Annotated in this window: 49 protein-coding genes, 1 tRNA gene and 1 pseudogene; 8 read left to right on the forward strand and 43 right to left on the reverse strand. The window is 40.2% G+C overall.

Translation table 11 applies throughout. The features are described from left to right. Nucleotides 1-843: pseudogene (locus AB7E63_RS04395) on the reverse strand (ankyrin repeat domain-containing protein); the annotation flags it as partial. Between the two features lie 183 nt (nt 844-1,026). Here AB7E63_RS04395 and AB7E63_RS04400 point away from each other — a divergent pair. The 3 genes from AB7E63_RS04400 to AB7E63_RS04410 are packed head-to-tail and all read left to right on the forward strand — an operon-like array spanning nt 1,027 to nt 6,153. Further along, nucleotides 1,027-3,153: an ABC transporter substrate-binding protein gene (locus AB7E63_RS04400; protein WP_284452870.1), complete on the forward strand. Its 2,127-nt coding sequence runs from the start codon at nt 1,027-1,029 to the stop codon at nt 3,151-3,153. A 1-nt stretch (nt 3,154) separates the two neighbouring features. Further along, the gene (locus AB7E63_RS04405) at nt 3,155-4,654 is read left to right on the forward strand and encodes an ABC transporter permease (protein WP_284452869.1); all 1,500 of its coding nucleotides are present in this window, start codon (nt 3,155-3,157) and stop codon (nt 4,652-4,654) included. Nucleotides 4,655-4,659: 5 nt separating this feature from the next. Then, nucleotides 4,660-6,153, forward strand: a complete 1,494-nt coding sequence (locus tag AB7E63_RS04410) for an ABC transporter permease (protein ID WP_013925461.1) — start codon at nt 4,660-4,662, stop codon at nt 6,151-6,153. Here AB7E63_RS04410 and dnaA read toward each other — a convergent pair. Together dnaA and hemH are read right to left on the reverse strand one after the other, a co-directional pair. Further along, on the reverse strand, nt 6,150-7,496 hold the full coding sequence (gene dnaA, locus AB7E63_RS04415) for a chromosomal replication initiator protein DnaA (protein WP_006342188.1): 1,347 nt from the start codon (nt 7,494-7,496) through the stop codon (nt 6,150-6,152). The two genes, AB7E63_RS04410 and dnaA, sit on opposite strands and share 4 nt — an antisense overlap. A 269-nt stretch (nt 7,497-7,765) precedes the next feature. Further along, nucleotides 7,766-8,752: a ferrochelatase gene (gene hemH, locus AB7E63_RS04420; RefSeq protein ID WP_428418817.1), complete on the reverse strand. Its 987-nt coding sequence runs from the start codon at nt 8,750-8,752 to the stop codon at nt 7,766-7,768. 264 nt (nt 8,753-9,016) lie between these two features. Here hemH and AB7E63_RS04425 point away from each other — a divergent pair, with 264 nt between their 5' ends. Continuing rightward, nucleotides 9,017-9,832, forward strand: coding sequence for a substrate-binding periplasmic protein (locus AB7E63_RS04425; protein ID WP_428418819.1), 816 nt, complete (start codon nt 9,017-9,019; stop codon nt 9,830-9,832). Nucleotides 9,833-9,870: 38 nt separating this feature from the next. On the opposite strand, the gene cmk is transcribed toward AB7E63_RS04425, so the two are convergent. From cmk to AB7E63_RS04455, 6 genes are all read right to left on the reverse strand, one after another. Next, nucleotides 9,871-10,563, reverse strand: a complete 693-nt coding sequence (cmk, locus tag AB7E63_RS04430) for a (d)CMP kinase (protein WP_006342191.1) — start codon at nt 10,561-10,563, stop codon at nt 9,871-9,873. A 9-nt stretch (nt 10,564-10,572) separates the two neighbouring features. After that, on the reverse strand, nt 10,573-11,427 hold the full coding sequence (locus AB7E63_RS04435; RefSeq protein ID WP_428418821.1) for a phosphatidate cytidylyltransferase: 855 nt from the start codon (nt 11,425-11,427) through the stop codon (nt 10,573-10,575). Next, nucleotides 11,424-12,200, reverse strand: coding sequence for a polyprenyl diphosphate synthase (uppS, locus tag AB7E63_RS04440; protein ID WP_237754013.1), 777 nt, complete (start codon nt 12,198-12,200; stop codon nt 11,424-11,426). Before uppS ends, AB7E63_RS04435 begins: the two co-directional genes overlap by 4 nt. Nucleotides 12,201-12,374: 174 nt before the next feature. Beyond that, on the reverse strand, nt 12,375-14,183 hold the full coding sequence (gene lepA, locus AB7E63_RS04445) for a translation elongation factor 4 (protein WP_428418824.1): 1,809 nt from the start codon (nt 14,181-14,183) through the stop codon (nt 12,375-12,377). A gap of 196 nt (nt 14,184-14,379) precedes the next feature. Next, the gene (locus AB7E63_RS04450; RefSeq protein WP_428418826.1) at nt 14,380-15,003 is read right to left on the reverse strand and encodes a thiamine diphosphokinase; all 624 of its coding nucleotides are present in this window, start codon (nt 15,001-15,003) and stop codon (nt 14,380-14,382) included. Between the two features lie 23 nt (nt 15,004-15,026). Further along, nucleotides 15,027-15,110, reverse strand: a tRNA-Leu gene (locus tag AB7E63_RS04455). A 234-nt stretch (nt 15,111-15,344) separates the two neighbouring features. On the opposite strand from AB7E63_RS04455, the gene AB7E63_RS04460 reads away from it, so the two are divergent. Next, nucleotides 15,345-15,818, forward strand: a complete 474-nt coding sequence (locus AB7E63_RS04460) for a Dps family protein (RefSeq protein WP_006342197.1) — start codon at nt 15,345-15,347, stop codon at nt 15,816-15,818. 29 nt (nt 15,819-15,847) lie between these two features. Then, entirely contained in the window at nt 15,848-16,795 is a 948-nt protein-coding gene (locus tag AB7E63_RS04465) for an NADP-dependent oxidoreductase (protein WP_428418828.1), read from the forward strand. Here AB7E63_RS04465 and AB7E63_RS04470 read toward each other — a convergent pair. Then, the gene (locus AB7E63_RS04470) at nt 16,786-17,727 is read right to left on the reverse strand and encodes a hypothetical protein (protein ID WP_006342199.1); all 942 of its coding nucleotides are present in this window, start codon (nt 17,725-17,727) and stop codon (nt 16,786-16,788) included. The two genes, AB7E63_RS04465 and AB7E63_RS04470, sit on opposite strands and share 10 nt — an antisense overlap. Nucleotides 17,728-17,883: 156 nt before the next feature. Between AB7E63_RS04470 and AB7E63_RS04475 the strand changes: the two genes are divergently transcribed. Beyond that, nucleotides 17,884-19,938, forward strand: a complete 2,055-nt coding sequence (locus tag AB7E63_RS04475; protein ID WP_013925468.1) for a methyl-accepting chemotaxis protein — start codon at nt 17,884-17,886, stop codon at nt 19,936-19,938. 62 nt (nt 19,939-20,000) lie between these two features. Here AB7E63_RS04475 and rplQ read toward each other — a convergent pair whose 3' ends face one another. The 32 genes from rplQ to AB7E63_RS04635 form a co-directional block, all read right to left on the reverse strand. Then, nucleotides 20,001-20,429, reverse strand: a complete 429-nt coding sequence (rplQ, locus tag AB7E63_RS04480) for a 50S ribosomal protein L17 (RefSeq protein WP_428418831.1) — start codon at nt 20,427-20,429, stop codon at nt 20,001-20,003. An 11-nt stretch (nt 20,430-20,440) separates the two neighbouring features. After that, on the reverse strand, nt 20,441-21,556 hold the full coding sequence (locus AB7E63_RS04485; RefSeq protein WP_006342202.1) for a DNA-directed RNA polymerase subunit alpha: 1,116 nt from the start codon (nt 21,554-21,556) through the stop codon (nt 20,441-20,443). A 129-nt stretch (nt 21,557-21,685) separates the two neighbouring features. After that, nucleotides 21,686-22,042: a 30S ribosomal protein S11 gene (gene rpsK / locus AB7E63_RS04490; protein ID WP_013925470.1), complete on the reverse strand. Its 357-nt coding sequence runs from the start codon at nt 22,040-22,042 to the stop codon at nt 21,686-21,688. A 71-nt stretch (nt 22,043-22,113) separates the two neighbouring features. Beyond that, nucleotides 22,114-22,482 (reverse strand): 30S ribosomal protein S13, encoded by a 369-nt coding sequence (gene rpsM / locus AB7E63_RS04495; RefSeq protein ID WP_013925471.1) that lies wholly within the window; start codon nt 22,480-22,482, stop codon nt 22,114-22,116. 78 nt (nt 22,483-22,560) lie between these two features. After that, the gene (secY, locus tag AB7E63_RS04500) at nt 22,561-23,931 is read right to left on the reverse strand and encodes a preprotein translocase subunit SecY (RefSeq protein WP_006342205.1); all 1,371 of its coding nucleotides are present in this window, start codon (nt 23,929-23,931) and stop codon (nt 22,561-22,563) included. A gap of 130 nt (nt 23,932-24,061) precedes the next feature. After that, a complete protein-coding gene (gene rplO / locus AB7E63_RS04505) occupies nt 24,062-24,517 on the reverse strand; it encodes a 50S ribosomal protein L15 (RefSeq protein WP_284452866.1) in 456 nt (151 codons plus the stop codon). Next, on the reverse strand, nt 24,514-25,014 hold the full coding sequence (gene rpsE / locus AB7E63_RS04510) for a 30S ribosomal protein S5 (protein WP_006342207.1): 501 nt from the start codon (nt 25,012-25,014) through the stop codon (nt 24,514-24,516). Before rpsE ends, rplO begins: the two co-directional genes overlap by 4 nt. A gap of 40 nt (nt 25,015-25,054) precedes the next feature. After that, nucleotides 25,055-25,423 carry a 50S ribosomal protein L18 gene (locus tag AB7E63_RS04515; protein ID WP_013925473.1) on the reverse strand — a complete coding sequence of 123 codons (369 nt, stop codon included), beginning with the start codon at nt 25,421-25,423 and terminating at the stop codon, nt 25,055-25,057. A gap of 63 nt (nt 25,424-25,486) precedes the next feature. Then, nucleotides 25,487-26,032: a 50S ribosomal protein L6 gene (gene rplF, locus AB7E63_RS04520; RefSeq protein WP_006342209.1), complete on the reverse strand. Its 546-nt coding sequence runs from the start codon at nt 26,030-26,032 to the stop codon at nt 25,487-25,489. 64 nt (nt 26,033-26,096) lie between these two features. Then, on the reverse strand, nt 26,097-26,498 hold the full coding sequence (rpsH, locus tag AB7E63_RS04525) for a 30S ribosomal protein S8 (RefSeq protein WP_006342210.1): 402 nt from the start codon (nt 26,496-26,498) through the stop codon (nt 26,097-26,099). 17 nt (nt 26,499-26,515) lie between these two features. After that, a complete protein-coding gene (gene rplE, locus AB7E63_RS04530; RefSeq protein ID WP_006342211.1) occupies nt 26,516-27,073 on the reverse strand; it encodes a 50S ribosomal protein L5 in 558 nt (185 codons plus the stop codon). A gap of 2 nt (nt 27,074-27,075) precedes the next feature. Continuing rightward, nucleotides 27,076-27,435 carry a 50S ribosomal protein L24 gene (rplX, locus tag AB7E63_RS04535; protein WP_036746494.1) on the reverse strand — a complete coding sequence of 120 codons (360 nt, stop codon included), beginning with the start codon at nt 27,433-27,435 and terminating at the stop codon, nt 27,076-27,078. A 17-nt stretch (nt 27,436-27,452) separates the two neighbouring features. Beyond that, nucleotides 27,453-27,818 carry a 50S ribosomal protein L14 gene (gene rplN, locus AB7E63_RS04540; RefSeq protein WP_006342213.1) on the reverse strand — a complete coding sequence of 122 codons (366 nt, stop codon included), beginning with the start codon at nt 27,816-27,818 and terminating at the stop codon, nt 27,453-27,455. A gap of 113 nt (nt 27,819-27,931) precedes the next feature. Next, entirely contained in the window at nt 27,932-28,174 is a 243-nt protein-coding gene (gene rpsQ, locus AB7E63_RS04545; protein ID WP_428418837.1) for a 30S ribosomal protein S17, read from the reverse strand. A 9-nt stretch (nt 28,175-28,183) separates the two neighbouring features. After that, entirely contained in the window at nt 28,184-28,399 is a 216-nt protein-coding gene (rpmC, locus tag AB7E63_RS04550; protein WP_006342215.1) for a 50S ribosomal protein L29, read from the reverse strand. 10 nt (nt 28,400-28,409) lie between these two features. Continuing rightward, nucleotides 28,410-28,829, reverse strand: a complete 420-nt coding sequence (gene rplP, locus AB7E63_RS04555; RefSeq protein WP_006342216.1) for a 50S ribosomal protein L16 — start codon at nt 28,827-28,829, stop codon at nt 28,410-28,412. Between the two features lie 14 nt (nt 28,830-28,843). Beyond that, nucleotides 28,844-29,494: a 30S ribosomal protein S3 gene (gene rpsC, locus AB7E63_RS04560; RefSeq protein WP_006342217.1), complete on the reverse strand. Its 651-nt coding sequence runs from the start codon at nt 29,492-29,494 to the stop codon at nt 28,844-28,846. A 4-nt stretch (nt 29,495-29,498) separates the two neighbouring features. Next, nucleotides 29,499-29,840: a 50S ribosomal protein L22 gene (rplV, locus tag AB7E63_RS04565; RefSeq protein WP_013925474.1), complete on the reverse strand. Its 342-nt coding sequence runs from the start codon at nt 29,838-29,840 to the stop codon at nt 29,499-29,501. An 11-nt stretch (nt 29,841-29,851) separates the two neighbouring features. Further along, nucleotides 29,852-30,115 carry a 30S ribosomal protein S19 gene (rpsS, locus tag AB7E63_RS04570; RefSeq protein WP_006342218.1) on the reverse strand — a complete coding sequence of 88 codons (264 nt, stop codon included), beginning with the start codon at nt 30,113-30,115 and terminating at the stop codon, nt 29,852-29,854. Nucleotides 30,116-30,117: 2 nt separating this feature from the next. Continuing rightward, nucleotides 30,118-30,963, reverse strand: coding sequence for a 50S ribosomal protein L2 (rplB, locus tag AB7E63_RS04575; protein ID WP_006342219.1), 846 nt, complete (start codon nt 30,961-30,963; stop codon nt 30,118-30,120). 59 nt (nt 30,964-31,022) lie between these two features. Then, on the reverse strand, nt 31,023-31,358 hold the full coding sequence (gene rplW, locus AB7E63_RS04580; RefSeq protein ID WP_006342220.1) for a 50S ribosomal protein L23: 336 nt from the start codon (nt 31,356-31,358) through the stop codon (nt 31,023-31,025). 33 nt (nt 31,359-31,391) lie between these two features. Then, nucleotides 31,392-32,075: a 50S ribosomal protein L4 gene (rplD, locus tag AB7E63_RS04585; protein WP_006342221.1), complete on the reverse strand. Its 684-nt coding sequence runs from the start codon at nt 32,073-32,075 to the stop codon at nt 31,392-31,394. A 20-nt stretch (nt 32,076-32,095) separates the two neighbouring features. Then, on the reverse strand, nt 32,096-32,758 hold the full coding sequence (gene rplC / locus AB7E63_RS04590; protein WP_006342222.1) for a 50S ribosomal protein L3: 663 nt from the start codon (nt 32,756-32,758) through the stop codon (nt 32,096-32,098). 433 nt (nt 32,759-33,191) lie between these two features. Further along, entirely contained in the window at nt 33,192-33,506 is a 315-nt protein-coding gene (locus AB7E63_RS04595; protein WP_428418842.1) for a hypothetical protein, read from the reverse strand. Between the two features lie 60 nt (nt 33,507-33,566). Continuing rightward, on the reverse strand, nt 33,567-34,769 hold the full coding sequence (locus AB7E63_RS04600) for a hypothetical protein (RefSeq protein WP_428418844.1): 1,203 nt from the start codon (nt 34,767-34,769) through the stop codon (nt 33,567-33,569). Nucleotides 34,770-35,102: 333 nt separating this feature from the next. Then, a complete protein-coding gene (locus AB7E63_RS04605; protein WP_006342225.1) occupies nt 35,103-35,828 on the reverse strand; it encodes a hypothetical protein in 726 nt (241 codons plus the stop codon). Continuing rightward, complete coding sequence (fmt, locus tag AB7E63_RS04610; RefSeq protein ID WP_013925478.1) at nt 35,825-36,775, reverse strand: methionyl-tRNA formyltransferase; 951 nt, start codon at nt 36,773-36,775, stop codon at nt 35,825-35,827. Before fmt ends, AB7E63_RS04605 begins: the two co-directional genes overlap by 4 nt. A 104-nt stretch (nt 36,776-36,879) precedes the next feature. After that, nucleotides 36,880-37,734, reverse strand: coding sequence for an acyl-ACP--UDP-N-acetylglucosamine O-acyltransferase (lpxA, locus tag AB7E63_RS04615; protein ID WP_006342227.1), 855 nt, complete (start codon nt 37,732-37,734; stop codon nt 36,880-36,882). 50 nt (nt 37,735-37,784) lie between these two features. After that, complete coding sequence (fabZ, locus tag AB7E63_RS04620; RefSeq protein WP_006342228.1) at nt 37,785-38,258, reverse strand: 3-hydroxyacyl-ACP dehydratase FabZ; 474 nt, start codon at nt 38,256-38,258, stop codon at nt 37,785-37,787. Beyond that, entirely contained in the window at nt 38,255-39,139 is an 885-nt protein-coding gene (lpxC, locus tag AB7E63_RS04625) for a UDP-3-O-acyl-N-acetylglucosamine deacetylase (protein WP_006342229.1), read from the reverse strand. The genes fabZ and lpxC overlap by 4 nt, the downstream gene beginning before the upstream one ends. A gap of 136 nt (nt 39,140-39,275) precedes the next feature. Then, nucleotides 39,276-41,009 (reverse strand): apolipoprotein N-acyltransferase, encoded by a 1,734-nt coding sequence (gene lnt / locus AB7E63_RS04630; protein ID WP_006342230.1) that lies wholly within the window; start codon nt 41,007-41,009, stop codon nt 39,276-39,278. A 32-nt stretch (nt 41,010-41,041) separates the two neighbouring features. Next, nucleotides 41,042-41,479 (reverse strand): DoxX family protein, encoded by a 438-nt coding sequence (locus tag AB7E63_RS04635; RefSeq protein WP_013925479.1) that lies wholly within the window; start codon nt 41,477-41,479, stop codon nt 41,042-41,044. A gap of 221 nt (nt 41,480-41,700) precedes the next feature. Here AB7E63_RS04635 and AB7E63_RS04640 point away from each other — a divergent pair, with 221 nt between their 5' ends. Beyond that, nucleotides 41,701-42,798: an RsmB/NOP family class I SAM-dependent RNA methyltransferase gene (locus tag AB7E63_RS04640; RefSeq protein ID WP_226987433.1), complete on the forward strand. Its 1,098-nt coding sequence runs from the start codon at nt 41,701-41,703 to the stop codon at nt 42,796-42,798. 75 nt (nt 42,799-42,873) lie between these two features. Here AB7E63_RS04640 and AB7E63_RS04645 read toward each other — a convergent pair. Beyond that, nucleotides 42,874-43,681: MORN repeat-containing protein (locus tag AB7E63_RS04645; RefSeq protein WP_428418848.1), on the reverse strand; the 808-nt coding region annotated here is incomplete at its 5' end.

Genomic DNA, 43,681 nt, shown 5'->3' on the forward strand with positions numbered 1-43,681 from the left:
TGCGCATTCAGAAATATCTTTTTGCCCATCATAAAGAACCAAAAGAAATTCTTTAACATTTTCACTTGCATACCCTTTCACATTGAGATGTTGAAGAGCATCAGAGTATTTTGCTGCAAAAAAGTTTTTTTCTGCCCCTTCAGTTTTAAGATTACTCCCCTCTTGGCTACCATCTTCTGAGCGAAGACTTGTTGGACTGTGGTCACTTTCATCTTCACTTTCTTCCAATTCAAAATCGCTTAAATCCTGGCTACCGTCTTCTGAGCGAAGACTTGTTGTACTGTCGTCACTTTCATCTTCACTTTCTTCCAATTCAAAATCGCTTAAATCCTGGCTACCGTCTTCTGAGCGAAGACTTGCTGAGCTGTCCCCTTTTTCATCTTCACCAACTTTCTGACCAGCATTGCCCGTAGGTTCTTTAGGTTTTTCATCTTGTGAGACTTTTTTAGTAATACAATCTATACATTTGTCAAAAATTTTTGTATATTTTTGATTCTTCAAGTTTTTTCCAGAATCTGAATCAATAGATAACACTTTCTCAAAAATTTTTTTCAAATTTTTAAAATTGTCGGCATAGTAATCATCATTAAAAAATGTATTATTTTTAGAGACAAACGTGTTCAATTTTTCAGCAACATGCGAAGCATTCGTTCTTTCTAGTTTAATGCCTATTTTTGCTAAAAAATTTGTCAATATACGCCACAATTTTCCGTTCCACTTACTGACTTGCAATTTTGTGGACACCGTTTTGTCGCTTACTTGAACCTCTTTTGCCATATTGATTAGCTGTTTATGCAATTCTTCAGCATTGCATCCGCTATTTAAACGAACAGTATTAGACATAAATTCTCCTTATAAAAATATAATCAAAAAAATTATATCATAAATGCGTTTTTTCGTTAAGTAATAAACTAATTCCAGTAAATATATAACCTTTTTTTATAACTATATTTTGAGGCTTGCCGATTCCGAAGATTTAGGGTATACGTGTATCAAATCCATGAAAACGATAGGGGGAACCCGACTGTGAATAGAGAGCCAATTGGTTTATACATTTTTCGCTACATCCTGGGCCTTGGCATGTTTGCCTTCATGTGTATGTTATACTGGTCTTCTGTATTGATTGAAAATAATCTAAAAATTGTTCAAACCGATATCGGACAAATTCGCAGCGAACTTTATAACTTAAAAAATGAAAGCGAAAGAATTAGAGATACAATTTCAAATTTACCACGTCAATCGGGAGAATATTCCCCGTCTTCAAGCTCATTGTCTTTACAAAAACCGATTGTGCGCCCTCATATGGATCCTAAACTTCCCAATTTACTAACTGAAGATCCTTTTTATACCACAATTCTTCCTAAAATGCTTCCAAAGCATTTCTCCCCACAAGGAATATTTCGGCAAACAAGCATCGGTAAACCTGACAATTTACATCCCTTTTCTCCTTGGGCTGAAATTAGTCAATGGCAATCCCTTTGCTCCATTTCTTTAGCAAACCTCGAGTTTGGAAGATATGAAACCTTTGCCACAGGTATGGCAATCAAAATGGAGGAACGGATTGATCCAGAGGATGGAGGATTTGAATATTGGATTCACTTGCGTGATGATGTCTTTTGGGAGCCTTTAGAACAACGTTTCTTTAGTGATCGATTCACTTTAGCCCCCCATTTTTTACATAAACATCAAGTAACTGCGCATGATTTTAAATTCTTTTTCGATGCCTTCATGAATCCTTATAATCAGCAGCCTTCAGCTGTCACCAGTAGAAACCAATTTCAAGACGTTCAAAAGTTTGAGGTTTTGGACGACTTTACACTGGTAATTAGATGGAAAACACACGAATTCAAAAATGAAAAAGGAGAGGTGGTTAAACGCCCCCTTTATCGAGCTAAACTCTTAACAGGAAGTTTGAATCCTCTCGCCAGCTTTGTGTATAAATACTTTCCCGATGGGCAAAAAATTATTCCAGACGATACCGATCCTGACACATATCAAACCAATTCTGTTTGGGCCCAAAATTTTGGGATGCATTGGGCTCAAAACATCATTCCAAGCTGTGGAGCATGGAAGTTTGACGGAATGACTGAGCGGATGATTCAATTCACTCGCAATAACAATTTTTATAGTCCCGATCGAGCCTTAATGGAACGTAGAGAAGTTGAGTTTAAAAATACACCGGACGCAGAGTGGCAAACCTTTAAGACAGGTGACATCCAGGCATCCTTTTTACCGCAGGGTAAATTGCTTGAGCTACAAGATTTTTTAAGCTCCCCTCTTTATCAGGAGCAAGCGAAAGCCGGGAAGACAATTCATCAGCTTAATTATATTGGCAATATGTTTTTTTACATTGGCTGGAATCAAAAAACCCCCTTTTTTCGTGACAAAACGGTCAGGCAAGCTCTCACGATGGCGATTGATCGGAATCGGATTATCCAGCAAAACTTAAACGGATTAGGCGTCGAGATTAATGGTCCTTTTACACCGAATTCGCCCTCCTATGATCACTCTATTCAACCTTGGCCGTTTGATCCAGATAAAGCTCGCCGCTTATTGGCTGAAGCAGGATGGGAAGATCACGACGGAGATGGAGTGATCGACAAAAAAATTGATGGAGTCTACGTGCCTTTTCACTTTAAGCTTACCTACTTTGTCAAAAATTCTTCATCAAAAAGCATTTGCGAGTACATCGTGACTGCTTTAAAAGATGTGGGGATTATTGGAGTTCTTAATGGTGTTGATATGGCAGATCTTTCCAATGATTTTGAAAGTAAAGCATTTGAAGCCATCCATTTGGGATGGGGTCAAGGGACTCCCCCAGAGGATATGCGCCAAATTTGGCACTCAAGTGGAGCAAAAGAGAAAGGATCTTCAAATGGAATTGGCTTTAGCAATGCAGAAGTGGACCAGATTATAGATGATTTAGACTATGAGTATAATCCTGAAAAACGACTGGCCCTTTACCACCGCTTTAGTCAAATTATACATGAGGAAGCTCCCTATGTTTTTCTTTATGCGCCGATGATTAAGCTGTTGTACAGAGAAGAACTCCAGAATGTTTTTTTACCAATTGACCGTCAAGATTTGATCCCAGGTGCTAATGTGGCGGTACCCGATTCCAACATTTATTGGTTAAAAAAAATCCAAGCATAATATGTTAACATACATTCTAAGACGTTTACTTTTACTGCCTCTGACCCTATTTTGTATTATCCTAGTCAATTTTGTGATTATCAACTTAGCACCTGGAGACCCTTATACCCAGACAGAGCTTTCTCCACAAGGAATGGCCATCCGCAAAGATGACCGAGCCATTGCCTTTGGGGCGGATGATCGGTATTTGCAATTTCGTGAGTTCTACGGCCTTACGCTTCCCATCCTTTTCAACAATTGGTCCAATATTTCTTTAGAAAAGGTGCAAAAAGATCTGTGGATGCTTGTCCATCGTAAGGAAGCGCCAGAGGCTCCCGAAATGGCCGTGAAAGACTATGATGACCTGCGCATCAAATTTGGAGATCAGTCCCGCTTCATCATGCCTAAATTATTGACCATTCTTCTAAATCCTCAAACCCCTCGCAATATTCTTGAAATGGCTTCTCGCTTTTTCATTAGAGGAGGAACGCAACAAGGCTTTGTAGGATCTCATTTAACTGAACAGCAAAAAATTTTTAACCGAAAAATCGGGAGCGATAATTTCTTTCTACGATCGTTAGTGATCACATCTTTGGACCCCTCTGAACGCGTGCAGGATAAAATTGCAGCTTTAAAAAAATGGTATGATGCGGAATCTGTCAATTATCAATTTGAACCTACCCAAGCACAAAAATGGGCCATATTCTTTTTTGACACACGCTTTTACCGTTATTTTAGTCGTGTGTTGACATTAGATTTTGGAACTTTACGAAACGATCAAACCAAAAGTGTGATTGACGAAGTCACCAGACGTTTTAAGTATTCCCTAACCTTGGCAATTCTTCCCATGATTGTGACTTTTTGTCTTTGTCAGATTTTTGGATTTTTAATGGCTTACAAACAAAATCAATGGCAAGACTTAAGCATCAATTTTGTGTTTTTAATTCTTTATGCCATTCCCATCTTTGTGGTGGCTCCCTTTTTGATTGAAAAAGTAGGACTTAACCACTATTTCCCTTTCACCTCAACACCGATTCCTATTAGTGGCTTCACAAGTCCAGATTATATTTACAATCAAAAAAATTCTTTTCAACGCATTGTCGATGTTTTCTCTCACATTGCCCTCCCTTTAATAGCGATCATTTATGGAACTCTCGCTGCGTCTTCTCGTCTTTCCCGCACGGCGGTTCTAGAAGTTTTACGACAAGACTACGTGCGTACGGCCAAAGCTAAAGGCTCTCCGACTTCCACTATTTTAGTTAGAGATGTTGGAAGAAATGCATCGATTACCATTGTCACGGCATTAGCTGGTTCGCTAGGTGCGATTTTAGGAGGCTCTTTGATTGTGGAAACGTTATTCGACATCAATGGCTACGGTAAATTTTTCTACGATGGTGTGATCAATCGAGACTATAATGTGATTATGTTTTCGACTCTAGCAGGCTCTTTGCTGACTCTGATTGGATACCTTGCCGCAGATATTGCCTATACCTTACTTGATCCACGCGTTACTTTGGACTAACTTTTATGGATATTAATTCTCACTATGACCCTTATTGGTCGATGATATGGAAACAATTTAAAAAGCACCCCATGGGAATGATTGGCTTAGTGATTGTTTGCCTGTTTTTATTCGTGGGAATTTATGCACCCCTCCTAGCCTCAAGTAAGCCTCTTTTTGTGATTTTTGAGAACACTTGGTTCTTCCCCCTTTTTAGATACCTTTTTTATCCGGGGTTTTACACCAAAAGGCTCGATATTTTTTTCAATCTCCTGATGTTTACAACGCCCTTTGCACTCCTTGGATTATGGATGTTACGTAATCATCCAAAAAAACTCAGATGTGTGCTAATGGCGATCTTTTTCATTCAAATGGCCTTGTTTTTAGGCGTGGCGTTTCAAACCTCTCAAGATCCTGGTGCAAGCCCGCAAAATAAACAAAGTTCTTCTTATGATTGGAAGGCCGAAGTCAAGCAAATGAATCCTTATGCACGCCTCAATCTGATTTTACGCTATCAACAACGCGCTAAACAGCATGCTAGGCTTGTCAAAATGGTTGAAGCTCAGGCTGGAGAGGTCTCTAAATCACTCCCAAAAATCACGTCGCTTTGGAACCTTGACCAAGAAAATGACTTATTTATTCTTGAGCAACAGCAAAAAATTTTGGAAAATTCCTCACCGGATTCCGATAGCCATCAGCTGGCGTTGGATAAAATCACATACATTCGAGATCGTCAAAAATGGCTAGAAGCTCAGAGTCAGAAACTTTCTTTTCAAATCATGCCGCTCATTCGCCATTTTCATTGGGAAGAAGATGCGGGTGGAGATCAAAATTTAAATCGTTATATTGAATGGTGGGAATTAACGCGAGTGAATCGTAAAGATCTTGTCTCGGCACTTATTTTTGGAACACGCATCTCTCTTGTGGTAGGGATTTTGTCTGTAGGAGCCGCACTCCTGATAGGAATTCCTATCGGAGCTTTTGCGGGTTATTACGGAGGGAAAGTGGATATTGTGGTATGTCGTCTTTTAGAAATTTGGGAATCGATGCCAACATTTTTTATGCTGCTGATGATTGTGGCTATCCTTCAAAATAAGTCGATCTTTCTCGTCATTGCAATTATCGGATTATTTGGATGGACCACTTTTAGCCGTTATATTCGAGGCGAATTTCTTAAACAGCGCAATCTTTCCTATGTGGAAGCCTGTCAATCCTTGGGATTTTCCAACGGCTACATCATGTTTTCCCATATTTTGCCAAATGCAATTCCCCCGCTCTTAACATTGCTCCCTTTTGCGATTATGGGAGCCATTACGAGTGAAGCAGGCTTGTCTTTTCTAGGATTGGGGGAAGAAGGATCTTGCTCGTGGGGAGTTTTAATGGATGAAGGGCGAACAGCTTTCCCGGGGGAAAGCTATTTATTATGGCCCCCTGCAATTCTATTAACCACTTTACTGATCGCTATTGCTTTGGTTGGGGACGCCCTTCGTGATGCTCTTGATCCTAAAATGCACCGCTAAGCAGCGATGTTGCGCTCAACCATTCCAATTTGTCTTCTAAGAATTTCATTGGTTGCCACTTTTTTCTCAATCGTTTTGCAAGCATGCAAAATGGTTGAGTGTGTCTTACCAAAAGAAGCCCCCAACATTTGGAGCGATTCGTTAATCATTTTATAAGCGAGATACATAGCGACTTGCCGAGGAAGCGCAATGTCTTTTGTACGAGTCGATCCTTTAAGATCATTAACACGGACTTGGAAAACAGTTGCTACACTTTTAAGAATTTGTTCAACCGAGATCTTTTTATTGGGTGCTTGCTGCATCATTTCGCGCAAAGTTTTTTCGACTAGCTCTTCTGTAATATTTAAATCGAGTAATTTACAATGTGCACAAAGTCGATTAACGGCACCTTCCAACTGTCGAACGTTATTATAGATGTGTTCAGCGATAAAAAAGGCCACATTATTAGGAATCTCGAGACCTTTTTGCTGTGCTTTGTGTTGCAAAATGGCAACGCGTGTTTCAAGATCAGGCATTCCAACATGCGCAACTAATCCCCATTCCATGCGCGCAATCAAACGCTCAGAAAGCTTAAGCTGTGACGGAGGCTTATCGCTTGTGATCACGATTTGCTTTTTCTGGTTAATCAATGTTTCAAAAGTATGGCAAAATTCTTCTTCAAAGTTGAGACGGTTTTGCAGAAATTGAATATCATCCACTAACAAGACATCGACATCTGAACGATAAAAACGTTTCATTTTATCGACAGATTTATTGCGCAAACTATCAACTAAATCATTGATAAACGCTTCAGTTGTGATGCATTGTACACGTAATTTTTTGTGATGATCTTTAACATAATGCCCAATGCTATGCAAAATATGCGTCTTTCCTAAGCCTACGCCACCATGAATAAAGAGCAAATTGTAAGATTGTCCCGGCCGAGTCGCAACGCCAATGGCTGCAGATTTGACGAACATATTCGTCGGGCCTTCAATAAAAGTCTCAAAGCGATAATTTTCATTCAGCTTAACTTCATGAGATTGTGCATTTTGCTGAACAGGATGATGATCGACGGTAGGAGTCGGAATAGCAGCAGACTTTTTTTCTGGCGCTACAACCACAAATTCAATTTGCGGCTCCCCTGTTGTCGTAACTGGAAAGAAAAGCTTTAATTCTTTTTTGTAATTGGAAAGAAGGTACTCTTTAACAAAAACATTCGGAACTTCAAGAGTAATCTCTTCGGCTGTCGATTCTAGAACTTTAATCGGGGCTAACCAATTTCCAAAAGCGGCAGCTGAGCAGTGCCCTTTTACGTATTTTAAAAATTGATCCCACGCGTTCTGGGTATCGTTTGCTGACATAGTTATTTAGTCCTTCTTTGAGTTATGAACAACGTTTCCACATCATTGCCAGGGGTTGTTACGTGAGGGAATCTACCATGAGATCTCTTAGCCTGCAAGTAAATTATCATTTCGAGCGCTTTAATTTTTTGTAACTCATTGATTATCAACGCATGAAGTTTTTTAAAAAGGAATCTATAAATTCCATTTTTTTGTAAACAATTAATTTTTAAAAACTTGTTAATTCAAATTTTATTTAAGCGAATAAAAATTGAAACCTTTGCATCTCGTTATCTTCTTCGCACTAACATTTGGTTCAAACAAAAATTACCTTCTTCGAATAATTCTATAATTGCCTGAATCCAAAGTGGATTAAGCGTTAAGCAAGGAACTCGATAAGCATATAAACCAGCAGCACGGACCTTGCTCATATACTCATTTTCAATTTCCACCAACGTTTCGATATGATCAGATGTGAAACTAATTGGGATAAAAACCACATGTTTTCTCCCCATGTTCCACTCTTTAATCTCCTCACATACATCGATTGTATAAGGCTTGACCCACTCCCCCGGTCCAAACTTGGATTGATACGCCAATCTTCCTAACGCACCAGGAAAAGCTTGCATAACAGCACGGACGGAAGCTCGACATTCATCGGTATATAAATCTCCCGTTTCAACAAATTGCAGGGGAATCCCATGAGCTGAAAAAAGTAGAATTACTTCTTGTTCTTGCAACTGATTTTTAATTAAAAAGTCGCGAATGTGCTCTTGATGTGCTTGGATAAATGTGGGGTAAGCCGCATAAGATTTAATCCAACGCATTTTTAGTGTTGTCATACTAGGAAGGTAACGCTCGAACCAACGCGCAACACTTCCAGTTGTCGCATAGGTAAACTGTGGAAATAGAGGCAACACACGAATTTCTTCACACTCCATTTCCTCAAGCGCTTCAATAAATCGCGCATGTGTCGACGGCAAGTAACGATGAAATGTTAAAAGCGGTGCTTGTAATTTTTCTCTTAAACACTCAGCCAAAAGCTCCGTATCTTCATAAATAGGCGATTTACCACCCATTAAAGCATATTCTTTAGAAATTTTAATCGCGCGCTTTTTCGCCACCCTTTTAAAAAACAGGCGGTGTAAAAATTCGGGCAGCCGCGTCCGAATAACATCTTGATCTGTTAGCAAACTCTCTAAAAAAGGCCGAATTTCATCTTCAGATCTTGGGCCGCCAAAATTAACGAGAAGATATCCTTTGCTTTTAGTATCCATCATCCACCTTTATATAATCGTATGCTACCTCAATAAGAGGTTAAGCCCCTTTTCCAGTTTTAGATGTTCATTTTCGGATAAATCTTGGCATAACATTTGCCAAAAAGAGGTATATTTTGTTTTTTTTTAGATTTGTAAACAAGCAGAATAATTGTTTTAAAGAGGGACAAGAATGATTTTTAAGATAAAATTTCTTTGTTTTTTTATTTGAAAAATTTTATATTAGTACTCTACACGAACAACTAAAGATAAGTTTTTCAAATTATGAAACGATTAAAGTTCTTTAATTCCCCTCTTCCCGAAATTAAACCAACCCTGGGGAAATTTTTAGCATTTGTCGCGGTTTTAGTTGGATTGGCCTGGTTCTTTTTTTTCAGCGGAAGCCCGAATCCTCGCTCTCTCGAATATAAAGTTTTCCGAATTGGGAGGGATACATCCTGGTATCCATTGCAATTGCAAGGAAAAGAAAAAAACATGGTCGCTTTTACAAATGAACTCCTGCTCGCTATCGCAAAAACTAGTGGCTTTCATTTTGAAATTTCTGATGTCCGTTCACATACCTTGTTCGAAAACTTGGAAAGAGGGGATTACGATGCGGTTTTGTCTTCTTTGATGCCAAACCAATTAAATCGACAAAAGTATGAATTTTCCGATCCCTTTTTCTTAGTAGGACCTGTCCTCGTTGTGAATCAAGATTCCCCGGCAAAATCTCTGGTGGATATGGAAGGAAAAATTGTCGGCGTTCAAAGAAACAGTTCTTTAGTTTTCAATATTGCTCAGTATCCTTCGATGATTGCACCTTATGATCAAATCACAGTCGCTTTCGATCAGCTTTTACAAGACAAAATTGACGGTGTGATCACAGATCTGCTGACTGCTTATAATCATACCCATGGGTATTATGCGGGTCAACTCAAGATTATTCCTCCTCCCTTGACAAATGAAGGACTCAGGCTAATCTCAAAGCATGGCGTTGCACAAACGTATCTGCTCACACACTTTAATGAAGGTCTCAAAAAGATAAAAGAAAACGGGGAATATCAAAAACTTTTGACAAAATGGGGGCTGGCTCAAATTTGAGGAGTCAAGCTAAACTAAACCTAACTCCTCAAAAAACGTTATTCCGTGGGAGGGATATGAGTCCGCAATGAATCTTTAAATTCCAGTATTTTAAACACAATTTCATCAACCGTTAAATTAGATGTGTCAATAACACACGCTCCTTCCGGCTGCTTTAATGGAGAAATTGCGCGCGTGGTATCTTTTCGATCGCGCTCGTTAATGTCCTCTAGCACTTTCTGAAGTGTTAAACCTTCCGTATCTTTCGGATATTTTTTTCGCACCTCTTCATAGCGACGTCGTGCTCTGATTTCCGGATCTCCCACCAAAAAAATCTTAATCTTGGCATCGGGGAAAACCACAGTTCCCATATCACGACCCTCAAAAACAGCATTGACGCCAATCGCTAATTCTCGCTGGATGTTCACGAGTCTTTCTCGAACTTCTGGAACAGCTGAAACTATCGAAACAGCTTCTGTCACTTCACTTCCTCGAATCTGATCTGTCACATCTTCCTCGCCCACATAGTAAAAACGTTCCCGATGCCGAATTTTGACATCAAACTGGAAACGATCTAAAAAAGCAGTAACCTCTTCAGGCTGATCCAAATCAATCTTTTCTTTCAAATATGCGTATGTCAAGCACCGATACATTGCACCCGTATCAAAATAAATATACCCGATCTCTTCAGCTAATGTTTTGGCTATTGTACTTTTCCCTGTCGCGATGGGACCATCGATTGTAATTATCATAGTGATCTCTCAATGAATTTTAAGAAAAATATATAGAAGAGGAAGCGTGAAAATAAGTGAATCAACAATATCAAGCACTCCCCCTAATCCTGGAAGTTGGTTGCTATCTTTAATCCCTGCATCCCGTTTCAACAAAGACTCGGCTAAATCCCCAATTTGAGCAACAACAGAAATCAAACCCGCTAACCAAATACTTTCCCAAAAGGATAAATGAATGGGAGGCTTAGAAAAAAGATGAATACCCAGATAAAAAATGACACTAACAACAACTGACGTTAAAACGCCACCCCATGCACCTTCCCACGTTTTTTTTGGGCTAATGTAGGGAACCATACGACGTTTACCCATTAATCTTCCGGTAAAAAAGGCACCCGTATCAGTCGATTTCGCCACAAGCAGTAAATAAAATAACCACCAACGACCATCTTCTGCCCCATTAAAAGGAAAATAATTAATGGAGAGGGTATAGCTTAGCGGAATGGCCAAGTAAGCAATTCCAAAAAGGGTAATCGCTAGATTGACAAATGGAGAGGCCCCTCCATAAAAACTGTAAATAAAAAATGTTAAGAGAGCGATACCAAGAGTTATCTCTGGCACGACTTGCGCATCTTGCATTTGGGTGCTTAGAAACACAGCATAAACATACAGGACGGAAAACACGATTCCAACAGTCGCTAATGGCTGAAACCCCTTAGCTTTTGCCATCTGATAATATTCCCAAACTGCCACACCGACAATAGCAGACACAGCTAATGAAAAAAGAGGTCGAAAGAATGAGTATTGAGAAAAGGAAATTAAAAAAATAAGAATGGTTGCGGCTAATGCGCTATAGATCAATCGATATTTTAAATGTTGCGTCATCATCCCCCTAGCCTCCGCTTCCTTTTTTGGAAATCATACAATGCTTCTAACAAATGGGCAGGGGTAAAATCTGGCCATAAAACATCCGTCACATAAACCTCTGCGTAAGAAATTTGCCATAACAAAAAATTACTAATCCGCCATTCGCCACTTGTCCGAATAAGTAAATCTGGGTCTCCGATATCTGCCGTATCCAAATACTTTGCAATTGCCTCTTCCGTAATCTTTTCTGGCGTTCCCCTCTGTTGCATGCAGTCATCAACTATTTGATTAACAGCTCGACAGATATCATCTCGTCCCCCATAATTCACCGCAAGAACCATCCGAATTTGATCGCATTGTTTCGTGAATCGCTTCGTTTCCGCAATCGTTTCAGCGACATTTGCAGGAATTTTTGACAAATCTCCAATCGTATCAAAACAGATTCCTTCTTGTAACATGGTTTCCCTTTGTTCGACAAGATAGACATCTAATAACCACATCAAGGCTTGCACTTCTTCTTGTGGCCTAGCCCAATTTTCTGTCGAAAAAGCATAAAACGTGACAACTTGAACGCCCAACTCCTTACAAGCTTTAACAATTTCAATTAAGTTATCTGCACCTTCTCGGTGCCCAACTTTGGCTGATGCTTGTTGTTTTTTTGCCCATCGTCTATTTCCATCTGGAATAATCGCAACATGTCGAGGGGTAATAGAACGATCGTAGGAAACTAAATCGTCCGCTTGATAAATGGTGTCTGAAGTCAATGGAGAGAACATGGCATTTGAGCTTAACATAAATTCACTAAACATATGGTTTTATCATTAGAATACATAATTTTTGCAAACATACCTGAAAGCAGATTTGAAGCATAGATTTTGTTCATGTTAATCAGTTTAGGAAATCGCTAATCTCGTTCCCACTAATCCGACAAAGTCATCGAGATTTAGCCATATCCATTTTTATCACCTTTATCCACCTGCTTTTAAAACTTCCATGAAAGCACTTTGGGGAATATTCACTTTCCCAATCTCTTTCATCCGTTTTTTTCCTTTCTTTTGTTTTTCCCAAAGTTTTCGCTTACGAGAAATATCCCCTCCGTAACACTTAGCTGTCACGTTTTTCGACATAGCCTTAATTGTTTCCCGTGCGACAACTTTTCCTCCAATCGCGGCTTGAATAGGCACTTTAAAAAGTTGTTGAGGAATAACTTCTACAAGCTTTTCGCAAATGGCACGCCCTTTGCTTTCAGCTTTAGTGCGGTGAACCAAACAAGAAAATGCATCAACAGGTTCTTCGTTTACACGGATCTCTAACTTAATAATATCGCTTGGCTCGTAGCTATCAAATTCATAATCAAACGAACCATAGCCTCTGGTAATCGACTTCAACTTGTCATTGAAATCTGTAATAATTTCGTTTAAGGGAAAGCGGTAGGTCAAGAGCAAGCGTTTAGAATCTAACGTTTCGGTTTTAACACAATTTCCCCTTTTATCCATTCCGAGACTCATTATCGCACCCAAATAATCAGAAGGGATAATAATATGGCACTTGACCCATGGCTCTTCGACCGTATCAATAAACGTCGGATCGGGATAGTGGGCAGGGTTATCAATTTGCAAGACTCGCCCATCAGAAAGTAAAAAGCGATAGATCACGCTAGGAGCTGTGGAAATCACATCGAGATCAAATTCTCGTTGGATTCTTTCAAAGATAATTTCTAAGTGCAAAAGCCCTAAAAATCCACAACGAAATCCAAATCCCAAAGCCAAGCTGCTTTCTTGCTCGATATGCAAAGCTGTATCATTGAGCTGAAGCTTGGTCAAAGCATCGCGTAAGGCTTCAAAATCGGTCGAATCAATCGGGTAAATACCGGCAAAAACCACTGGTGAAATATGCCTAAATCCTGGAAGAGCCTCTGCTGCAGGATATTTTTGCAGAGTAATCGTGTCACCGACTTTCACATCTGATGTTTTCTTAATATTTGCCACGATGTAACCCACCTCACCGGCACGCAACTCCGATACAGGACGTTCATTAGGAGCAAATACGCCCACTTCTAAAACCTCAAATGTGCGATCATTCGCCATCATTTTAATGAGTGAGCCTTTTTTGATCTCTCCGCTCATAATGCGCACATAAACCATCACACCGCGATAGTTGTCATAGTGTGAATCAAATACAAGTGCGCGTAATACATCATCTTGAGGTTCTTGAGGGGCTGGAATTTTTTGCAAAATGTCTTCTAAAATACCGTCAATACCAATTCCCGATTTAGCAGAACAGCAAATGGCTTCGGAAGCATCAATCCCAATCACATCTTCAATCTGCTTTCTCACTTCTTCCACATTGGCTGTCGGCAAGTCAATCTTATTAATAACAGGAACAATTTCCAAATTGCGTTCAATGGCAAGATGCACATTCGCTAAAGTTTGCGCCTGCACACCTTGACCTGCATCTACAACCAAGAGGGCTCCTTCACAGGCTGCTAAGGAACGAGAAACTTCATAAGAAAAATCAACGTGTCCAGGAGTATCAATCAGATTGATTTGATAGGTTTCACCATCTTTAGCTAGGTAATGCATTGTGACTGGATGAGCCTTAATTGTAATCCCGCGCTCACGCTCTAAATCCATATCGTCAAGCAACTGCTCTTGCATATCGCGTGCTTCAACCGTGTGGGTAAGCTCTAAAAGGCGATCCGCCAAAGTGGATTTCCCATGATCAATATGGGCAATAATGGAAAAGTTTCGTATTTTCTTGCGATCATATGTATACATGCAAATATCTACTTTATTCTGAAAAAAGGTTAGGTATTAGAATTAATTGCATCCTTTTGAAATCAAATTTACTTGGATTCAATTAATTCAAAAGAATGACTTCAAATAGACAAAATTAAAGCATTTTAGATAAGAATTCAAGAGATAAATCAAAAAGAAATTCCAGATAGCACAGGGCTCTTAAATCAGCGCTGACTTAGCCCGGATTTTGTAAACAACAAAGTAAGCTTCCCTGTACAAATGTAATTTCAACAGAGCTACCGATGCAACTATTTGACTGGCTTAAAAAAGAAAAATCGAGTGTTTGCTGATGGAGATCCCACAACAATCCTTTAGTCGAAACCTGTTGAACAGAACCATTAAAAGGAATCAGTGAAATCGTTTGCCCTGAAAAAGTTTGCAACCGTTCATTTTCTTTTAAAAAAAAGGCGCTTTCAAACTTGGACTGCATTTTAACATGCAAAGGATAACGAGACATCAAATAGATATTGCTCAAGGTGTGATCTAAGCGGTTCCCTGTCCCTCCAAAGACCGTAATCGATTCAAACCCTTTTTGCAAAAGAATTTGAACGGCGAGAGCAAGATCAGTGTCATCTTTAAGGACGGGGAATTTACAAATAGGTACGGAAGCATAAGCCTGAAGAGCTTCTGGAAGAACGGAATCGAGATCCCCAATGAGAAGATCGGGTACAAGCCGCATGTTGAGACAATGATTAAGCCCACCATCCACAGCTGCTAAAAAAGAAAAGCGCCTTAATTGCATAGAAGTCCATGCTAGATCGACAATTTCTCCATTTGCAATTAGCGCAGCATTCGACATATCTCTCATGAGCTGATAAAAAATGCGGCCAAGATGACTCGAACATCCACCGAGTTGCCCCGACTAGAACCTGAATCTAGCGCGTCTACCAATTCCGCCATGGCCGCAAGTTAAGTAAGCTTTATAGACTATTCGATATTTTTTGTGAAATAAAATAATCATTCACATGCCTACTCAATTAACCAGAAATAAAAGACTTAATGATTTCTTTTAACCTATTTAAAATTTCACACCCCCACAAATACCAAATAAATATTTGCACAAATTCACCAAAAATTTTACGGTGACATTAAATTCAACAATCTTACCCAACCTACTTTAAACTAACTTGGAGTTATATCATGAAAACATCAAGCGTCAAAGAACAAATCAACTCGGGCCCCATTTGTAAAAGTCTTGCACAAGTACTTGCTGACACCTATATCCTGTATTTGAAAACACAAAACTTTCATTGGAATGTTGTCGATCCACGCTTTTACTCCCTCCATAAGATGCTAGAAGATCAATATGAAGAACTAGCCGAGGCTGTGGATGAAATCGCCGAAAGAATCCGGATGCTCAATGGAAAATCCCCCGCCACGATGAAAGAATTTCTTGAATTAGGCTCCTTATCTGAAGCAGAGGGTGACTTATCTGGTGATGAAATGTTGCAAATGCTCATTGATGATCATGCCTCACTCATCAAAACGATTCGCAAAAAAATTGAAGAATCTCAAACTCTTCAAGACGAAGGAACTGCGGATATGTTCATTCAACGACTACGTGCACACGAAAAAAACCATTGGATGTTGTTAAGTCACTTTGAAGAAGCCTAAAATTTAATCTCACACATTTCGAGGATAGCATGAAAGCGATAATCGTTGAGCGATTTGGAGGAGCAGAAAGACTTAAATTTGGAGAATTTCCAAAACCCCAGTTACAAGAACATGAAATTTTGGTGGAAATTCAATGCACGTCCGTTAACCCAGTTGATTGGAAAATCCGAGAGGGCCTGCTCTCCAAAGTCTTTCCAACACGCTTCCCCTACATTCCGGGATGGGATGCATCTGGAATTGTCGTTGAATGTGGAGTTAAAACAAAAAAATTTAAAAAAGGAGACCGTATTTTTTCCTATTGCAGAAAGTCAGAAGTGCACGAAGGAACTTATGCAGAATATATTAGCATTGAAGAAAAACATGTCGCGCTAATGCCAAGCAGTCTTTCATTCGCTGAAGCAGCTGCAATCCCTCTTGTTGGTTTAACCGCCTGGCAAAGCCTTTTTGACATAGGAAACTTAAAGGCCAACCAAACCATCTTGATTGTGGGAGGAAGCGGTGGAGTTGGAAGCATGGCCATCCAATTTGCCAAACACGCTGGAGCAACTGTTTACACAACAGCTAGCCAAGTACATCATGCCTACGTTAAAAAGTTAGGAGCAGAAAAAGTCATTGATTATCAAAAAGATAACGTACAAGAAAAGATAAAAGAATGGGAACCCGAGGGAGTGGATGTCATTTTAGATCTAGTAGGAGGACACGCCTTACAAGAATGCTATCCTCTAGTCAAAAAACATGGCCGCCTCATAAGTATCGTAGAAAAACCTGCAGTCTTTCAACATATCCACACCGATTACGCCTTTGGAACCCCAAGCGGACAGGAGCTTCAAAAGATTGCCACATTGATTGATCAAGGCAAAATTGTCCCTCCCAAAATCAGCATTTTATCCCTAGAAAAAGCCGCAGAGGCTCAAGAGGAAGTCAAAGCAGGGCATACAGAAGGAAAAATTGTTTTAGCCGTTAAGAATCACCCATGAATGACTTCGACAAATTCCATACTTAAAAAGGGTTCTCCAATCACAGCATAAAGTTTTTGATCCAAATAGCTCGCTAATTCGGGATGCTGTTTTTGGAGCCAGACCCGAAATTTAAAAGTCTTTTTAAATAATTCGTCATGGGAGGTCACAATATTTTTGACATCTTCTCTTTGGGAAAACAAACCGACATCCACATGAATGGGCTTTCCATTCAGAACAGCTGTATTTTGCATTAGAGCATGGTCTTCATCCACAAATCCCCTTTCATGCTCAAATAGAATCATTTCCGTTAAATCACTTAACAGCTGCTTACTCTCTTCAATTTTACCTTGAGCCATTAAAGAATCAAGCTCTGTGCAAATCATGTTCGCTTTTCTCTGAATGAGAAACTGCATGCCGTCCAAATTAACGGAATGTTTAGTTCCTATTTTATCATAAAGAATCATGGATCGCTTTAGATCGTGGTTGTCATTAAGGTGTGCATAAATTAATCCACCCTCATTTTGCAAATGATCGAAGCTCAGTTTCCAGCTCGCGTACACTCTTTCCAACTTTGCTTGCTTTTTCTCAATTTTTTGCTGTCTGATTTCATCGATGAAAGGGATAAAAGAAAACCATTCCAGCCAAGGTTTTGGTCTATATCTTTGGTATTTGAAAAATTTTATAACAAACTCCTTGTCTTCGCTTTCAAATACATAAGACTGACATCCTTTGCCTAAGTAATGAAAGGATTGATTTAAAATGCGATCTAGAGTTTCCTGCTCCTCACCATCTAGAGCATGCATATTCCAACGAGGATCATAAGAAAATTCCGTGACAATGTTGCCGGGAGAAAACCCATCCGTGAAATAATAATATAATCGTCCTGCCCCGTAAGCACAGCTACAAAATACCACTATCCACAAAATCTTTTTTAGATTTTTATACCACATGCCAATCCTCATTCGAATGGAATAAATTCTTTTTTAATAAAACGTAAGTGCATGCTATCAGTTGAGTTATGATTTTGTCAATTTTAAACTAAAATGCTTATTGCTAAAAAAAAAATTCCACTAGAAAATCTAGAAAAATAGCATAAAGGAATTTTAATGACACCCCCACTATTTCAGCTCTTTAAAAAAACAAGCATCAAAACAAAGTTCTTTATTATTTTCGCGCTTACTCTTTTGCTCATGAGTCTTTCTTTATACTATATTTTTAAAGTCAAAAACTTTAGCAATCAATTCATAAAAACTGAAATAGAAAATATCCAATACAATCGAGAAATGTCTAACCTTTTGCAAGGTTTATATAAGCACCAATTATTGATTCACCGTATCTACAATGGGGAATCTTTTTTAAAAGATTCCTTAAAAACACTTCAAGATCAAATTAGCCAACAATTTGAAAGAATTAAGGTATCTCCTCATAAACCGAAAAACCTTTTTCATGTTCTTCAACAACGTCCTTACAACCCATCCGAAAATTGGTTGCTTTCCATTGGGATTGAAGAAGACTGGAAAAACCTTCTTAAAATACCACTTGAACAACAACCTCTTTTGAATAGCGATCTGTACCACGAGCAACTTATCAAAGAAATTCATTCTCTTATTTCCTATGCAAATCTCTCTCAAAATACAAGCTTGGAAATAGATCCTAAGAATCATTATTATATGCGAAGCGTGATGAGCCAGCTTCCAACGATCCAAGAGCAGCTCGTCAAAATTTTAATCTATGGTGAAAATGCAATTCATGCAGGTAAATTAGTGGGAACAAATCGCCTAAATCTTTTAAATGCGATTGAAACATTTCGATCCAACCTCCTTAGCTCTCATTTGTATCTACAAAATATTGCAGTTAATCAAACAAACCAATCTCCCCTTAATGATTTCTATGAATCTCTGAGAAAATACTTAATTGGATCCGAAGAACTTTTACAATTTGCAGAAAACAATATTATTAACGTCAATCGAATCGCTGTTAATCCCGAACAATTTGCTAATTTGGGAGACAAAACTCTACAAAAAAGCTTTCAGCTATGGAATACTGCCGCCGAACAAATTGAAAGTCTCCTTCAAATGCATTTCGACCATTTTATTAAACGACAGAATCTCACCATTCTTGCCATTATCTTGATTACAGCCTTTTTAATATTGGTCGGATGGATCACCATGGTGCAATGCTTAGATGCCATGCATGAAATTCTTGAAAAAACCTATGAATGGATTCAAGGAGAATCCCCAAAGGAAATCTCTCTCGATATGCCTGAAGAGTTTGCCCAAATAGGAATTGCTTTTAATAATCTTTCAGAAAAAGCGCGGACACAAGCCGAAAAATTTCACACGGCCGGAATTCATATCACCACCACCACAAATCAAATTTCTGCCGTCTCAAAGCAGCAAGAAGATTTGCTTTTGCAACAACAAACGGCTTCTAAACAAATCACCGAAATGATCCATCAATTATCTTCAAATGCTAATGAATTTGGAAAAATGGTCCAAGATATGAATAATCGAAGTGAGCAGACAGCTGCGTTAGCCCATTCTAGCCATATTGATTTAAATCAAATGGAACAAACCATTCGCGAGCTTGTTGAAACAACTGGAGGGATCGCTTCAAAGCTTGGAATTTTAAACGAAAAAGCAGGCATCATTACAAATGTGATCACAACCATTTCCAAAGTCGCGGATCAGACAAATCTTCTCTCGCTCAATGCGGCGATCGAAGCCGAAAAAGCGGGGGAGCATGGGCGTAGTTTTTCTGTGATTGCAAGAGAAATTAGACGATTGGCTGACCAAACAGCTAATGCAACGTTCGATATTGAAAAAATGATCAATGAAATGGTTTCGGCCGTTTCAGCTGGAGTGATGGGAATCGATAAATTTTCCGAAGAGATTAGAGGGAGTGTCACACAAGCCACAAATCTAAATTCACAGCTAACTAAAATTATTGAGAATATTCACCAACAGGCATCAGCCTTTGAAAAAGTCTCCAGAGAATTAAAAAATCAGCTCAACTACACCAATCAATTACAAAGTGCCCTCCATTTATTGGGAGATGCGACCCAACAGACCAGCACTTCTCTTCCTCAATTCATGGGATTTGTCCACAATTTGAACCAAGTATCAGCTGAAATAAAAGAAATGATGCCAACGAATCACTAAATAAAAAAACCTCACAAGCTAACCTGTGAGGTTTTAAATGATAAAGTCATTAAGAGAAGATACTAGTCAGCAAGATATTCGATTACACAAGTTTGTGCATTGTCACCAACACGTCTTTTGCTTTTAATAAGACGTGTATATCCGCCTTGACGCTCTGTAAAACGAGGACCCAGCACACCAAATAACTTTTGGATCACTCTTCGGTCTGTATTGTAAGCAGCTGTATCACCATTACGAGCAGCTCTCTCTTCTTTATCTGTCAAAGGATTAAAGCGAATCATCAATTCCGCAATTGCTTGACGACGAGTTGCAAGTGTATTTCTCTTTGCTAGCGTAACCATTTGATCTGCGTAACTTCGCAAAGCTTTTGCTTTAGCAACGGTTGTTACAATACGCTCTTCATCAATCAAAGATTTTAACATATTGGCAAACATTGCTCTGCGGTGAGATGATGTTCGGCCAAGTTTACATGTATTTTTCTTATGTCTCATAATATACCTAACTATTCTTCACTTTTTAATACATCTGATTTGTCTTTAGCTTCTTTATGGTACTGGGCGATTTTCTCTTTGACGTTATCCGCAGTAATTCCATATTTAGATAAATCCATTCCGAGGTGAAGTCCCATTTCAGTTAATTTTGCTTTGATTTCATTCAAAGATTTCTTACCAAAGTTGCGGAACTCAAGCATACGACGCTCTGGTATGGAAACAAGCTCGGCAATCGTATCAATATTGGCTCCACTTAAGCAATTTGTAGAACGCACCGACAATTCAATTTCATCGATACGTAATGCAAGTTTTGCCATAATCGCATCTTGATCTGCATCATCACGTGATTGCCCTTCATCAAACAACAACAAGTGTGGATTGATGTGTGTAAACACAGACATGTGTTTAACACCAATTTGAGCGGCAAATGCAAGAGCTTCTGCTGGTGTAACTCGACCATCGGTTGTGATTTCTAGAAGCAATCGATCAAAGTCAGTATCTTGTCCGACACGTGTATTTTCTACAGCATAGTTAACCAATCGTACTGGAGAAAAAGCTGCGTCAATCAAAATTTCATCTGACGTTTTTCCATGAACGTCTAAACGATCAGATGGAACATATCCACGTCCAATTACAACACGCAAATCAACTTGTCTTTTCATTGGCTGTGTTACAGTGAATAGGTGAAGTTGAGGATTCACAACTTCATAATTCCCCTCTGTAAAGACATCGCCTAATGTTACATGGTATTTCCCATGATTTTTATCGAGATCGTCTTGTGTAATTTCTAAAATAGAAGTTACAATGCGATCATCGCGCGAATTTGGTGCATCATCTAATGGAAGCTTGCGTATTAACGCCCCTTTCAAGTTAAGGATAATGTTTGTCATATCCTCAACGATCCCCTCTATCGCCATGTATTCATGAGAAATTCCTTCAATTCGCACAGAAACAATAGCAGGCGCTTCAAGTGAAGAAAGCATCATGCGGCGGAGAGAATTTCCCACAGTGTGGCCGAATCCTTTTTCAAAGGGTTCTGCAATAAAACGACCAAACGTCTGGCTTAGCGTTTCCTCATCCACAGAAATTTGCTGAGGGATTTCAAACTTACCATACTTGACTGCCATGAAGTCACTCCTCATAAAAAATAAAATAAACTGTTCTCGCTCTTCGAGAGTTGATTCACAAAGAATCGAAAGATTATAGCGTTAATTCTGCCTTAAATCATTGATGATTCACATTGCAGATAAAAATGGTTATACACGACGTCTTTTAGGAGGCCTGCATCCATTATGTGGGCAAGGAGTTACATCACGGATTGAAGTAATCAACAATCCTGCACCTTGCAAACCACGCACAGCTGACTCGCGTCCTGCACCTGGCCCTTTTAACTTAACTTCTACTTCGCGCATTCCAACAGACATCGCTAATTTTGCTGCGTCTTGTGCCGCAACTGTTGCAGCGAATGCAGAAGATTTACGTGAACCGGAGAAATTAACTTTTCCTGCGCTTGCCCATGAAACAACATTTCCATTCGGATCCGTGATGGATACAATCGTATTGTTAAAAGTTGCTTTAACATGTGCGACGCCTGATGGGACGTGTGCGTGCAACTTTTTCTTAGGCTTTGCAGCTGCTGCTTTTTTGTTTACGACCTGCTTAGACAAAGTGATTCACTCCTCTCTTATTTTTTCTTATTAGCCACTGTCTTACGACGGCCTTTTCTCGTTCTAGCATTAGTACGAGTACGTTGTCCACGGACTGGAAGTCCAACACGATGTCTTTGTCCACGATAGGAATGGATGCTAATTAATCGTTTAATGTTGTTTTGAACTTGACGTTTGAGGTCCCCTTCAACGACATATTGAGACTGGAGCAATGCGTTGATACTTGCAATCTCATCTTCTGTCAATTTGTGGGCACGCATGTTAGGGTCTAAACCCAGCTTTGCAATAATCTCATTAGCTAGACGACGACCTAATCCATAGATATATGTCAAACTAATTTCTAATCTTTTATTATCCGGTATATCGATACCGATAATTCTAGGCATTCAAATCTCCTACTAATTACATGAAATTGAACTTGATAATTTATCACACATATTCTTTTTGTTCAAAAGAAAACGTATTTATCTTCCTCTGATCCGTCCACGCTTCATAAAACCATCGTAACGCTTCATGAGAAGGTGAGACTCAACTTGCTTCATTGTGTCTAAAACAACACCCACGAGAATTAATAAAGCTGTCCCTCCAAAGAAATAACTAATTGTCTGTGGAATTCCTAAAAAGCGACCAACTAATGTTGGAAGAATAGCAATTCCCGCCAAAAAGAGAGCTCCGAGCAACGTAATTTTATTCATCGTGTTTTCCAGGTAGTCTTGAGTCGGTTTTCCTTGACGAACACCTGGAACAAAAGCCCCATTTTTCTTCATATCAGATGCGATCTGATCGGGTCTGAACTGAGTTGCTGTCCAGAAATAAGTAAAGAAGATAATGAGCAATACAAACAAAGCCATATACACACTACTTCCTGGCGAAACCCAGCTGGCGACCTCTCCTAACCAATTACCATGACCCAAGAAAGCACCAAGCGTTGCAGGGAATAATAACAATGAAGATGCAAAGATAACCGGAATAACACCTGCATAGTTCACTTTAAGTGGAATATACGAGGTTCCGCCTTGCACTTCTTTTCTTCCAACAACACGCCTTGCATACTGCAAGGGGATTCGCCTATGCCCTTGAATAATGAGAATTGTTGCAATTGTGACAAGCACAAACACAGCGACTAAAACCAGAACACTAGCTAAATTCATTTGTCCAGGTTCTTGCGAGTTCAAATTAAGTTGCTGGAAAATGAGTCCCAAAGCCGTAGGGATTTGAGAGAGAATTCCCAACGTAATAATCAAACTCATTCCGTTTCCAATTCCCCGATCTGTAATCTGCTCACCAATCCACATTAAAAAGACCGTTCCAGTCGTCATCGTTGCGATGGTAATGAGATAAAAAAGCCATGGCACGCCAAAGGCTTGAATATCCAAAAGTTCACCAGCGACGATGCCTGGCTTTGACATATTGATTTGCAGCGCATATCTTGCAAACAAACCTGATTGCAAAACAGACAGTACAACCGTCAAAATACGAGTCATTTTATTGATTTTTCGCTTTGCCGCTTCCCCATTTTCGCGTAATTCACGCTGTAGAGATGGCCAAAGAGCAACGAGCAGCTGCAAAATAATAGAAGCAGAAATGTATGGAACGACCCCCAATGCAATAACAGTCATTTGAGAGAAAGCTCCGCCCGAAAAAATATCTACCATTTGGAAGAGATTTTGGCCTCCTCCTGTCGCATGTCTAAAAAAACTGACAGCTATTTCACCGTTAATTCCTGGAACAGGAATAAATCCCCCTATCCTACATACAAATAGCATGAGTAAGGTAAAAAGAATTTTATTTCTCAGTTCAGGAATTTGAAAGACTCGTTGCACTTCACTAAACATCGCATTTAATCCTTAGCTTTAACTTTCCGTTTGATCTATTGTAAACTACTTGAAATCGTACAAGCAAGCATAAAATTAACTGATGTTTTCAATCGAAGCTTTGCATGAATGCGAAAAAGTGCATAGCAAATTAAGACCTCGAAAGTTGAAACGTAATTTTCGCTTTTTGGAGTTTATCACGTGCAGCTGCTGACAAACTGTGCACTTCAAAAGTTACTTTCTTAGTTAATTCGCCATCACCGAGAACTTTTACTCCGTGAGTACGACCACTTAAAAGACCTTTGTCTGCTAGTGTCTCTGCATTTACAACTTCGCCATCTTCATAGGCTTGATCGATTTGGCTTAAATTGACAACATCTAATTCTTTTCTAAAGCGTGCATTGGAAAATCCACGAATTGGAAGCTTTGCGAAAAGACGGAACTGACCACCTTCATAGCCTAAGCGACGCTTATAGCCTGAACGTGCTCCAGCACCTTTTTGTCCACGGCCGCAAGTTTTACCTACACCGGAACCAACTCCTCGTCCTACGCGTCGAACTTGTTTTCTTCCGCGCAAATCATTTTTTAATGTTCCAAGTGTAATCATGCTAAACCTCTAACTTGTTTCATCTTTTGACGGCTACGCAATAGCGATAAACCTTTAAAAGTTGCTTTTACGATGTTAATTGGATTGCTTGAACGCAAATTTTTAGCCATTACATCTGTATAACCGGCCATTTCCAATACAGCACGTACTTTAGATCCCGCGATCACTCCAGAGCCTTCAGGAGCTGGTTTCAACATCACTGTTGCTCCATCCCAAGTCACTGTAATTTCGTGAGGAATAGTCGTCCCTTCCATTTCGTAAGAAGCGAGATTCTTTCTTGCAGCTTCGCCACCTTTACGGATTGCATCGGTCAATTCGTTCGCTTTAGCAAAGCCATAGCCGACTTTTCCTTTTCCATCTGCAACGAGAATAAGAGCGGAGAAGCTGAACTTACGTCCACCCTTGACAACTTTTGAACAGCGATTAATATAGAGGACTTTTTCAGTCAACTCGCTGCCTTTTTTTTCTTTCTTCTGACCTTCTGCTTGTCTTGTCATTTAAACATCCTAAAATTAATTGGAAATGATGCCAGCGCTATTAGCACTTCAAACCGGCAGCAACTGCCGCATCTTTAAGTTCGGCTAAAACTCCGTGGAATTTAGCTGGACCACGATCAAACTTGGCTGCTTTAATGTTCTGTTCAGAAGCAATCTTTGCAATATGCTCGCCTAATTTGCGGGCAGCTTGCTTGCTTTTTTTACCGAATTCGCTTCCGCGATATTCTTTCGAGAACGTTGCGACTGAGCCAAGAGTTACTCCAGCATCATCATTAATCAACTGCACTTGTAGATGCTTGTTGCTTTTAACAACGCACAGACGTGGTTCCACACTGGTCCCATGAATTTTTTTACGAATTCGCATTGTTCGTTTTTTGCGAATCGTCTGAATTCTAAGTTCTGATCCCATAACAACCTTATTAAACAATTTGTACTTTATTGCTTAAACAATCACGCACGCAATAAATGAGCATTATTTTTTGGAAGCTGATTTTCCATCTTTTCTGCGAACATACTCCCCTGCATAGCGAATACCTTTTCCTTGGTATGGCTCAGGTGGTCTCATTGCGCGGATTATTGCGGCAAACTGTCCAACTTTTTGTTTATCAACACCAGAAACAATAATTACAGTGTTTTTTTCAGCAACTTCAACTTGAATTCCTTGAGGAATTGGCAATTTAGTTGGGTGTGAAAAACCAAGCTGCAGATCCAAGAGTTGTCCTTGAACGGACGCACGATATCCGACTCCAATCATTTCTAAGCGAGTCTGAAAACCTTTTTCTGCCCCTGTTACCATATTTTGAACAAGAGAGCGATAAAGGCCGTGCAAGTTTCCTGCATCTTTTGCTTCTTCTGTCAATTGCACATGAACTTCATTTCCTTCGATGCTTACAGCAATTTCAGGAAAGATTTTCCCATGCAAAGAACCTTTAGGTCCTTTTACAGAGATTTCCCCATTATTGACTTTAACTTCAACACCGCTTGGGATTGAGATGGGAAGTTTTCCTTTACGCGACATTTCATTTACTCCTTATAAAGCTGCTTGCTTACGTAAGGCAGGCAGCTGTTCACATCGATTGAAGTTACCAGACTCGGCACAAAAGTTCGCCACCAATTTTTCTTTTCTTCGCCTCTCCCCCAGGTAATAAACCTTGAGAAGTTGACAAAATTGACAGCCCTAGGCCGCCATAGAAAAACGGAATATCATCATGTCCTACATATCGACGTAAGCCAGGCTTAGAAACTCTTTCTAGACCTTTAATTACAGACTCGCGTCTTTCTGTGTACTTCAAGTAAACTCTAATGATCCCACGGTGATTCTCATCTTTCTCAATCAGATAACTTTCGATAAACCCTTGGGCTTTAAGGATTTCCGCAATACCTTCTTTGAGTTTGCTCCAACCAATCACAACAAAACGGCGTTGTGCTCTACTTGCATTGCGAATCCTTGTGAGGAAATCGGCTACTGGGTCGCTAACTGCCATAATTCCTTCTCCTATTCTTAAGCTGCTACCGATACAGGTAAATTTTTAAACGGAAGTCCAAGCAAACGAAGCAATTCCACACACTCTTCATCCTTGGATGTACTTGTAACGAAGGTTATATGCATCCCTTGTGTCTTTTTAACATCATCGAGATTCAATTCTGGAAACACTTGTTGGTCATCCAATCCGAGCGTATAGTTTCCGCGTCCATCACATTTTGAAGGAAAGCCACGGAAGTCTCGTATGCGAGGACATACAATATTACAGAAACGATCAAGAAAGTCAAACATTCTCTGTCCGCGAAGTGTAACTTTAATCCCAATGGGCTGCTTTTCGCGCAGTTTAAAGTTTGAAATCGCTTTCTTAGCTTTCGTGATAATAGGCTTTTGTCCTGAGATAAGTGTTAATTCATTAACACAATCTTGGATAGCATTTTTATCCTTGCTTGCTTCTGCAATCCCCATGTTGATCACAATCTTTTTCAAAGCTGGGATCAGACAAGGATTTGTATACCCAAATTTTTTATGCAGCTCGGGCTTGACTGTTTCCAGATACCGCTTTTTTAACCTAGACATTTTTAACTCTTCTTGCTGTTTGAATTTTTAAGTGAACGATAGGTGACATCTTGACCATCGAGCTTATAGTATAATTCTCGGTCTCCATTCTGGTCAACGCGAGTACGCAACTTCACCCCTTTATCTTCAGCAACACATAATTTCAAATTGGAAACATGGATGGATTGCTCAAATGGCAGGATTCCCCCAGCTGGATTTTGCTCAGATTTCTTTACGTGCTTTTTGCGCACGTTGAGGCCTTGTACAACAACTCTGTCGCCACTGCATCTGAGGATTGTGCCAGCTTTTCCACGATCGTTTCCTGTAATTGCAACAACACGATCGCCTTTTTTGAACTTTTTACATACAGAAATTTTATTCATAGTTTTTTCTCTCATTTCTAAATCACCTCGGGTGCAAGAGATACGATCTTCAAAAATTCTGCACGCAGCTCTCGAGCAACTGGTCCAAAAATGCGCGTCCCGATTGGGTTCTTTTTCTCATCGATGAGAACGCAGCTATTTGTATCAAAACGCAAGACTGTTCCGTCTTCACGTGTGATATCAGCTGTTGTTCTAACGATTACAGCTTTTACAACATCGCCTTTCTTAACGCTTGCACCTGGTTCGACTTCTTGAACTGAACAAACAATAATGTCACCAACACTTGCATAACGTCTTCTAGATCCACCGAGAACTTTAAAGCATTTTACACGCTTAGCTCCTGAGTTGTCAGCCACTTTAAGTTTGGTTTCTTGTTGAATCATAATTAAATTAACTCCGCACTTTACCGTATTTGCTACACTTTAAGCAGCACTATAATATTTATGACGTTCAGGCTTTATTAGGTGACCCGCTTAAAGCCAGTGGATACGAACGACTAGGCAACCACTCTCCATCTTTTCAGCTTTGAGAGGGGCCGTGTTTCTTCAATTGTTACTTGTTCACCCACTTCTAATGGTCTTAATTCATTGTGTGCGTAGTATTTCTTGTTACGTGTCACCACTTTCCCATAACGGGGATGTGGATATGTACGGCTAACTTGCACGACAACGGTTTTTTCCATCTTGTTAGATAGAACAGTACCTGTTTTAACTTTTCGCTTTGATTTAATTTCTTCCATTAAACGTCCTCACACAGCCTGCGACTGTTCTTGCAATGTTTTAGCATGAATCACAGTATGAAGCCGTGCAATATCCTTTTTAAGTGAAGGAATACGATGAGGCTTCTCAAGTTTTTTTGTATTTTTCTTAGCAACCACTAGTGCATACAGTTCTTTGCGTTTATCACTCAAAGAAGCTTGTAGTTCATCTAGAGATTGATTAATTAGTTCACGAGCTTTAGACATTATACTAACCTCACACCTGTTCTACGCGCTCGACGAATCGAGTTTTAATTCCAAGCTTAGCAGCTGCACGTCTAAGAGCATTTTGTGCTAAAACTTTCGGTACGTTGCCTACTTCAAATAAAATACGTCCTGGTTTAACGACTGCTACCCAATGGTCTACAGCGCCTTTTCCTTTACCCATACGTACTTCAGCTGGCTTTTTTGTCACTGGTTTATCGGGGAAAATACGTATCCACACTTTACCACGTCGCTGAAAGTAGCGGTTAATGGCTACACGGCAGGCTTCAATCTGTTGAGCGGTTACCCAGGCTCTTTCTAGGACTTGGATACCAAATTCACCGAAGTGAACAAAGCATCCGCCTTTACTGATTCCGGAAAAATGCCCTTTTTGAAGCTTTCGAAATTTTGTTCGTTTAGGCATCAATGCCATGACCCTAATCCTCCTTACTCAGTTGGCTGTCTAGTTGGTTGTGTGTCTTCGCCTCGGTAGATCCAAACCTTGACACCAATGCTTCCATATGTTGTTTCTGCACGACCGTAAGCGAAATCAATATCTGCTCTTAGAGTATGTAAAGGAGTACTTCCTTCTTTATACCATTCAGTCCGTGCAATTTCAGCACCACCTAAGCGGCCAGAAACTTGGACTTTAATTCCAAGAGCACCAGCATCGGTAGCGGATTGCATTGCTTTTTTCATTGCACGTCGGAATGCGATGCGTCGTTCGAGTTGTTTTGCGATTCCGTCAGCTACAATTTTGGCGTCTAGATCAGGACGTTTGATTTCTTCGACTTCGATCCAAACTTCTTTTCCAGTGAGCTTGAACAACTCAGATTTAAGAGCGTCGATTTCTGCGCCCTTTTTCCCGATGACAAGACCTGGACGTGCGGTGCAAATGGTGATCTCAATTTTATCACTCATGCGGCAAATACGAATTTGAGAAGTCCCTACACATGCAGGTTTTTTCATCAAATATTCGCGAATCATATGATCTTCGATCACGTTTTGACCGAATTCATGCTTGTTAGCAAACCATTTCGAGCGAAATTTACGATTGCGTATTAAGCGAAGCCCAATTGGATTGGCTTTTTGTCCCATAAGATTACTCCTTATCTGCGCTAACAACAACAGTGAAATGGCTGGTTCGCTTCATGATTGGATGACGGCCACCACGGTTTTTAGGTTTCGCACGTTTAATTATTGGCCCTGCGTCGATTCGTACTTCAGCAACTTTCAGTTGTTCTCGTCGAAGATCATGTTGCGATTCTGCGTTCGCAACAGCACTATCGAGCGTCTTTTTCAAGAGCCTTCCAGCTCTTAATCCACTGAATTGGAGTTGAACTAACGCATCAGGTACGGATTTTCCGCGGATAAGTCCTGCTGCAAGACGAGCTTTGCGTGGACTTATTCGAATATATTTACTTAGCGCTTTTGCATAATTCATTGAAACAACCCTTATTTCTTAATTGGATGCCCCTTAAATAGGCGTGTTGGTGAAAACTCCCCTAAACGGTGTCCAACCATATTTTCAGATACAAATACTGAAATAAATTTACGCCCATTGTGGACTTCAAATGTATGTCCAATCATTTCTGGAACAATCATTGAGCTTCTTGACCAAGTCTTGATGGACTTTTTGGTTCCAGCATTATTTTGATCTTCGACCTTTTTCTTTAAATGGTGAGCCACAAAGGGGCCTTTTTTTAAGGATCTAGCCATATTTACTTTTTCCTTCGATCTTTAACAATGAACTTATTCGATTTCTTCAGGGACCGTGTACGGAGTCCACGTGTGCATTGTGCCCAAGGAGTTTGAGGAATATTTCCTTTGTGCTTTCCTTCACCACCACCGTGAGGGTGATCGACTGGGTTCATTGCGGTACCGCGAACTGTTGGGCGAATCCCTTTCCAGCGTTTACGTCCAGCTTTTCCTTCTACACGAAGGTTATACTCGGAGTTTGAAACAGTGCCAAAAGTTGCTCGACATTTTTCATTAAACATACGCACTTCACCAGAAGGCATTCTAACAGTTACATAGCCGCCACTGCGAGCCATTAACTGTGCAGACAATCCAGCTGAACGAACAAGTTTCGCGCCTTTTCCTGGAACAAGTTCAATGCTATGGATGATGGAGCCAAGAGGCATACTCATCATACGCATGCAATTTCCTGTACGGAAAGGTGCTTGATCACTTGTTTGGACTTTATCCCCTTTCTTCAATCCTTCAGGAGCGATGATATAGCGTTTTTCTCCGTCTGCATAATGCAAGAGTGCGACGTATGCGGAGCGGTTTGGATCGTATTCGATTGAATTTACAACAGCTGGGATATTTTCTTTATCTCGCTTGAAATCCACTAAACGATAGTGACGCTTATGTCCTCCACCTTTATGACGGCAGGTGATGTGGCCATTATTATTTCTTCCATTTGTCCGTTTTTTTGGGGACAATAATGATTTCTCTGGCTTTACCGTTGCTTTTGAATGATCGTTTGCACGTGTAAGCTTTTCGTTCATTGGCAACACAAGCTGCCGTGTGCCTGGAGTGATTGGTCGATATTTTTTTAACATCTGCTCATGAATCCTTTTTTGTGAAGCTCTTCATCTGGCTTCCGTCACGTTCCATGGAATTATACGTTATCTAAATTGTCGCCAGCTTCGAGTGTAACCACTGCCTTTTTAAAGCCTGGCTTGTTTCCCATGCGCCCACGGACACGTCTTGCTTTTGGCTTAACATTAATCGTGTTCACTGCAACAACTTTGATATTTTTTTCGCTATAAATCTCTTCAACTGCTCGAGCGATTTCTTGTTTATTCGCCTTGCGATCTACAATGAATACATATTTAGGCGATTCACACGCGGCTAGCGAGCGGTTACTTGTAGCGTTTTTTAACCCTTGAAGCATGACTGACTTTTCTGTCACATGTGGACCTTTTACCACATGATAGGGATCTTTATTCGCCATGATTATTTTCCTTCATCCTGGTAGTTTCTTAAGTTAGCAAAGCCATTCTTTTAACTGTTCGAGCGCTGAGGCGCCAACAATCATGTTTTTTGCTACAATTACATCATATCCACTGACATGGGATGTTAAAGCAAACTCGATCTTTTGTAGATTGCGAATGCTTTTAATAAAGTTGTCATGTTGTTCGCAGCGTACGCTAACTTTTTTGCCGTCATTGTCGTTACCGACTTGAACGAAATTTCCCTCGCCAATAAACAACGTTCTTCCGCTGATTCCTTGTTTTTCAAGAAAATCTGCTACGTGCTTAGTTTTAGGTTCTTCCATGTGGAAATCTTGCACAACGGTTAATGCGTTGTTGCGGATTTTTTCGCCAATCAAGAATCGAATAACTGCTTTTCGTTCTTTTTTGTTAATACGTACATGTTGATCAAATTTTGGTTTTGGACCAAATACTCGACCACCACCGCGGTACTGAGGAGCCACGAGCGATCCTTGACGAGCTCGTCCTCCACCCTTCTGTGGATGAGGTTTCTTTGTCGAATGCTTAACTTCGGAACGCCCTTTTGTATTAGCGGACCATTGTCTTGCATTTGCTCTGAGAGCGGTAACATAATCTTTTACGACTTGAGAATTAATTTGAGCTTCAGCAAAAGTGCTATCAACCTCTAATTCTCCAACTTCATTGCCTTTAATATCAAAAACTTTTAATAAAGCCACGATCTAATTCTCCAAGCTAATTATTTCGCACTGCGCTTTTTTCTTGCTTCTCTAAGGAAAAGCAAGCTGTCATAAGCCCCAGGAACTTGCCCTTGAACCAAGATCAGATTATTTTCTTCGTCGACCAACACAATTTTCAAATTTTCAACAGTGACACGGTCGACACCCATATGACTTGCTCTTTTTCCACCTGGCAAACAACGGCCTGGGGTGGAGCGCATTCCGGTCGATCCAGCGTGACGGTGAAATCCTGAACCGTGAGCAGCAGGGCCGCCACCAAAATTGTGCAGCTTCATTACCCCTTGATAACCTTTACCTTTGCTGACCCCGATTACATCGAGATATCCAGCTTCTTTGAAAAGGTCCACCTTAAGCTCTTGCCCGAGAGAAAATTCGGCTGAATCTTCAATGCGAAACTCCCCAGAAAATCTGCGGGGCTCAACACCTGCTTTTGCATAGTGTCCTTGCAAAGGTTTAGACGTACGTCTTTTCACTGTGCGAGGATCATTTGCTTCAATTTTTTCAAATCCCAACTGGACAGCATTATAGCCATCTTTTTCTTTCGTCTTAAGCTGTGTCACAACATTGGGTTCGACTTCAATGACTGTGCAAACGATGAGGTTGCCAGCTTCATCAAAACGCTGTGTCATCCCTCGTTTTTTACCCATTAATTTTATCGCCATGTGCGAATTCCTTTCATCAAAATTGAAACCATTAAACTAAAATACTATCAACTGAGCGTATTCAAGAGTTATTCTCCCTATTCTAGTGAAAAGGTGCACACGCAATGTGTTCTTTTCAGAGGGTAAGAGAGGAATTTTGGTTTTTAACCAACCTTTTTAGTCGCTTAAAAAGAGTAGACTACCAAACTTGGAGATTTATCACAACCAGTTTTCTCTCTAGAAAGAAAAAAAATTAATTATTTTATATTCACCCAACATCTACTCCCCCTTAAAAAAGGTTCTTTAAGCTAGTTTAAGGTCTATTTTTATAATTGCACACATCCTCTTTTATTTTTTCAATAACCGATGTATTCACACAATAAACACCCCGAATTCGCCAAAGATTATCCTATTGAAAACAAGAATCTTAGAATCTGCATTAAAATTCAGAATATCACCCCTCACCCGCAGATAATCTAAGACAAAAAAACCCCACTTTCACCCCCTCACCCCTGCTTTTTTTCTTTGTGGAACGCGCCCGTTTTTTGGAAACCTTCTTGAGCTTTGATACCTGAATTTTTTTGACTAATACGCGCCGTTCTTTTATAGAAGGCAGCCGCATCTTATCTGTTCGCGACGCAAGCGTCACACCGACCAAAACCATTAAACAGCCCATCACAACAAAGACTGAGAACCATTCGTATGCAAAAAACTTTGGAGAAACTGGAGAAGTTTTTTTTAGGAAAGAAGAGGAAATAGAGACCATCATGATCACACAATAAACTGGCGAGGGGCTCCTCGCCAGCTAAATAAAAAAGCGAAACGAAACTTACGCCGCAGGCGCAGCCACCCTTTTCTCGCCAAGGAATTCCCATGTTGCGTAGCTAGCCAATCCGCCAACGTTGATCGCAAGGCTTGCTCCCATCAAAATGAACGCAAACGGCACACCTGAAAGACCTGTTGCTAAGAATGTAAGACTCGTTACAATCAGCGCAACCTTTGCAATATTCAAGACCGCACCAACCACCGCCTTAGCAATCTTTCTATTTTCATTAAATAGCTTAGCTTTTTTGGACTCACCTTTATATTTAATGAGCTCCACCGTGAAATCGTACGCTTTTCCAGACACAGCACCACTCAATAAATCTCGGCGCTTTTCCCACTTTCTGATGTTCGCAGCACCTTTGGCCAGCTTGCTTTTTGCCGCCCGATCTAATTTAGGAGCTGTCCCTGGGTTAGCAGCATACTCTTGCTCTTGTTGCAGTAATGCATTATACTCAGCAAGCTTGGCTCCGTATTTGTTTGCAAGCTCAATCGCTTTCCCATCTACTTCACTATTTTTTTCTAAATCTAAGTTGGAAAAATCTTTTTTCCAGGCGTTCAATTTATCTGTTGCATGCTTACGCCCACAAACTGCCACGTATAGCTCACGACCTTTGATCGCAACCTGCAAGAGGACACCCGCGCCACCCACAACATCTTTCACAAGACCGAATACAGGAATAGGGACACTGCCAAGCCCTTTAAATGTAAAATCTAAGGCTTTGGTGCCCACGTTAAATGTTCTAGAAAAGAACTCAAATACTTCCATGCCACTTGAGACTGTAAAGAATACAGTTGAAGCAACTTTTGGAACTGTCCAAAGAGCAACAACCACACTACGGGGTTTGCTTGCGTTCTTCAAATACCCAGCCAACTCTCCGACGTTATCCACAACTTCAACTAAATCAATAATTTTTTTTACGCCCTTAACCAGAGTCGTCACTTCTTTCAATCCCTGTAACTTCACGCCACCAATAGCGGAAAAAATGACCAAAACGACCTCTGAAGTTCCTGCAGCAACTTTTATTGCTTTCCCAAAGCCTTCTTTTTTATCTATAATCATCTTTGGCTTTTGCGCAAGAGATGCAGCTCCTCGTCCGAGTTTTTCAAATCCTCTTCCAATTTTTGCAAATCCTTTTTTCGCTTTTGAGCCGTCTGTAGCTGTTGGAAATCGATAATCTTCCGTTGCAGCAGTACGTATTAGAGCCATATCTACACCTTATTTTTTTGATATTTAAAACTTAAAAATTCCAGAAGCTAGAACTCCACCCAATTTATTTGAGTGATTTTGTTAAAAAGCTCTTTCTATACTCAGGTTTAGGCTGTTAATTCAATCGATTATCACGATAGGTTTTATTTTAACCCAACCCGAGCCCACTCATCAAACGCTTTAGTGGCGCTTGCTTTTTTAACATCTTCCACATAAATGGTGATGTTGAACATGTTTACATATACGATGAATTTTTTATGGTAAAGGAAAAAAGTTAATTTGTAAATAACTAAAATATTTGATACATATACTTTTCCAAGGCTAAAAACCCTATTACATACGCGATAAATCGTTGCGATAAAAGAAGTCGAATAATCCTTTTAAACAACTTGTCAATCCCGCAACACAACCGATCGCAAAAGCAACTCCAATCGGAGCTCCGAAGAGAGCCAAAGCGCCAGCTAAAAGATAAGCAAAACAAATGAAAATGCCCAAGCCAGCTGAAATTCTCATTTTGAGCGCGACTTGTCGTGTATCTCCTGAACTCGACTTGGCAAGCTCAGAAGCAGAAAAAAAAACATTTACATAATATTGCAAAGAAAGAATGTCGCCAAACATAAAAAATCCGCGCGCTGCGGAACCCAATATATTCGCGGCACACGAAAGACCCTGATAACTTAACCGACAAATTCCACTTGCGATCCCACATCCTCCCGCCCCTATGGCAGAAAATCCATATAGAAAGGAAAACTGAGTCGTTTGAAATTGAATAGACTTAATCCTTGCATAAAACCCTTGGAAAACCTGGGAAACATACCCAATCGTGCCCCCTTTGTTTTCAATATGGAGCCTAATGCGATTTCGCAAACCGTCCCATATGAAGACTTTCAATCCATAGCCAACATAACCGCCCCCTTGAATAATCGGGAAAAAGCGAATACCAAAGTTAGCAACTTTTTGCGTAATCACAACCGCTTCCTTGACTGCTGGCCCCCCATGAACACTTAGATAAGAAACTGCTCCAAAGAGAGCCGAAGAAATAGACTGAGTTGCCATCATGCGCCCATTACAAACGAAAACATTTGCCTTGGAATGCCCCTCATGAGGTCCTCGGCACTCATGGCATTTTTCCCCTCAAGTTGAAGCGTTACAATGCGAAGAGAACCTTCTCCACACGCCACAATCAATCCCTCTTTTCCATACCCCAGAATTTCTCCCGGTTGACCACTGCCTGAAGTCATCATTTGGCTTTTTAAAATTCTTAAACGCTTTTTCTGCTGCTTCACTTCCACATAGCACCAAGCTCCGGGCTCAGGTGTGACAGCACGCACAAGATGATGGAGATCCGAAGCGGAACGATTCCAATCGATATAACAATCTTCTAACTCAATTTTAGGGGCGTATGTTACTTCATCATGATTCTGAGGCTGACGCATACTCGCCCCTGCTTCAATTTCTCGAAGCACCTCAAGGAGAGCATGGGATCCAATGCGACATAAAGCTTGCTCAATTTCAGGAAAAGATTGATTTTCATCTACGACAATAGAAGCTTTTTTGATCATATCGCCCGCATCCATTTTTTTAACCATATGCATGATAGTCACCCCAATTTCGGACTCCCCATTCATGATCGCTCGCTGGATGGGCGCGGCTCCACGATACTTTGGAAGCAAACTAGCATGTAAATTAATACACCCCATTTTAGGCATGTCCAAAAGATGCTGCTTGATAATTTCGCCATACGCAACGACAACGAACAAATCCGGCTTAAAGGCAGCAAGCGTATCTGCAAACTCGGGAGCGGACACAAGTTCAGGTTGAAAACAAGGAATAGGAGTTGCCTGCATCAAGGCGACCTGCTTGACAGGAGTCGGGACTAATTGCTTAGATCGACCTTGCGCCCGATCTGGTTTTGTGATGACCGCCACAACATCTATGTGACTATTTAAAAGATCACTGAGTACGTTTGCAGCAAATTGCGGTGTCCCAAAAAAGACAACTTTCATAACAGGCACCCTTAAATTGTAAAATGACTAGATATATATCAGAAAAGCAGCAGAACGATGCAAATTCTGCGCTTGATTTCCCGTGTATCGTGTGAGACTGTGACTTATTTAGAAACGAGCTCAGAAACTTCTTCCTCTTCTTCCTCTTCCTCAAATTCTTCTGAATTGGAGATTCCTTGCAGCCCCATTAAGCCTCTTTTAGAACTTCTGCAAAAGTCAATCCAATGCTGGACTTCAGGCAAAGATTCCAATTCCTGCTCAATCAGATCTAAAGCCTCTTCCAGACGAAGTTTAGAGCGATATGTTAACTTAAAAGCCTTACTTAATTCACGACGTGTATTGAGTTGGAACCCATGCCTTTTGAGACCCACAAGGTTTAACCCACCAAACTTAAATGGTATTCCAGCGCCAATTGTATAAGGAGGGATATCATGGGTAACACGACTCATTCCACCCACCATTGCATAGGCCCCAATTCTGACAAATTGGTGAATCGGGGTAAACCCTGCCACAATGGCATAATCCTCTAAAATCACATGCCCTGCAAGAGTAGCATTATTGCTCATAATAACTCTTTTCCCTAAAACGCAGTTGTGAGCAATATGACAATAGGCCATAATTAGGCATTCATCGCCAACCTCAACAACGGAATTCTCTTGGCAAGACGAATTAATCGTTACAAATTCACGAATTTCACAGTTTTTCCCAATCTTTACGAAGGTTTTTTCTCCTCGAAACTTGAGGTCCTGCGTCTTGGTCCCAATGCTTGCATAGGGATAAATTTTGGTCCCAGCTCCAATCGTGGTATTTCCTTCGATGTAGGCACCCGACATAATCACCACGTCATCTTCTAGGGTGACCGTGCTTTTTATAACTGCAAAAGGCTCTATTGTAACGTTTTTACCAATAACTGCCCCTGGCTCTATAATGGCTGCTGGGTGGATTTTAGATTGACTCATGCTTTATGAAATCTCAGTCTGTAGTTTTAATAACAATAATTTTATAACTTTTAAATTTGGCTTTTGGGAACTAAAGCAAAACCAATTTCAGCTTCAACAGCGACCTTATTATTGACATAAGCTGTTGCCTTGATTTTCCCACCTTTTTTACTAAAATGTTGCCCCTCTCCTTTCAGAAAAAGGACATCTCCTGGACGCACAGGACTGCGAAATTTCGCTTGATTCACGTTCATAAGAACAGCGATTTTTTCAACCTCGCTTTCTCCTTTTAAATACACTAAAATTCCCCCTGCTTGCGCAAGAGCTTCAAGGATTAACACTCCGGGCATAATCGGTGCACCCGGAAAATGGCCTTGAAAAAAAGATTCATTAAAGGTGATGTTTTTTTGGCCTAAAATATACCCCTTTTCTAAATCCATTTCAACAATTCTGTCAACCAACAAAAAGGGATAGCGATGGGGCAAGATTTTAAGAATCTCTTTAATATCAAAGACCGCGGGCATTTCGCTAAAGTCAGGAGTCATGAACATCTCTCCGTTGTAATAGAATGTAAGAGCTTTTTCGCGAAGGCAAAATTAGAGGCATGTCCTGAGCGAATAGCTATAACATGCGCCAAAAAGTCAAACCCGACAAGAGAAAAATCACCAATCATATCCAATATTTTATGCCGAACCATTTCATTAGGGAAGAACAATCCCCCCTTACTTAAAACAGCTCCATCTTTAATGGTGACTCCATTGTTTAAACTCGCGCCTTGAATCAAACCTTTATCCATCAGTACAGAAACCTCTTGGTAAAGGGAAAATGTGCGACAAGGAGCAAGCTCATTTTTAAAACTTTCTGCTGTTACTGACAAAGAGTGAAATTGTGCTTGCAGAATACTTGGGGTTGGATAACTAAGTGTGTAACTAATGCGATATTCATCTGCGGGGAGAGCAACCAAGTGAATGTCTCCTTCGGACCAATAAACAGGCTCTTGAATTTTCACGACCGGAATAATTCCGTCCTGCTCTTCGATCCCTGCCTCTTCGATCATTTCGACAAAAACATCCGAGCTTCCATTTCCGACAGGAGGTTCAATGCTAGTAATCTCAATGCATAAATTGGAGATTTCATAAGCACGAATGGCTGCCAAGACGTGTTCAACGGTATGAATCCTTACGGACCCAATCCCTAATGTGGTGCTGCGGTTAGTTTCGCACACATATTCAACAGTGGCAGGAATAAGAGGCTGGCTGGGAAGATCGACTCGTTTAAAGACAATTCCCGTACCCTCCTTGGCTGGACAAAATTTGAGGGAAACCCCTCTTCCCGTGTGAATCCCGATACCAGAAAACGAAACGCTTTTTTTAAGCGTGCGCTGTCTCCTACATGTTTTTTCTAGGCTGGAATTGAAGGCATTCACAGTTGTCGAACCTGCTCATTAATATTGATCTATTTCGTGATGATGCAAGTTAGAATAATTAAAGCCTTTTGTTTTTATCAAGGGAAAATCGTGAAGATTTTGGTTTTGTGCTATTACTGAAATTAATCATTGGTTTTCAAGGGCGCCTACGATGTTTATATTCATAAATACCAAAGCCGAACAATCCCAAAAAACAAAATCCGATAATTAATTTATCACCAAACAAGGTATATAATGTGCGATAGTGGTAAAGAGGAACATGCACCAAAATCGAATCGGAAGACTCCTCTGTTTCTGCTAAAGTATTTCCAAGCTTGGCTGTTAACCGCCCTAAGCTATCAATCGATCCAGTTACACCCGTATTGCATGCCCTGATTAAAGGCACCCCATTTTCAACCGTTCGTAATCTAGCATGATCGAAATGTTGCTGCGGCAAACGCGAACAAGGGAACCAGGCATCGCTTGTTAAATTGACTAAAAGATTTGCACCCAACTGTCTATTTTCTCGCGTCAGATGCCCAAAGGTTTCTTCGTAGCATATGCAAACCCCAAAAGGAAGCTTACTTCCCGTCAAAATCTTGGCTTCTTGTCCCCCTGTAAACGATCCGTTTACGCCGTAACGAGCCGCAAGCTCTCTGCAAAAGCTAAAAGGAATGTATTCTCCCATGGGAACAAGCACACGCTTAGCATAGCGCTCCGCTCGCCGAAATTTTTCTTCTGAAAAAAGTTCGCGCATTGGATGAAAAAACAGGGCTGCGCTATAATATTCTCGACCATTTTGTGTATCTTCCGCGTCTTCTAATCCAATCACCATGTCGCTATTGAAATAGTTACTCAATCCCTGCGCCCAAAACGCGTTATTCACAAACCAACGGATTCCTTCATCTGTTAATGACTGAGCCGCAAAGGGCAATTCTAAAGGGGGAAGAAAATTTAAACTTTCTTTCCCTAAAATGTCTTCAAATGCTTTCGCCACTTTTTCATAAGGATAAACAAATGTATAGGTTCCAAAAGGAACCATAAATTCCGGAAGAGCAATTAAATCAACCGTTTTTCCTGAGTGCTTTTGGGTAATTTTAAGAATATGTTTCCACTCTCTCATTACAAAAGAGACAAAATCTCGGGTATCCCCAAAATCAAACGCCTCTTCAGCAGGAAAAGCAGGTTGCACCAAAATCGCAGAGAAATAGGGACTTTTATTTTCATTTAAGGCCAAGCGATGTTCTTCTTCCATCCAGTATTCATGGTAAACAACGTGCACATAACCATAAACATAGGGCATTAAAGCAGCCAAAATCCATACCACATAAGCAACTCGAGCTTTAAGTAACCACGCCCTGAGACCCAATAAATTCACAAGTAATACCCAAAAAGAAAGCCCAAAAACGCCCCAAAATGAAGCTAATTGAAGAGAAAAGACATTTCCCGTAAGCACAAGCCCTGAAGGATTCCAGGAAAAACCCGACAAGATAAATAACCTAGACCATTCCAAAATCACCCACGCGGAAGGAATCGCAATAATCCCAATGAGGGAACGCAATCGGCGGGGGGTAATCAGTATACCCACTAATCCGAATTGCGCCCCTAATAACAAAGACACTCCGACATAAACAATATAAATATACGCATAGGGATGCGAAACAAACCAGGAGAGTTGGACCATTTGCACTGCAAAATACCAGATCCCCGCCACCCAAAAACGAGATAGTGGACGAGAATAGGAAATCACAACACGCCCTATTAAAGCATATCCAAGAAAAGCAGCAAAAGCACCCAAGGAAGAGCTCCATGCTGGCTGGCCAAAAGCCACGATAAAAAACCCTAGAATAGCTAAAACACATCTCCATGGCTTATTCAAATCTGTCGACATCAGTAGTTCCGCGCTATTATTTTGTTTTCTTCTTATGAATCGATCTTGGAATCGGGAGTCCGTGAACAGCATACGGCATCACAACCATATCTTCCTGAACCACAACATAGAACATACCATAGGCCACCAAATATCCCAAGATTTTTCAAAAACATTGTCATCTGTAATTGCCGGGCCGCAGGTTCTGCCACATCCCAAAAATTATGGAAAATTCCTGTTGTCGGAATCAAAAACAACATCAACAAAGCTGCTGCAAGTCGGGTTTTATACCCAATCACCAAGCAAATCCCCGCAAGGACTTCCAAAAGAGCTGCAAGAACCAAGAAAAAAGGTGCCATTGGAATCCCTTTCGAGACCATATAAGCCAATGTGGAATCATAGTCTAGAATTTTTCCAATACCGGCAATGATAAAAATGGCGGCTAAGCACAAACGTGCTAAAAACATGCTAATTGAACATAACGCTTTCATTAAATCCTCCTATATCAATGTTTTTTTAGATGTATTCTACTTAGTATTTTTTTGCAACTCTTTGAAGTCGTACAGAATATTTTTGCTATTTAATGAGTGAATGATTGCAATTGATTGTAAAATGAAGTATGATTTTAACTTTTTAATCTTAATCTTTTTATTTTATGTATTCTGCAAATCCTTTTCGTCTTAGACACCTCTTTTCTTTACTAGATTTTTATATGGAGCAAGAGCTCCCGTTAGATCTGGTGATTAGTCGCTACTTCAAACTACGTAAAAGTTTGGGATCGAAGGATCGTGCTTTTGTAGCAGAAGCCATATATGGGATGATGCGCTGGATAACGTTGATCGACTTTTTCTGCGAAGAAAATGCTTCTTGGGAAAAGAAATGGGAAATCTATCAAACGCTTGATATTCCAACTTTAATTAAGGATACCTCTATCCCCGAACATATTCGCTTTGGATTTCCCAAAGATCTTTATGATTTGATCTTAAAAAGTCATGGAATTGAAAAAGGTCAAGAGATTTGCTTAGCAAGTAATGCGCCCGCCCCGACAACAGTGCGCGTGAATCTTTTGAAAACAGATCGAGAAACACTTCTTTCTCAGTGGTCCGAAAAATATCAAATCTCGGCTTGCTCCCGCTCTTCAACCGGCATCGTTTTCCATAAAAAGATTAACTTTTTTGAATTACCTGAATTCAGACAAGGATTGTTTGAAGTTCAAGACGAAGGAAGCCAATTAATTTCCGAACTTATGCAAGTTGAACCAGGGCAACAAGTCTTAGATTATTGTTCAGGATCCGGAGGAAAAACACTCGCTTTTGCTCCAAAAATGGAGAAAAGGGGACAGATTTTCTTACATGATATCCGCAAGAAAATTTTGCTGGAAGCAAAAAAAAGATTGCGTCGAGCTGGTGTCCAAAACTCACAAATTGTAAATCCAGACGACGAGCCTAAACTCAAAAAACTTAAAAAGCAAATGGATTGGGTTTTAGCTGATGTTCCTTGTAGCGGAATCGGCACACTGCGACGAAACCCTGACATGAAATGGAAGTTTTCGGAGGAAATGTTAACGCGCCTTGTAGGACAGCAGCGCACAATCTTTGAAAAAGCGCTAAGTTACATGAAACCAGAAGGACATATTGTCTACGCAACCTGCAGTATTTTGAACGAAGAAAACCAACAACAGATTGATCACTTTGTGAAAACGTATGATTTGGAAATTGTTGGCGAAACTTTTCAATCGATTCCTCACGAAGGAAGAATGGATGGTTTCTTCGCAACAGTTCTTCGAAAGCGCCGCGAAAAAACCACATAATCAAGGCGGTGTGTGGCAATCGTCTAGATCGCCATACACTGAATAAAAGAATGCAATTCTCTAAGATTTTCCTTCTTATACCTTAGTCTCTCGTCGCACCCTTATTTTCGCTCCATCCACTTCAGTTTCTATACCTTCAATTAGGCGGCCCTTTTTAAAGACACCCTTTTCTTTAGACCCATCTGCATAAATTTTTAAACCTTTAATCAGTCGCCCTTTTTCAAAGACACCTTTCATAGAGCCATTTTTAGTGATATATTCCCCCTTGCCATGCGACTTACTCTTCTTCAACTCACCGATGTATTGATCACCATTGTAATACGTAACAGTTCCTTTTCCGTGAAACTGCTCTCCTTTGAATTGGCCTGTGTATTGTTTTATTTCATTACCTGCCGCTTTTGGGTAGGTTAACGTCCCATGGCTATATTCCCCATTCTTAAATACACCTTCGAATATTTCCTCACGGCCACTCCAAAATATTTTTTGAAGGATTCCTTTACCGTGAAATTCGTCATTTCTGAAGTGACCGTCATATATAGATAATTTTGGTTGCAATGAACCGAATGAGCTTTCCGCTATATCCCGACCAATCCCATGACGTTCCCCCCATTCGTTTCTTTCTCCTTGATATCCAGCCGATAGAGATTCCGCTTTAGCTTCTTGTATTTTTTTTGAAATGAATGCGGTTAAATCTGATCCATGTTTTTTTGCATCTTTGAACTCTTTCTTAGATATTCCAAATCTTTTCCGAAGGCTTGCTTCATTGACTTTTACATATCCTGTAGAATTTGTCTCGACGTCCTTCACGATTAATACAACGACCCTCTCCCAAAAACGGATATTAGGCTTATCTTTAAATATATTAAAACTGATAACAGCAACA

The sequence above is a fragment of the Parachlamydia sp. genome (assembly GCF_050255895.1).
Lineage (GTDB): Bacteria > Chlamydiota > Chlamydiia > Chlamydiales > Parachlamydiaceae > Parachlamydia > Parachlamydia acanthamoebae.

Excerpts from the sequence above, each read along its gene's own strand:
- rpsM (WP_013925471.1), bottom strand. The coding sequence starts at position 22,482 with ATGCCTAGAATTATCGGTATCGATATACCGGATAATAAAAGATTAGAA.
- AB7E63_RS04600 (WP_428418844.1), bottom strand. The coding sequence starts at position 34,769 with ATGGCTCTAATACGTACTGCTGCAACGGAAGATTATCGATTTCCAACA.
- secY (WP_006342205.1), bottom strand. The coding sequence starts at position 23,931 with ATGTTTAGTGAAGTGCAACGAGTCTTTCAAATTCCTGAACTGAGAAAT.
- AB7E63_RS04435 (WP_428418821.1), bottom strand. The coding sequence starts at position 11,427 with ATGATGACGCAACATTTAAAATATCGATTGATCTATAGCGCATTAGCC.
- rpsS (WP_006342218.1), bottom strand. The coding sequence starts at position 30,115 with ATGGCTAGATCCTTAAAAAAAGGCCCCTTTGTGGCTCACCATTTAAAG.
- AB7E63_RS04605 (WP_006342225.1), bottom strand. The coding sequence starts at position 35,828 with ATGATGGCAACTCAGTCTATTTCTTCGGCTCTCTTTGGAGCAGTTTCT.
- rplP (WP_006342216.1), bottom strand. The coding sequence starts at position 28,829 with ATGGCATTGATGCCTAAACGAACAAAATTTCGAAAGCTTCAAAAAGGG.
- hemH (WP_428418817.1), bottom strand. The coding sequence starts at position 8,752 with ATGGATACTAAAAGCAAAGGATATCTTCTCGTTAATTTTGGCGGCCCA.
- rpsE (WP_006342207.1), bottom strand. The coding sequence starts at position 25,014 with ATGACAAGACAAGCAGAAGGTCAGAAGAAAGAAAAAAAAGGCAGCGAG.
- AB7E63_RS04485 (WP_006342202.1), bottom strand. The coding sequence starts at position 21,556 with ATGGCAGTCAAGTATGGTAAGTTTGAAATCCCTCAGCAAATTTCTGTG.
- rpmC (WP_006342215.1), bottom strand. The coding sequence starts at position 28,399 with ATGTCTAAAGCTCGTGAACTAATTAATCAATCTCTAGATGAACTACAA.
- rplC (WP_006342222.1), bottom strand. The coding sequence starts at position 32,758 with ATGGCGATAAAATTAATGGGTAAAAAACGAGGGATGACACAGCGTTTT.
- lpxA (WP_006342227.1), bottom strand. The coding sequence starts at position 37,734 with ATGAGTCAATCTAAAATCCACCCAGCAGCCATTATAGAGCCAGGGGCA.
- rplO (WP_284452866.1), bottom strand. The coding sequence starts at position 24,517 with ATGATTACACTTGGAACATTAAAAAATGATTTGCGCGGAAGAAAACAA.
- rpsH (WP_006342210.1), bottom strand. The coding sequence starts at position 26,498 with ATGGCAGTTAGCGACCCAGTAGCCGATTTCCTCACAAGGATTCGCAAT.
- rplQ (WP_428418831.1), bottom strand. The coding sequence starts at position 20,429 with ATGAGACATAAGAAAAATACATGTAAACTTGGCCGAACATCATCTCAC.
- lepA (WP_428418824.1), bottom strand. The coding sequence starts at position 14,183 with ATGTATACATATGATCGCAAGAAAATACGAAACTTTTCCATTATTGCC.
- rplE (WP_006342211.1), bottom strand. The coding sequence starts at position 27,073 with ATGTCTAGGTTAAAAAAGCGGTATCTGGAAACAGTCAAGCCCGAGCTG.
- AB7E63_RS04465 (WP_428418828.1), top strand. The coding sequence starts at position 15,848 with ATGAAAGCGATAATCGTTGAGCGATTTGGAGGAGCAGAAAGACTTAAA.
- dnaA (WP_006342188.1), bottom strand. The coding sequence starts at position 7,496 with ATGTCAGCAAACGATACCCAGAACGCGTGGGATCAATTTTTAAAATAC.
- AB7E63_RS04475 (WP_013925468.1), top strand. The coding sequence starts at position 17,884 with ATGACACCCCCACTATTTCAGCTCTTTAAAAAAACAAGCATCAAAACA.
- AB7E63_RS04450 (WP_428418826.1), bottom strand. The coding sequence starts at position 15,003 with ATGTCGAATGCTGCGCTAATTGCAAATGGAGAAATTGTCGATCTAGCA.
- AB7E63_RS04460 (WP_006342197.1), top strand. The coding sequence starts at position 15,345 with ATGAAAACATCAAGCGTCAAAGAACAAATCAACTCGGGCCCCATTTGT.
- rplX (WP_036746494.1), bottom strand. The coding sequence starts at position 27,435 with ATGAATAAAATTTCTGTATGTAAAAAGTTCAAAAAAGGCGATCGTGTT.
- AB7E63_RS04470 (WP_006342199.1), bottom strand. The coding sequence starts at position 17,727 with ATGTGGTATAAAAATCTAAAAAAGATTTTGTGGATAGTGGTATTTTGT.
- rpsC (WP_006342217.1), bottom strand. The coding sequence starts at position 29,494 with ATGGGACAAAAAGCCAATCCAATTGGGCTTCGCTTAATACGCAATCGT.
- AB7E63_RS04635 (WP_013925479.1), bottom strand. The coding sequence starts at position 41,479 with ATGAAAGCGTTATGTTCAATTAGCATGTTTTTAGCACGTTTGTGCTTA.
- fabZ (WP_006342228.1), bottom strand. The coding sequence starts at position 38,258 with ATGACTCCTGACTTTAGCGAAATGCCCGCGGTCTTTGATATTAAAGAG.
- rplF (WP_006342209.1), bottom strand. The coding sequence starts at position 26,032 with ATGTCGCGTAAAGGAAAACTTCCCATCTCAATCCCAAGCGGTGTTGAA.
- AB7E63_RS04595 (WP_428418842.1), bottom strand. The coding sequence starts at position 33,506 with ATGATGGTCTCTATTTCCTCTTCTTTCCTAAAAAAAACTTCTCCAGTT.
- AB7E63_RS04515 (WP_013925473.1), bottom strand. The coding sequence starts at position 25,423 with ATGGGATCAGAACTTAGAATTCAGACGATTCGCAAAAAACGAACAATG.
- rplB (WP_006342219.1), bottom strand. The coding sequence starts at position 30,963 with ATGTTAAAAAAATATCGACCAATCACTCCAGGCACACGGCAGCTTGTG.
- uppS (WP_237754013.1), bottom strand. The coding sequence starts at position 12,200 with ATGTTAAGCTCAAATGCCATGTTCTCTCCATTGACTTCAGACACCATT.
- AB7E63_RS04640 (WP_226987433.1), top strand. The coding sequence starts at position 41,701 with ATGGAGCAAGAGCTCCCGTTAGATCTGGTGATTAGTCGCTACTTCAAA.
- AB7E63_RS04405 (WP_284452869.1), top strand. The coding sequence starts at position 3,155 with ATGTTAACATACATTCTAAGACGTTTACTTTTACTGCCTCTGACCCTA.
- cmk (WP_006342191.1), bottom strand. The coding sequence starts at position 10,563 with ATGATAATTACAATCGATGGTCCCATCGCGACAGGGAAAAGTACAATA.
- lnt (WP_006342230.1), bottom strand. The coding sequence starts at position 41,009 with ATGTCGACAGATTTGAATAAGCCATGGAGATGTGTTTTAGCTATTCTA.
- AB7E63_RS04425 (WP_428418819.1), top strand. The coding sequence starts at position 9,017 with ATGAAACGATTAAAGTTCTTTAATTCCCCTCTTCCCGAAATTAAACCA.
- rplW (WP_006342220.1), bottom strand. The coding sequence starts at position 31,358 with ATGGCGAATAAAGATCCCTATCATGTGGTAAAAGGTCCACATGTGACA.
- rplV (WP_013925474.1), bottom strand. The coding sequence starts at position 29,840 with ATGAATTATGCAAAAGCGCTAAGTAAATATATTCGAATAAGTCCACGC.
- fmt (WP_013925478.1), bottom strand. The coding sequence starts at position 36,775 with ATGAAAGTTGTCTTTTTTGGGACACCGCAATTTGCTGCAAACGTACTC.
- AB7E63_RS04410 (WP_013925461.1), top strand. The coding sequence starts at position 4,660 with ATGGATATTAATTCTCACTATGACCCTTATTGGTCGATGATATGGAAA.
- rpsQ (WP_428418837.1), bottom strand. The coding sequence starts at position 28,174 with ATGGAAGAAATTAAATCAAAGCGAAAAGTTAAAACAGGTACTGTTCTA.
- rplN (WP_006342213.1), bottom strand. The coding sequence starts at position 27,818 with ATGATTCAACAAGAAACCAAACTTAAAGTGGCTGACAACTCAGGAGCT.